The organism is Pseudomonas sp. SWRI50, from assembly GCF_014269095.1.
Lineage (GTDB): Bacteria > Pseudomonadota > Gammaproteobacteria > Pseudomonadales > Pseudomonadaceae > Aquipseudomonas > Aquipseudomonas kermanshahensis.
This window is the reverse complement of the sequence record NZ_JABWRW010000022.1, coordinates 57,672-100,713: the sequence shown is the minus strand read 5'-3', so window position 1 is coordinate 100,713 and position 43,042 is coordinate 57,672. Positions and strand designations below refer to the sequence as shown.

44 protein-coding genes, 2 pseudogenes and 1 riboswitch (1 of these 47 running past the window's edge) are annotated in these 43,042 nt (G+C 64.0%); of the genes and pseudogenes, 19 read left to right on the top strand and 27 right to left on the bottom strand.

Annotated elements, in window-relative coordinates:
- Positions 1-101: 101 nt before the first annotated feature.
- The 5 genes from HU750_RS21075 to HU750_RS21055 form a co-directional block, all read right to left on the bottom strand.
- Entirely contained in the window at positions 102-785 is a 684-nt protein-coding gene (locus HU750_RS21075; protein ID WP_010951793.1) for an OmpW/AlkL family protein, read from the bottom strand.
- Positions 786-894: 109 nt separating this feature from the next.
- Positions 895-1,410, bottom strand: coding sequence for a DUF3299 domain-containing protein (locus HU750_RS21070; RefSeq protein WP_099452760.1), 516 nt, complete (start codon positions 1,408-1,410; stop codon positions 895-897).
- Between the two features lie 9 nt (positions 1,411-1,419).
- The gene (locus HU750_RS21065) at positions 1,420-2,685 is read right to left on the bottom strand and encodes an ABC transporter permease (protein WP_085274020.1); all 1,266 of its coding nucleotides are present in this window, start codon (positions 2,683-2,685) and stop codon (positions 1,420-1,422) included.
- Positions 2,685-3,395 carry an ATP-binding cassette domain-containing protein gene (locus HU750_RS21060; RefSeq protein ID WP_099452761.1) on the bottom strand — a complete coding sequence of 237 codons (711 nt, stop codon included), beginning with the start codon at positions 3,393-3,395 and terminating at the stop codon, positions 2,685-2,687. Before HU750_RS21060 ends, HU750_RS21065 begins: the two co-directional genes overlap by 1 nt.
- Complete coding sequence (locus HU750_RS21055; RefSeq protein ID WP_186682163.1) at positions 3,396-3,971, bottom strand: DUF2796 domain-containing protein; 576 nt, start codon at positions 3,969-3,971, stop codon at positions 3,396-3,398.
- A 133-nt stretch (positions 3,972-4,104) separates the two neighbouring features.
- Between HU750_RS21055 and HU750_RS21050 the strand changes: the two genes are divergently transcribed.
- On the top strand, positions 4,105-4,446 hold the full coding sequence (locus HU750_RS21050) for a hypothetical protein (RefSeq protein ID WP_186682161.1): 342 nt from the start codon (positions 4,105-4,107) through the stop codon (positions 4,444-4,446).
- 129 nt (positions 4,447-4,575) lie between these two features.
- Here the strand turns inward: HU750_RS21050 and trxA are convergent, their stop codons facing one another.
- The 3 genes and pseudogenes from trxA to HU750_RS21035 all read right to left on the bottom strand — a co-directional run bounded on the left by trxA (position 4,576) and on the right by HU750_RS21035 (position 6,592).
- Positions 4,576-5,448 (bottom strand): thioredoxin, encoded by an 873-nt coding sequence (gene trxA, locus HU750_RS21045; protein ID WP_186682159.1) that lies wholly within the window; start codon positions 5,446-5,448, stop codon positions 4,576-4,578.
- A gap of 31 nt (positions 5,449-5,479) precedes the next feature.
- Positions 5,480-6,139 (bottom strand): annotated as a pseudogene (locus tag HU750_RS21040) (class I SAM-dependent methyltransferase).
- Complete coding sequence (locus tag HU750_RS21035) at positions 6,140-6,592, bottom strand: YbaY family lipoprotein (RefSeq protein ID WP_027594905.1); 453 nt, start codon at positions 6,590-6,592, stop codon at positions 6,140-6,142.
- A 105-nt stretch (positions 6,593-6,697) separates the two neighbouring features.
- On the opposite strand from HU750_RS21035, the gene nrdR reads away from it, so the two are divergent.
- The 12 genes from nrdR to HU750_RS20975 all read left to right on the top strand — a co-directional run bounded on the left by nrdR (position 6,698) and on the right by HU750_RS20975 (position 15,488).
- Positions 6,698-7,162, top strand: coding sequence for a transcriptional regulator NrdR (nrdR, locus tag HU750_RS21030; RefSeq protein WP_009685710.1), 465 nt, complete (start codon positions 6,698-6,700; stop codon positions 7,160-7,162).
- Between the two features lie 2 nt (positions 7,163-7,164).
- Positions 7,165-8,295, top strand: coding sequence for a bifunctional diaminohydroxyphosphoribosylaminopyrimidine deaminase/5-amino-6-(5-phosphoribosylamino)uracil reductase RibD (ribD, locus tag HU750_RS21025; RefSeq protein ID WP_186682157.1), 1,131 nt, complete (start codon positions 7,165-7,167; stop codon positions 8,293-8,295).
- A 42-nt stretch (positions 8,296-8,337) separates the two neighbouring features.
- Positions 8,338-9,003 carry a riboflavin synthase gene (locus HU750_RS21020; RefSeq protein ID WP_027594907.1) on the top strand — a complete coding sequence of 222 codons (666 nt, stop codon included), beginning with the start codon at positions 8,338-8,340 and terminating at the stop codon, positions 9,001-9,003.
- A gap of 18 nt (positions 9,004-9,021) precedes the next feature.
- Positions 9,022-10,113 (top strand): bifunctional 3,4-dihydroxy-2-butanone-4-phosphate synthase/GTP cyclohydrolase II, encoded by a 1,092-nt coding sequence (gene ribBA / locus HU750_RS21015; protein WP_012270288.1) that lies wholly within the window; start codon positions 9,022-9,024, stop codon positions 10,111-10,113.
- A 91-nt stretch (positions 10,114-10,204) separates the two neighbouring features.
- Positions 10,205-10,681, top strand: coding sequence for a 6,7-dimethyl-8-ribityllumazine synthase (gene ribH / locus HU750_RS21010; RefSeq protein ID WP_003255395.1), 477 nt, complete (start codon positions 10,205-10,207; stop codon positions 10,679-10,681).
- Positions 10,678-11,178, top strand: coding sequence for a transcription antitermination factor NusB (gene nusB / locus HU750_RS21005; protein ID WP_099428217.1), 501 nt, complete (start codon positions 10,678-10,680; stop codon positions 11,176-11,178). Before ribH ends, nusB begins: the two co-directional genes overlap by 4 nt.
- Positions 11,179-11,196: 18 nt before the next feature.
- A complete protein-coding gene (gene thiL, locus HU750_RS21000) occupies positions 11,197-12,165 on the top strand; it encodes a thiamine-phosphate kinase (RefSeq protein WP_186682155.1) in 969 nt (322 codons plus the stop codon).
- Positions 12,162-12,665, top strand: coding sequence for a phosphatidylglycerophosphatase A family protein (locus HU750_RS20995; RefSeq protein ID WP_027594910.1), 504 nt, complete (start codon positions 12,162-12,164; stop codon positions 12,663-12,665). The genes thiL and HU750_RS20995 overlap by 4 nt, the downstream gene beginning before the upstream one ends.
- A 16-nt stretch (positions 12,666-12,681) precedes the next feature.
- Entirely contained in the window at positions 12,682-13,425 is a 744-nt protein-coding gene (locus HU750_RS20990; RefSeq protein ID WP_186682153.1) for a substrate-binding periplasmic protein, read from the top strand.
- 217 nt (positions 13,426-13,642) lie between these two features.
- Positions 13,643-14,260 carry a GTP cyclohydrolase II gene (gene ribA / locus HU750_RS20985; RefSeq protein ID WP_027594912.1) on the top strand — a complete coding sequence of 206 codons (618 nt, stop codon included), beginning with the start codon at positions 13,643-13,645 and terminating at the stop codon, positions 14,258-14,260.
- Entirely contained in the window at positions 14,257-14,676 is a 420-nt protein-coding gene (locus HU750_RS20980) for an MFS transporter (RefSeq protein WP_099452770.1), read from the top strand. Before ribA ends, HU750_RS20980 begins: the two co-directional genes overlap by 4 nt.
- Positions 14,676-15,488 carry a cobalamin-binding protein gene (locus HU750_RS20975; protein WP_186682151.1) on the top strand — a complete coding sequence of 271 codons (813 nt, stop codon included), beginning with the start codon at positions 14,676-14,678 and terminating at the stop codon, positions 15,486-15,488. The genes HU750_RS20980 and HU750_RS20975 overlap by 1 nt, the downstream gene beginning before the upstream one ends.
- On the opposite strand, the gene HU750_RS20970 is transcribed toward HU750_RS20975, so the two are convergent.
- The 5 genes from HU750_RS20970 to ribB all read right to left on the bottom strand — a co-directional run bounded on the left by HU750_RS20970 (position 15,466) and on the right by ribB (position 21,565).
- Positions 15,466-17,340, bottom strand: a complete 1,875-nt coding sequence (locus HU750_RS20970) for a TonB-dependent receptor domain-containing protein (protein ID WP_186682149.1) — start codon at positions 17,338-17,340, stop codon at positions 15,466-15,468. The two genes, HU750_RS20975 and HU750_RS20970, sit on opposite strands and share 23 nt — an antisense overlap.
- Before the next feature lie 122 nt (positions 17,341-17,462).
- Entirely contained in the window at positions 17,463-19,358 is a 1,896-nt protein-coding gene (gene dxs / locus HU750_RS20965; protein WP_027594916.1) for a 1-deoxy-D-xylulose-5-phosphate synthase, read from the bottom strand.
- A gap of 183 nt (positions 19,359-19,541) precedes the next feature.
- Positions 19,542-20,429: a (2E,6E)-farnesyl diphosphate synthase gene (gene ispA, locus HU750_RS20960; protein WP_027594917.1), complete on the bottom strand. Its 888-nt coding sequence runs from the start codon at positions 20,427-20,429 to the stop codon at positions 19,542-19,544.
- The gene (locus tag HU750_RS20955) at positions 20,426-20,668 is read right to left on the bottom strand and encodes an exodeoxyribonuclease VII small subunit (RefSeq protein WP_027594918.1); all 243 of its coding nucleotides are present in this window, start codon (positions 20,666-20,668) and stop codon (positions 20,426-20,428) included. Before HU750_RS20955 ends, ispA begins: the two co-directional genes overlap by 4 nt.
- A 246-nt stretch (positions 20,669-20,914) precedes the next feature.
- The gene (gene ribB / locus HU750_RS20950; RefSeq protein WP_186682147.1) at positions 20,915-21,565 is read right to left on the bottom strand and encodes a 3,4-dihydroxy-2-butanone-4-phosphate synthase; all 651 of its coding nucleotides are present in this window, start codon (positions 21,563-21,565) and stop codon (positions 20,915-20,917) included.
- 80 nt (positions 21,566-21,645) lie between these two features.
- A riboswitch (FMN riboswitch) is annotated at positions 21,646-21,787 on the bottom strand.
- A gap of 95 nt (positions 21,788-21,882) precedes the next feature.
- Between ribB and HU750_RS20945 the strand changes: the two are divergent.
- Positions 21,883-22,044: pseudogene (locus HU750_RS20945) on the top strand (RtcB family protein); the annotation flags it as partial.
- A 117-nt stretch (positions 22,045-22,161) separates the two neighbouring features.
- On the opposite strand, the gene HU750_RS20940 reads toward HU750_RS20945, so the two are convergent.
- From HU750_RS20940 to HU750_RS20930, 3 genes are read right to left on the bottom strand one after another with little or no spacing between them, the layout of a single operon-like run.
- The gene (locus tag HU750_RS20940; RefSeq protein ID WP_186682145.1) at positions 22,162-23,052 is read right to left on the bottom strand and encodes an alpha/beta hydrolase; all 891 of its coding nucleotides are present in this window, start codon (positions 23,050-23,052) and stop codon (positions 22,162-22,164) included.
- 30 nt (positions 23,053-23,082) lie between these two features.
- Complete coding sequence (locus HU750_RS20935; protein WP_186682143.1) at positions 23,083-24,030, bottom strand: FecR domain-containing protein; 948 nt, start codon at positions 24,028-24,030, stop codon at positions 23,083-23,085.
- Positions 24,023-24,562, bottom strand: coding sequence for a sigma-70 family RNA polymerase sigma factor (locus HU750_RS20930; RefSeq protein WP_186682141.1), 540 nt, complete (start codon positions 24,560-24,562; stop codon positions 24,023-24,025). The genes HU750_RS20935 and HU750_RS20930 overlap by 8 nt, the downstream gene beginning before the upstream one ends.
- Positions 24,563-24,750: 188 nt before the next feature.
- Between HU750_RS20930 and HU750_RS20925 the strand changes: the two genes are divergently transcribed.
- Positions 24,751-27,690: a TonB-dependent receptor gene (locus HU750_RS20925; protein ID WP_238348927.1), complete on the top strand. Its 2,940-nt coding sequence runs from the start codon at positions 24,751-24,753 to the stop codon at positions 27,688-27,690.
- 321 nt (positions 27,691-28,011) lie between these two features.
- Here HU750_RS20925 and HU750_RS20920 read toward each other — a convergent pair whose 3' ends face one another.
- The 9 genes from HU750_RS20920 to exaC all read right to left on the bottom strand — a co-directional run bounded on the left by HU750_RS20920 (position 28,012) and on the right by exaC (position 37,214).
- Entirely contained in the window at positions 28,012-28,713 is a 702-nt protein-coding gene (locus HU750_RS20920) for a LexA family transcriptional regulator (protein WP_186682139.1), read from the bottom strand.
- A 177-nt stretch (positions 28,714-28,890) separates the two neighbouring features.
- On the bottom strand, positions 28,891-29,418 hold the full coding sequence (gene ppa, locus HU750_RS20915; protein ID WP_016497835.1) for an inorganic diphosphatase: 528 nt from the start codon (positions 29,416-29,418) through the stop codon (positions 28,891-28,893).
- A 92-nt stretch (positions 29,419-29,510) separates the two neighbouring features.
- On the bottom strand, positions 29,511-30,326 hold the full coding sequence (locus tag HU750_RS20910; protein ID WP_186682137.1) for a M90 family metallopeptidase: 816 nt from the start codon (positions 30,324-30,326) through the stop codon (positions 29,511-29,513).
- 8 nt (positions 30,327-30,334) lie between these two features.
- Positions 30,335-30,982, bottom strand: coding sequence for a DedA family protein (locus tag HU750_RS20905; RefSeq protein ID WP_027594930.1), 648 nt, complete (start codon positions 30,980-30,982; stop codon positions 30,335-30,337).
- Positions 30,983-31,240: 258 nt separating this feature from the next.
- Positions 31,241-31,699: a GNAT family N-acetyltransferase gene (locus HU750_RS20900; RefSeq protein ID WP_027594931.1), complete on the bottom strand. Its 459-nt coding sequence runs from the start codon at positions 31,697-31,699 to the stop codon at positions 31,241-31,243.
- Between the two features lie 108 nt (positions 31,700-31,807).
- Entirely contained in the window at positions 31,808-32,626 is an 819-nt protein-coding gene (eutC, locus tag HU750_RS20895; protein WP_186682135.1) for an ethanolamine ammonia-lyase subunit EutC, read from the bottom strand.
- 8 nt (positions 32,627-32,634) lie between these two features.
- Positions 32,635-34,029 carry an ethanolamine ammonia-lyase subunit EutB gene (locus HU750_RS20890; protein WP_186682133.1) on the bottom strand — a complete coding sequence of 465 codons (1,395 nt, stop codon included), beginning with the start codon at positions 34,027-34,029 and terminating at the stop codon, positions 32,635-32,637.
- A gap of 49 nt (positions 34,030-34,078) precedes the next feature.
- A complete protein-coding gene (gene eat, locus HU750_RS20885) occupies positions 34,079-35,527 on the bottom strand; it encodes an ethanolamine permease (protein ID WP_099428234.1) in 1,449 nt (482 codons plus the stop codon).
- A gap of 166 nt (positions 35,528-35,693) precedes the next feature.
- A complete protein-coding gene (gene exaC, locus HU750_RS20880; RefSeq protein ID WP_099428235.1) occupies positions 35,694-37,214 on the bottom strand; it encodes an acetaldehyde dehydrogenase ExaC in 1,521 nt (506 codons plus the stop codon).
- A gap of 255 nt (positions 37,215-37,469) precedes the next feature.
- Here exaC and HU750_RS20875 point away from each other — a divergent pair, with 255 nt between their 5' ends.
- The 4 genes from HU750_RS20875 to HU750_RS20860 all read left to right on the top strand — a co-directional run bounded on the left by HU750_RS20875 (position 37,470) and on the right by HU750_RS20860 (position 41,802).
- Positions 37,470-39,476, top strand: a complete 2,007-nt coding sequence (locus HU750_RS20875; RefSeq protein WP_186682131.1) for a sigma-54-dependent Fis family transcriptional regulator — start codon at positions 37,470-37,472, stop codon at positions 39,474-39,476.
- A gap of 66 nt (positions 39,477-39,542) precedes the next feature.
- Positions 39,543-40,892: a UDP-N-acetylmuramate:L-alanyl-gamma-D-glutamyl-meso-diaminopimelate ligase gene (mpl, locus tag HU750_RS20870; protein ID WP_186682129.1), complete on the top strand. Its 1,350-nt coding sequence runs from the start codon at positions 39,543-39,545 to the stop codon at positions 40,890-40,892.
- Positions 40,889-41,518, top strand: a complete 630-nt coding sequence (gene ubiX, locus HU750_RS20865; RefSeq protein ID WP_186682127.1) for a flavin prenyltransferase UbiX — start codon at positions 40,889-40,891, stop codon at positions 41,516-41,518. Before mpl ends, ubiX begins: the two co-directional genes overlap by 4 nt.
- Positions 41,515-41,802, top strand: a complete 288-nt coding sequence (locus HU750_RS20860; protein ID WP_027594939.1) for a YceK/YidQ family lipoprotein — start codon at positions 41,515-41,517, stop codon at positions 41,800-41,802. Before ubiX ends, HU750_RS20860 begins: the two co-directional genes overlap by 4 nt.
- A 39-nt stretch (positions 41,803-41,841) precedes the next feature.
- Here the strand turns inward: HU750_RS20860 and HU750_RS20855 are convergent, their stop codons facing one another.
- Positions 41,842-42,486, bottom strand: a complete 645-nt coding sequence (locus tag HU750_RS20855) for an oxidoreductase (RefSeq protein ID WP_027594940.1) — start codon at positions 42,484-42,486, stop codon at positions 41,842-41,844.
- A gap of 27 nt (positions 42,487-42,513) precedes the next feature.
- Positions 42,514-43,042, bottom strand: the end of a protein-coding gene (locus HU750_RS20850) for a C13 family peptidase (RefSeq protein ID WP_186682125.1). Its footprint extends 1,205 nt past the window's final position; 529 of the gene's 1,734 nt are visible here — the last part of the coding sequence; its start codon lies beyond the right edge, outside the window; it ends in the stop codon at positions 42,514-42,516.

Genomic DNA, 43,042 nt, shown 5'->3' with positions numbered 1-43,042 from the left:
GCGGTGTGCGGGCTGGGGGCGGGGATCAGTGCGACAGCCTTGGGTTGCTGGCTGGGGGCAGGAACAGGGAGCGCGGCAATGGCCGCCCTCCCTGCCAGGGATCAGAACTTGTAGCCAAGGCCAACCATGTAAACCCACGGGTCGACGTCGACGTCGACCTTGGTCTTGCTGTAGCCCAGCGCGGTCGGGCCGTTGACGCTGGCCTTGGTGTCGATGTCGACGTACCAGACCGAGGCGTTGACCAGCAGGTTGTCGGTGAGCATGTAGTCCATGCCCAGCTGGCCAGCGATGCCGACCGAATCCTGCAGCTTCAGGTTGCTGAAGCCTTGTTCTTTACGCGCGCTGCTCAGGTCTTCATCGAAGAACAGGGTGTAGTTGATGCCCACGCCGGCATACGGCTGGAAGCGGGAGTTCGGCTCCATCGGGTAGTACTGCAGCGACAGGGTCGGTGGCAGTTGCTTGATGTCGGCCAGCTTGCCGTCCAGGCCGCCGCCCAGGCCCTTGACGCCCACGGTGTGCTTGAACGGGGTGGCCGCCAGCAGCTCCAGGCCGATGTGGTCGGTGAGCATGTAGGCGAAGGTCAGGCCCAGCTGGGTGTCGCTGTCCAGGGTCGCCTTGGTGCCCGACACCTTGTTGCCGTCGAACTTGAGGTCGCCGCTGCTTTCGTTCGGTGCGGTAGTGATGGCACCGGCGCGCAGGATCATATCGCCTGCCTGGTAGGCGTGGGCGGCAGGGGCGGCGAGCGCAAGGGCCACAAGCGAGGCGCCGAGCAAGGACTTGTTCATGGAAGCTCCCAGAGGACATTAGTAATTGAGTAGTCCAATGGTACGGATGCGTCTAAACCGAAAGTTTGACCCAGCTCAAAGAAGCGTCGGAACGAATTCGAAACAGTTCTCACTTCAGCTCATAAGCGTATATTTTCTCGGCTTCCATCTGGTATCCGGCGTCGGCCAGTTCGCTGCTGGAGGCGCTCACCTGCATCTTTCCCTCGATCCAGTAGGGCTGATACAGGTCTTCGACGCGCACGCCCATCTCGCTGAAGATGTGCACGATCTGGTTCGAGGGTGGTGGCGGCACGTGGATGCAAGCGCCGTAGTAGGGCACCAAGAGGAACTCGGTGGTGCGGCCTTCTTCGCTGACCTCCAGCGGCACGATGTAGCCCGGCAGCTTGATCTGCTGGCCATCCAGGCTTTTCACCACCGGGGCATCCGGCGCCTGCTGGCGGGCGGCGGGCGCCGATTCGGCGGCCAGAGCGTCGCTCAGCTGTGACAGGTCGTGCAGCGGGGCCAGTTGCGGCGGGATGACAGGGGCGCCTTCCGGGATCAATGCAGGCCAATCGAGTTCGCGGGGTTCGGCCGCCCAGGTGGGGGCGGCGAGTACTACCAGTGATAACAGAAGCGCGCGGAGCATGGCGTTTTCTCAGAGGTGGATCGACAAGCCATCGGCCAGCGACTGCCGATAGGCACGCCAGGCCGGCACGCTGCCCATCAGCAGTGCAGCCCCGAGGATAATAGCCAGCAGCGTCCATTCATGGGCACTCGGCAGGGCCAGCGGCAGGAACAACCCATAGTTGGCCTGCACATAGCCCTGCGCCAGAGCGATGCCGGTGTACAGCAAGCCTAGCCCGGCGACAATCCCCACCACGGCCAGCGACAGCGCCTCCAGTACCAGCAACCCGGCGATATGCCAAGGCCGGGCACCGACCGAGCGCAAGATCGCCATCTCCCGACGGCGCTCGTTGAGGCTGGTGAGAATCGCCGTCAGCATGCCGATCAACCCGGTCAGCACCACGAACAGCGAAACCACGAACAGCGCCTGCTCGGCGGTGCCCATCAGGCTCCAGAGCTCCTGCAGGGCCACCCCGGGCAAGATCGCCAGCAAGGGTTCGTTGCGGTACTCGTTGATTTCCCGTTGCAGGCTGAAGGTAGCGATCTTGCTGTTCAAACCAAGCATGAACGCGGTGATGGCGGCAGGTTGCAGGTCCATGGTACGTGCCTGGTCGGCACTGATGCGCCCGGCACCGCGGGCGGGCACGCCGTTGTGCCAATCGATATGGATCGCCTCCATGCCACCCAGGCTGATATGCAGGGTGCGGTCGACCGGGGTGCCCGTACGCTTGAGCACGCCGACCACGGTGAACGGCTTGTCGTCATGCTTGACCAGGCTGATCGCCGCAACGCCATGCGCCAGTACCAGCTTGTCGCCCAGTGTGTAATGCAAGGCGTCGGCCACTTCGGCGCCGAGCACCACTTCGAACGGGTCGTCAGCGAAGGCGCGGCCCTGGCTCAGCTCCAGGTGCTGCCTGCGGCCATATTGGTAGTGGCTGAAGTAGTCGCCGGTGGTGCCCATCACGCGATAGCCGCGGTGCGAGTCGCCCAGCGAAATAGGGATCGCCCACTTCACCCGTGGGTCCTGGGCGTAATGCTGGTAGCTGTCCCAGCGGATGTTGTTGGTGGCGTTGCCGATACGAAACACCGAATACAGCAGCAGGTTCACCGAGCCTGAGCGGGCGCCGACGATCAGGTCGGTACCGCTGATGGTGCTGGCGAAGCTGGCGCGGGCTTCGGTGCGCACGCGCTCTACGGCCAGCAGCAGGCACACCGACAAGGCAATGGCGAACGCGGTGAGGAAGGCGGTGAAACGGCGGTTGGCCAGGCTGGCCAGGGCAAGACGAAGCAGGTACATCAGGCCTCCCGGGGCTTGGCGGCGCGGTTGAGCTCGGCCAGGGAAAGGTGACGGTCGAACAGCGGTGCCAGGCTCTGGTCATGGCTGACGAACAACAGGCTGGCGCCGGCTGCACGGCACTCGTCGAACAACAGGCGGATGAAGGCTTCGCGGGTGTCGGCATCGAGGGCCGAGGTCGGTTCGTCGGCGATCACCAATTCCGGCTGGCCGATCAGTGCTCGCGCAGCGGCCACCCGTTGTTGCTGGCCGATCGACAGGCTGTCGGCGCGCCGGGCAAGCAGGGCGGGGTCGCCCAGGCCCAGGTGGGCGAGCAGCGTGGCGGCGGCCTGGTCGACACTGCCATGGCGCTGGGCCGCGCGCGTGGCGCGGCTGCGCGAAAAGCGGCAAGGCAGCTCGACGTTCTCGCGCACCGATAGAAACGGCAGCAAGTTGAACTGCTGGAAGATGTAACCCGTGTGGTCGACCCGGAAGCGATCGCGCGCGCCTTGGCCGAGGCCACTGAGGTCGTGGCCGAGCAGGCGAATGCGGCCCTGGCCAGGCAGGTTCACGCCGCCCAGCAGGCCCAGCAGCGTGGTCTTGCCGCTGCCGCTGGGGCCTTTGAGAAACAACGCCTCGCCGGCCTCCAGCTGGAAGGCGGGAATATCCAGCAGGGCCGGTTGGCCAGGCCAGGCAAAGACCAGGTCATGCAGTTCGATCAGCGGCTGGCCCATTCAGAACGCGACCGCGGCCTTGGCGGGTGTCGCTTCAACGCCTTTCTGACCTTTAGGGCCGATCAGTTGCACGTTGATCTTCTGGGTAGCCGGGAAGGCCTTGAACAGCGGGGCAAGGTCGATCTGGGTGAGGCTGTCCGGGTTGGCACAGGTCAGTTGGTAATGCGCACCAATGTCGCTGTGCTCATGGCCGTGCTCATGCTCGTCGTCATCGTCGTCGGCTTTCGGGGCATCTCCGAACAGCGGGCTTTCCAGCGCCTGTGCATCGTCCTTGCACCCAGCGGCTGCTGCCAGGCCGAACAGCTGCAAGGGTTGCTCGAGCTGCTGGCGCACGGCGGCGACCTTGGCTTTGTCGGCATCGCTATTGGCAGCGTGCTCGAAACCGACCAGGTTCATCGCCGGGCTGTCCAGTTCCAGCTCCAGGGTGTTGCCATCGAGCACGGCGTTGAGCTTGGCCACGCCATGCTCATGGGCGCCGAGGGTGCCATGGGCGTGATCATGGTCATGGTCATCGTGGGCATGGGCCATGGCGAGGGGCAGCAGAGCGAAGGGCAGGGCGAGCAGCAGGCGACGCATGGAAGACTCCAGGAGCAGGCTGGGAATAATTTGGTAATGTTATAACAATTTTTCTGCCTGCCGCCAGCCTGTGTGGTGCAGGTTTCATGTTGCTGTAGCATGGCTGCATTGACCTGCGTTCAAGGAAAGCATCGTGAGAATTCGTGGACAGATTGGTGACTGGCCCGTGGACCTGACTGTCGAGCTGGAGCCGGCCGAGTGGGCGCAGTTGGGGCGGCACCTCGAGGTGCCGGTTACCGCCGAAGCGGCGGCCGCCCCGCCAGCAGCGCCGCGGCAAGATGATGGGCAGTGGGCCGCAGCACGCGACGTGCTGCGCCAGGCTGGGCAGATGAATGGGCCAGCGTTGCTGGACCGCCTGGAAGGGCTGGCGGGGAGTACCGCGGCGGGCAAGCGACTGCTGGTGCGGTTGCGGCACAGCAGCGAGGTGAAGGTGGAAAGTGGCGCGGATGCGCCGGTGTATCACTGGGTCGGCTGACAAGGTCACACGCGTTCGGGGTAGGAGCAGCCTTGTGCTGCGAAGAGGCCGGTGAAAGTAGCGCAGATTGACTGTGCTTTCACCGGCCTCTTCGCAGCACAAGGCTGTTCCTAAAATGGTGTGCCTGCCTCAGAACAGGGCTGAAGACAGCTTGCGGCGGTAGACGCTCACCAGCGGATGATCACCGCCCAGCAGTTCGAACACCTGCAACATCGCCTTCTGCGGCAACCCGTTCTCGTAGCCGCGGTTGCGCTTGAACAGCTTCAACAAACCCTCCAGCGCCGCCTCGTACTGCTGGCGGGCCAGTTGCTGAATGCTCAACTGGTAGGCCGCTTCATCGTCCTCTGGGTTCTGCGCCAGGCGGCTCTTCAGGTCGGCGACTTCTGGCAGGCTGGCAGCCTGGCGCAGGAAGGTCAGCTGTGCCTTGGCACCGGCCAGGGCTGCCTTGTGCTCGTCGGTCTTGACCGCGTCCAGCACCACCTGGGCCTCGCCCAGCTCGCCCCGCTCAGCCAGGCAACGGGCGTACAGGATCAGCGCCTCAGCATTGCTGTTGTCTTCACCCAGCAGCGCCTGGAGCAGTGCTTCGGCCTCGGCGAAGCGGCTTTCGGCGAACAGCGCCTTGGCCTGCTCCAGCGGCGATGCGGCGGGCGGGGCCGGCATCTGCACGTGCGGTTCGAGCAGCGCGCGGATTGCCGACTCCGGCTGCGCCCCGGCAAAACCGTCGACCGGCTGGCCGTCTTTGAACAGCACCACGGTCGGCAGGCTGCGAATGCCGAACTGGGCGACCACCTGCTGCTCCACGTCGCAGTTGATCTTGGCCAGCAGCAGCTCGCCCTGGTAACCCTCGGCGATTTTCGCCAGCAGTGGCATCAGCGCCTTGCAGGGCGCGCACCACTCAGCCCAGAAGTCCACCAGGACCGGTTTGTGGAAGGAGTTTTCGATGACCAATTGCTGGAAGGTGGCATCGGTGGCGTCGAAAATGTACGGCGTGTCTTGGCTCATCGCGACTCTCGCAAACTCGTGAATGGCACCACTATAAAGGCTCGCGGCTGGCGTGGTACAGGCTGACCCGGCGGAATTCGTGGGGCTCGGCCAGGTCCGGCAGGGTCAGCGCGTCGAGCACGCCCAATTGTTGGTACAGCGGGTGGCTGAAGTCGCGAACCCGCGAGTCGGCCACCAGCGCCTGGCGACCGCGGCCGAGGAAGGCATCGAGCAGTGGCAGGTTGGCGCGGTCATACAGCACATCGGCGACCAGAATCAGGTCGAAGCGGTCGTCCTCGGCGAAAAAATCGTTGCTGTAGCCGAGCTCCACCCCGTTCAACGCGGCGTTGGCGCGGCAAGCGTCGAGGGCCAGTGGGTCGAGGTCGCACGCCACCACTTCAAGGGCGCCTGCGCGGGCTGCGGCAATGCCGGCGATGCCGCTGCCCGCGCCAAAATCGAGCACACGCTTGCCCTCCACCCATGCCGGGTGTGCGGCCAGGTAGCGGGCCATGGCCAGGCCGCTGGCCCATCAGAAGCTCCAGTACGGAGGTTCTTCGAGAATGCGCCGGGTTTCTTCGCTGCTGAAGGCGCGGTCCATGTTCTGGTCGTCGATCAGCCACAGTTTCAATTCGCAGTCAGGCAGGTCGCTGACCACCAGGCGCGCTTCGCCGATTAGGCCACTGAGGGCCTGTTGCAGTGCCAGTGGCGCCACTTACGGTGCCTTCTCGAAACGCAGCGGGCCGGTGGCCTGGGTTTGCGGCTGGGCGATGCGCACAGGGGGCAGGTGCATGATCAACTGCCCGGAGCTGCTGGCGCGGCCGCGCAGTTCGACGCGGGCACCGGCCGGGAAGGCTTCGGGGTTGAAGCGCAACTGATAAGGCAGCGCCTGCCCGGTGCCAGTCAGGTTGCTGCTGGCCAGCAGGCGTTGCGGGCGGTCGCGTTCGTCGATCACCAGCAGGGCCAGCTCCACGTCGGCGCCGGCCGGGATTTCCAGCAAAGTACCGCTCAGCTCGCGCTGGTAGGCGGGCAGCGGGCCAAGCGGTTGGGCCTTCTTGGCTACTTTGGCTGGCGCAGGCGCCTGGCCTTGATCGGGCTTGGGCTGGTCGCTACCGCAAGCGGCAAGCAGGGCGGCGCAGCACAGCACGACGAGCGCTCGATAGTGCATTGGGGCTTCCTTCACGGGCAGATTTCCCTGGATGTTAACCCCTTTGGCTTGTCTTGCCAGTGGGATGCGCTACCATGGCCCTCCCTTTTTTTGTTGCCTGCCACCATGCACTGTCCCTTTTGCGGTGCCAACGACACCAAGGTCATCGACTCTCGTCTTGTCGCCGAGGGCGAGCAAGTGCGCCGCCGCCGCGAGTGCGTTGCCTGCGGCGAGCGTTTCACTACCTTCGAAACCGCCGAACTGGTGCTGCCCCGGCTGATCAAGCAGGACGGCACGCGCCAGCCTTTCGACGAAGACAAGTTGCGTGCAGGCATGCAGCGGGCGCTGGAAAAACGCCCGGTCAGCGTCGAGCGCCTGGAAGCGGCGCTGGCGCATATCAAGAGCCGCCTGCGTGCCACCGGCGAGCGCGAGGTCAAGTCACTGGTGGTGGGTGAAATGGTGATGGCCGAGCTGCGCAAGCTCGACGAGGTGGCCTATATCCGCTTCGCCTCGGTCTATCGACGCTTCCAGGACCTCGACGAATTCCGCGAAGAAATCGACCGCCTGGCCCGTGAGCCAGCTAAAGAGTGAGCATGCCCAGCCAGACCGCGATCCTCGATGCCCACTACATGGCCCGCGCCCTGGAGCTGGCCCGCAAGGGTATTTACAGCACCCACCCCAACCCGCGTGTGGGGTGCGTGATCGTGCGCGATGGCGAGGTGGTCGGCGAAGGCTGGCACGTGCGCGCTGGCGAGCCCCATGCCGAGGTGCATGCCCTGCGCCAGGCCGGTGAACGCGCCCGCGGCGCTTGCGCCTATGTCACCCTCGAACCGTGCAGCCACCATGGCCGCACGCCGCCGTGCGCCGAAGCGCTGGTCAAGGCTGGCGTGGCCCGCGTGGTGGCCGCGATGCAAGACCCCAACCCGCAAGTGGCGGGGCAGGGGCTGCGGCGCCTGGCAGAGGCCGGTATCGAGGTCAGCAGCGGAGTGCTTGAAGCTGAGGCCCGCGCGCTCAACCCAGGTTTTCTCAAGCGCATGGAGCATGGCCTGCCGTTTGTCAGGGCCAAGCTGGCCATGAGCCTGGACGGCCGCACGGCCATGGCCAGCGGCGAAAGCCAGTGGATTACCGGCCCTGCCGCCCGCGCTGCGGTTCAGCGGCTGCGCGCGCGCTCCAGTGTGGTGCTCACCAGCGCCGCCAGCGTGCTGGCCGACAATGCGCGTATGACGGTACGGGGCGCAGAGCTGGGCCTGGACGACGAAACCCTCGCCCTGGCCTTGAGCCGCACGCCGTTGCGCGTGCTGATCGATGGCCGCCTGCGCCTGCCGCTGGATGCGCCGTTCTTCCAGGCCGGCCCGGCCCTGGTGGTGACGGCCGCCGCTGAAGCGCCGCGTTACGCCGAGGCAGGCCATGAGCTGTTGAGCCTGCCAGGCACCGATGGCCAGGTCGATCTGTCCGCGTTGATGGGTGTGCTGGCCGCGCGTGGCGTCAACGAGATTCTGCTGGAAGCCGGCGCAGGCCTGGCTGGCGCGTTCGCCCGGCAAGGCCTGATCGACGAATACCAGTTGTTCGTCGCCGGCACCTTCCTGGGTTCCCAGGCCCGCCCGCTGCTGGACTGGCCCCTGGCGAAGATGAGCGAAGCACCGCGACTGAAAATTACCGAAATGCGCGCAGTGGGCGATGACTGGCGGGTCACGGCCATCCCCCTGCCGGCGCCCGGCGTATAATGCCTGGCTTGCCCTGCGCAACCCGTTCTTGAGGAAGACCCCATGTTCACCGGCATCATCGAATCCATCGGCACCATTCGCAGCATGACCCCGAAGGGCGGCGACGTGCGCGTCTACGTCGAGACCGGCAAGCTCGACCTGGGTGACGTCAAGCTTGGCGACAGCATCGCCGTCAACGGCGTGTGCCTGACCGCCGTCGAGCTGCCGGGCAATGGGTTCTGGGCCGACGTCAGCGTCGAGACCCTCAAGCGCACCGCCTTCATCGACCTCAAGAGCGGCAGCAAGGTCAACCTGGAAAAAGCCCTGACCCCCACCACCCGCCTGGGCGGTCACCTGGTCAGCGGCCACGTCGACGGCGTCGGCGAAATCATCTCGCGCAGCGATAACGCCCGCGCCATCCAGTTCCGCGTGCGTGCACCCAAGGAGCTGGCCAAGTACATCGCCCACAAGGGTTCGATCACCGTCGACGGCACCAGCCTGACGGTCAATGAGGTCAATGGCGCCGAATTCGAGCTGACCATTGTCCCGCACACCCTGTCCGAAACCATCATGGCCGACTACCGCGCAGGTCGTCGGGTCAACCTTGAGGTCGACCTGCTGGCCCGTTACCTGGAGCGTCTGCTGCTGGGTGACAAGGCGGCCGAACCGAGCAAGGGCAGTGGCATTACCGAAAGCTTCCTGGCCGCCAACGGCTTCTTGAAATCCTGATTGAGAAGGGGGTGCCGAGTGGCGCTCAACAGCATCGAAGAACTGGTCGAAGACATCCGCCAGGGCAAAATGGTCATCCTCATGGATGACGAAGACCGCGAAAACGAAGGCGACATCATCATGGCAGCCGAGTGCTGCCTGCCTGAGCACATCAACTTCATGGCCAAGCACGCCCGCGGCTTGATCTGCATGCCGATGACCCGTGAGCGCTGCGAAACGCTGAAGCTGCCGCTGATGGCGCCGCGCAACGGGTCCGGCTTCGGCACCAAGTTCACCGTGTCGATCGAAGCCGCCGAAGGCGTCACCACCGGTATTTCCGCTGCCGACCGCGCGCGTACCGTGCAAGCGGCCGCGGCCAAGGACGCCAAGGCCGAAGACATCGTCAGCCCGGGCCACATCTTCCCGCTGATGGCCCAGCCCGGCGGCACCCTGGCCCGTGCCGGCCACACCGAAGCCGCCTGCGACCTGGCGCGCATGGCAGGCTTCGAGCCGAGCGGCGTGATCTGCGAAGTGATGAACGATGACGGCACTATGTCGCGCCGTGCCGAGCTTGAAGTGTTCGCCGCCGAGCATGGCCTGAAGATCGGCACCATCGCCGACCTGATCCACTACCGCATGATCCACGAACGTACCGTGCAGCGCGTTTCCGAGCAGCCGGTCGAAAGCGAATTGGGCGAGTTCAACCTGGTCACCTACCGCGACGCGGTGGAAGGCGACGTGCACATGGCCCTGACCCTGGGCAAAATCTGCGCTGAAGAGCCGACCCTGGTACGCGTGCACAACATGGACCCGCTGCGCGACCTGCTGCTGGTCAAGCAGCCGGGCCGCTGGAGCCTGCGCGCGGCCATGGCTGCCGTGGCCGAGGCCGGCAGCGGCGTGGTGCTGCTGCTGGGCCACCCGCTGGACGGCGACGTGCTGCTGGCGCACATCCGCGAAAGCGCGGGTGATGCACCGACCAAGGCACCGACCACCTACAGCACCGTCGGCGCCGGTTCGCAGATCCTGCGCGACCTCGGTGTGCGCAAGATGCGCCTGATGAGTTCGCCGATGAAGTTCAATGCGATATCCGGATTCGATCTGGAAGTTGTAGAATACGTGCCCTCCGAGTGACTTGAGACGGCGCGCGCGCCCTCACGCTCGAGTCCAAACCCTCCCGAGGCCGCCAGCGAGCGGCCTCGCTCTTGAAGATGAGAACATCGGAATGACCCTGAAGACCATCGAAGGTACCTTCATCGCCCCCAAAGGTCGCTATGCTTTGGTGGTTGGCCGCTTCAACAGCTTCGTCGTAGAAAGCCTGGTAAGCGGTGCCGTTGATGCCCTGGTACGCCACGGTGTCAGCGAAAGCGACATCACCATCATCCGTGCCCCGGGCGCGTTCGAAATCCCGCTGGTGGCACAGAAGGTCGCCCAGCAAGGCGCGTACGACGCGATCATCGCCCTGGGCGCCGTGATCCGCGGTGGTACCCCGCACTTCGAATACGTGGCGGGCGAATGCACCAAGGGCCTGGCCCAGGTGTCCATGGAGTTCGGTGTTCCGGTGGCCTTCGGCGTTCTGACCGTCGACTCCATCGAGCAGGCCATCGAGCGTTCCGGCACCAAAGCCGGCAACAAAGGTGCTGAAGCTGCCCTGTCCGCTCTGGAAATGGTCAGTCTGCTGGCGCAGTTGGAGGCCAAGTGATTAGCGACGAAAGCGATCGTTTCAACCCGCGCGATCCAAAACCTGCGGATGCCGGCAAGCCCTCGAAGAGCGCCAAGCGCCGCGAAGCCCGCAAGCTCGCGACTCAGGCGCTGTACCAGTGGCACATGGCGCGTCAGTCGGTGAACGAGATCGAAGCGCAGTTCCGGGTCGATAACGATTTCACCGATGTCGATGGCGCCTACTTCCGCGAAATCCTGCATGGGGTTCCGACCAAGAAGGACGAGATCGACGCGGCCCTGAAGCCTTGCCTGGCGCTCGCGCTGGAAGAGCTCGACCCGGTTGAACTGGCTGTGCTGCGGTTGTCCACCTGGGAACTGATGATGCGCGCCGATGTGCCGTACCGTGTTGTGATCAACGAAGGTGTCGAGCTGGCCAAGGTCTTCGGTGCCACCGACGGCCACAAGTTCGTCAACGGCGTGCTGGACAAGCTCGCCCCTTCGCTGCGCGAAGCGGAAGTCAAGGCGAACAAGCGCTGATCCCGGCGCTGGCGGACCATGGGTGAGTTCGAGCTGATCAGCCATTTCTTTGCCGCCGCGCCCTGTGCGCAAGGCGGTGAAGGCGTGGCCCTGGGCATCGGTGATGACTGCGCGCTGCTGGATGTGCCTGTTGGCGAGCAACTGGCGGTGTCCACCGACACCCTGGTGGCCGGCGTGCATTTCCCCGCGGTCTGCGACCCTCTGCTGCTCGGCCAGCGCTCGCTGGCCGTGGCGGCCAGTGACCTGGCGGCGATGGGCGCTACCCCCATCGGCTTCACCCTTGCCCTGACCCTGCCCGAGGTCAGCGCCGACTGGCTGCAAGCCTATGCTGACGGCCTCGATCGTATGGCCCGGCAGTGCCAGTTGAGTCTGATTGGCGGTGATACGACCCGTGGCCCCTTGAGCATCACCCTGACCGTGTTCGGCCGCGTGCCGGCCGGGCAGGCGTTGCGCCGTGGCGGTGCCCGCCCGGGTGACCTGCTGTGTGTGGGCGGTGAACTGGGCAACGCTGCGGGCGCCTTGCCGCTGGTCCTGGGCGAGCGCCAGGCCGATGCTGCCCTTGCCCAGCCGTTGCTCGACCACTACTGGTCGCCCTCGCCGCAATTCACCTTGGGGCAACTGTTGCGCGGGCGTGCTACGGCCGCACTGGATATTTCCGACGGCCTGCTGGCCGACTGCGGGCATATCGCCAACGCGTCCCGCGTGGCGCTCGAGGTGAACCTGGACCAGGTGCCGGTGTCATCCGCTTTGCAGGGCTTTCTCGGTCAGGAGGCTGCCGTGCAGGCTGCCTTGACCGGGGGTGACGACTATGTGCTGGCGTTCACCTTGCCGCCGGCTCAGCTTTCATCCCTGCAGGCCCAAGGCCTGGCGACGTTCCATGTCATCGGGCGAGTGCTCGAAGGCCAGGGCGTTAGCCTGCGGGACGGGCAGGGCCAGGACATCACCCCGCGGCAACGCGGCTATCAACATTTTAGGGAGACACCGTGACCGATCACCCCAATCAGGTGCCTGCGGAGTTCGTTCCGCCCTCGGTCTGGCGCAACCCCTGGCACTTCATCGCCTTCGGCTTCGGTTCCGGCACTTTGCCCAAGGCGCCGGGCACCTGGGGTTCGCTGGTGGCCATCCCCTTCATTCCGCTGTGGCAGATGCTGCCGGATTGGGGCTACTGGTTGCTGCTGGGCATTACCATGCTGTTTGGCTTCTGGCTGTGCGGCAAGGTCGCCAATGACTTGCGCGTTCACGATCATGAAGGCATTGTTTGGGACGAGATGGTCGGCATGTGGATCACCCTCTGGCTGGTGCCAGAAGGCTGGCAATGGTTGCTGGCAGGGTTCCTGATGTTCCGTTTCTTCGACATCCTCAAGCCGTGGCCGATTCGCTGGATCGACCGCCATGTGCATGGCGGGGTCGGGATCATGCTCGACGATATCCTGGCCGGCGTGTTCGCTTGGTTGGGCATGCAAGTTCTGGTGTGGGCGGTTGCCTGAGGCAGGGAGCGCGTGAATGGCCATAAGGACGGTGCTGTTGGCAATGCTGCTGGGTTGTGCTCCCTGGGTGGGGGCGGCCGAAAGTGTGCCGAAGCAGGTCCATCTGGTTAGCGAAGAGTGGCTCGACTACACCAACGCCAACGGTACCGGGGTTGCCTGGGATGTGCTGCGCAAGGTGTTCGAGCCGGCCGGGGTCAAGGTCGTTACGCAGAGCGCGCCCTACAGCCGTGCAGTGGGGCTGGTAAAGCGGGGCGAAGCTGATGCCTGGGTAGGCTCCTACAAGGGCGAGAGCAAGGATAATCTCTACCCGCGCTGGCACTTCGATATGGACCACATCTATGCCTTGGGGCTTGCCAGCAAGCCGGCGCCTACGCCGAGCACGGTTGGCCAGTATCGCCTGGCTTGGGTGCGTGGCTACGACTACGCCAGCTACTTGCCCAATGCCCATGACTACCGCGAGATTCAACGCCGTGAAGGCATTTTGCCGATGCTCGAGCACGACCGTGTGGACTTCTACATCGATGCGCTGACCGAGGTCGACTACGTGCTTGGCCAGGCGTCGGAGCCTGCACGCTTTCGTAAAAGCCACGTCGCCGAACTGCCGTTGTACCTGGCGTTCGCCAATAACGGTGAGGCCAAGGCACTGCGGGAACTGTTCGACAAGCGTATGGCCGAGCTGGTGCGCAGCGGTGAATTGAAGCCGATTTTCGAACACTGGAAGCAACCGTATCCCTTCACTGCCGACAGCAAGCCGCTGTAGGAGCAGCCTTGTGCTGCGAAGGGGCTGGTGACAAGCGCAACGATCGGTGGTACTCCAGCGGGCCTCTTCGCAGCACAAGGCTGCTCCTACAGGGGGGGCGGAAAAATAAGCATCGAACTTTTCGATCTTAAACCGCGGTATTCAGCCAGCGCACTGGCGCCGACCTGCTGATACAATCGCCCCACGAGAAATTTACTACTTATTTCAGGAGCACAACGTGCCCGTCGTCTTTGTTGCCGCCTCTAAACTCCCGACCCCGTTCGCGACTTTCACCATGCACGGCTTCCTCGAAGAAGCCACCGGCCGTGAGCACGTGGTGCTCAGCCTGGGTGATATCGCTGACGGTGAACCGGTGTTGGGGCGCCTGCACTCCGAGTGCCTGACCGGCGATGCCCTGTTCAGCCAGCGCTGCGACTGCGGTTCGCAACTGGAAGCCGCCCTGCAGGCCATCGCACGTGAAGGCCGTGGTGTGCTGTTGTACCTGCGCCAGGAAGGCCGTGGCATCGGCCTGTTGAACAAGATCCGCGCCTACGAGCTGCAGGACGGTGGTGCCGACACCGTCGAAGCCAACGAGCGCCTGGGCTTTGCTGCCGACCAGCGTGACTACGCCATCTGCCTGCCGATGCTCGAACACTTGGGGGTGAAATCCCTGCGCCTGATGACCAACAACCCGCGCAAGGTCAAGGCACTGACCGACATGAACATCGTCGTCGCCGAACGCGTGCCGCTGCACACCGGCCATAACCCGCACAACCGCTACTACCTGGCGACCAAAGCCGGCAAGCTCGGCCATATGCTGGGCAACGAACACCAGGGCGAGGTGCCTCAGGCGTGACCCGCGCCGAGGTAAAGCGGCGCCTGGCACTGGCCTGGTGGCAATACCTGGCGATGGGCCTGGTGCCGCTGCCAGTGATGGCCTGGGCGTTTGGTGGCGGTGATGCGTTGATCCCGGTGCTGGCCATGCCACTGTTCATCGCGGGTGCGGCGACCATGTTCCTTAGCCTGCCGCGCTTCGGTGCCTACAAGCGTGCGCTGATCGCGACCTCCAAGGTGCTCGGCAGCACCGAAGAGCCGGCAGCCTGGATCACCCTGGCGCGGGTGCGGCGCATCGCCATGCTGTATGCCTGCTTCCCCGCCTGGGTTGCCGCGCTGTCGGTGCTGGTGGGGCTGGAGGCCGTACCGCAAATCCTTTTGGTGCTGTCCACCGTGGTGGTGCTCTACCTGTACCGCATCCCACGTCAGCTGGGCTGATGCGCAGCCTTCTCTGGCTACTGGCGCTGTGCGCCTGCAGCGCCAGCGGCGGCGAGCCGCTACGGGTGGTCAGCCTGGCACCTTCGATGACCGAAATCATGCTTGAGCTGCACGCCGATGACCTGTTGGTCGGCGTGCTCGACGGTGGTGATCGCCCGCCAGCATTGCGTGAGGTGCCTTCGGTCGGCCGCCAAGGCCAACTGAACATGGAGCGTCTGCTCAGCTTGCAGCCTGACTTGTTGCTGCTCTGGCCCGGCAGTGTGGCGCCAGCACAGCGTGATCAGCTCAAGCGCCTGGGCATCGCCACCTTCAGCGCCGAACCCCACGGTATCGACCAGTTGATCGATCAAATCGAGGCCATCGCCCAGCGCGTCGGCCGCGAAGAGCAGGGCCAGCAATACGCCCAGGCCCTGCGTGACAGGCTGCGGCACCTGCGCCAACAGTATCGCCGTGAGCAGCCGCTGCGCGTGTTCTACCAAGTCTGGGATCAGCCCTTGTACACCTTGGGTGGCAGGCAGGTGGTCAGCGACGCGCTGGCGGTGTGCGGCGCGCGTAATGTGTTCGCCGACCTCAACCAGCCAGCCCCTCAGGTGAGCGTGGAGTCTGTACTGCTGCAAGACCCGCAGGTGATTCTGGCGGGTGATCAGGCGCAGTTGGACAGCTGGAGGGCTTGGCCGCGCCTGCGCGCGGTGGCCGATGAGCGCTTGCTGGTCGTGCCCGACAAAGGGCTCGAACGGCCCAGTGGGCAGATGATCGAGGCCACCGCCCGCTTGTGCGCGTTGCTCGAAGCTAAAGCGCCGGCGTCCAGGTGACGCTGAACAGCACGGTGCGGCCTTCTTCGCGGTAGCTGTGGCTGGCGCCTTCATAGCTGTACAGGGCGCGGCTGTGGGTGTGGTCCAGCAAGTTGTCCAGCTTCGCTTCCAGTTTCAGTTCACCCGTTGCCGCCCAGCTACCGCGCAGGCCGAGTAGGCCAAAGCCGGCGAGCCGGTTGCGGTTGGCTTCGTCATCGTAGCTGGCGCTGACGGCTTGCCAGCTTCCGCCCACGCTGAACCGCCCAAATGCGCGGTCCAGGTCAAGGCTAACGGTACGGCGAGCGCGGCGGGCGAGGGTATGGCCACTGTCGCGGTCGCGCGGGTCGATCAGCGCCAGGCCGAGCTGGCTGCGCCATGCGCCCCATTGCTGGTCGAGGGACAGCTCTACGCCGTTGATGCGCGCCGAGGCGACGTTGCGCGGGATCGCGTCCTGGCCAAAGATGATCGCGTCGCGCAGGTCGGTGCGGTACAGCGACGTCTCCAGGCGGCTGTCCGAGGTGAGCTGGCTGCGCCATTGCAGTTCGTAGCTTTTGGAGTGCTCTGGGCTCAGGTCTGGGTTGCTGAATTCTGGGTAATACAGGTCGTTGAACGTCGGGGCTCTGAAGCCTTCGCTGTAGGACAGCAGCACATCGTTGGACGCGTTCACGGGTACGGTAAGGCTACCGCTCCAGGTGGTCTGGCCACCGAACTGCTGGTTCTGGTCGCGGCGCACGCCCAGCTCGGTGGAAAACCGCTCTCCCCGGTACCGATGTTGAACGAAGGCCGCCCGGTTCCAGCGGCTGTCTTCGGTGAAGTCAGTGCTGCCGTGCACGCGGTCTTCGTACCAGTCCCCGCCGATCAGCAGCGTGTGCTGGTCATTCAAGGCCAGGTCGTTTTGCCAGGTGAGTTGATCACGGTAGGTGTTGAACACGAAGCGCTCATCGCTGAGCTTGTCGCGCTTGTCGTCACGGTTTTCGCTGTGGGCAAGTTCCAGGCGCGAATGCCAGCTGTCGTTGAGCTGGGCATCGAAGTAGGTGCCCAGGCTGCTGACGCTGAAATCGGTATAGGGCTTTTGCCCGAAGCTTTCAAAGGTGACCGGGTTGAAGCCACCGAACGGGTTGTCGTATTCACTGCGCCCATGGCTGTCGAGCAGGTTGAGGCCGGCCTCGAAGCGTTCGCCGAAGGTGTGGCTGAGGCTCAGGTTGAATGATCTGTTGCGGTACGCATCGTGATCCCCATCGCTGGCAAAGGACGGGCCGGTGGCGTCGATGCCGGCAGTTTCGTCCAGGCTGGCGCCCAGGTTGAAGCGGGTGGCGCCGTTGCCACCGGCCAGGCCCAGGCTGCGTTGGAAGGTCTGGTTGCTGCCGGCGGCCAGGCGCAGGCGCGGTTGCAGGCCAGGGCCGCTGCTGCGCCGGGTGAAGATCTGAATCACGCCGCCAATGGCGTCGCTGCCGTAGATCGCCGAGCGGGAGCCGCGCAGTACTTCGACACGCTCGATCTGGTCGACGTCGAGAAATTGCAGGCCGCTGTCGCCGGAGGTGGCGTTGGCGATGCGCACGCCATCGACCAGTACCAGGCTTTGCGCTGCCTTGGTGCCGCGGATGAAGATACCGGGCAGGCTGCCGCGACCACCCGTGGGAGCGACTTGCACGCCGGGGACGCGGGCCAGCAGGTCGGTGACGCTGGTGGGTTGCAGGCGGTCGATGTCGGTGCGGGTGAAGACGGTGTTGGCGGCGCTGGTGGCGGTGCGCGACTCGACTTGGCGGTTGGCGCTGATCAGCACATCGGGGAGTTTCAGGGCATCGTCGCGTTCAGCGGCTAGAAGCGGCAGCGGTAGGCACAGGAGGGTGGCGGTGAAGCTCGGGATTTTCATGGGCATTACCATGTTGCGAGGGCTGCGCCCTCGATCGCGACGCAAGGCCGCTCCTACAGGGCCAGCGCAATCCTGTAGGAGCGGCCTTGTGTCGCGAAAGGGCCGCAAAGCGGCCCCAAAGGTTACAAGCCGAGCTTGGCCATACGTGCTGTAACCGAAGCCTCGATGCCAGCAGCATCCAGCCCGCACTCAGCCAGCATCTGCGCAGGCTTGGCATGCTCGACATAAATGTCCGGCAAGCCCAAGTGCAGCAGTGGCTTGACCAGGGCCTGGCTAGCCAGGAACTCACCCACAGCAGCCCCTGCGCCGCCCATGATGGCGTTTTCTTCGATAGTCACCAGCAGCTCATGGCTGCCCGCCAATTCGAGTACCAGTGCCTCGTCCAGTGGCTTGACGAAGCGCATGTCGACCACCGTGGCGTTGATCTGCTCGGCAACTTGCAAGGCTTCGGTCAGTTGCACACCAAATACCAGCAGGGCGACTTTTTCACCTTGGCGCCGGATAACGCCCTTGCCGATTTCCAGGGGCGTAAGGTCACCACTGATCGGTGCGTTGGGGCCGGTGCCGCGCGGGTAGCGCACTGCCGCCGGGCCGTTGTACAGGTGGCCGGTGGTGAGCATCTTGCGCAGTTCGTTCTCGTCGCTCGGGGTCATCACCAGCATGCCGGGGATGCAGCGCAGGTACGACAAGTCGTAGCTGCCGGCGTGGGTCGGGCCGTCTTCACCCACCAGGCCGGCGCGGTCGATGGCGAACAGCACATCGAGGTTCTGTACCGCTACGTCGTGGATCAGCTGGTCATAGGCGCGCTGCAGGAACGTCGAATAGATCGCTACCACCGGCTTGCTGCCTTCGCAGGCCATGCCCGCGGCCAGGGTGACCGCGTGCTGCTCGGCAATCGCCACGTCGAAGTAGCGCTCCGGGTAGCGTTCGCTGAACTCGACCAGGTCGGAGCCTTCCTTCATCGCCGGGGTAATGCCAACCAGGCGATTGTCGCTGGCGGCCATGTCGCACAGCCACTGGCCGAACACGGCGGAGTACTTGGGCCCGCTGGGTTTTTTCGGCGCGGCGGGCTTGTCGGCGGGCTCGAGCTTGGTGATGGCGTGGTAGCCGATCGGGTCGACCTCGGCCGGGGCGAAGCCTTTGCCCTTCTTGGTCACCACGTGCAGGAACTGCGGGCCCTTGAGGTCACGCATGTTGCGCAGGGTGGCGATCATGGTCGGCAGGTCGTGGCCGTCGATCGGGCCGATGTAGTTCCAGCCCAGCTCTTCGAACAGGGTGCCGGGGACCAGCATGCCTTTGGCATATTCCTCGGTGCGACGGGCGATTTCCCACGCGCCTGGCAGGCGCGAAAGCACCTTCTTGCTGCCCTCGCGCATGCTCGCGTAGGTGCGGCTGGAGAGAATCTTGGCCAGGTAATTGGACAGGCCGCCGACATTGCGCGAAATCGACATGTCGTTGTCGTTGAGGATCACCAACATGTCGGCGTTGACTTCCTGGGCGTGGTTCAACGCCTCGAAGGCCATACCGGCGGTCAGGGCACCGTCGCCGATCACCGCGATCGACTTGCGTGCGCTGTTCTGCAGGCGGGCGGCGATGGCCATGCCCAGCGCTGCACTGATCGAGGTGCTGGAGTGGCCGACGCCAAAGGTGTCGTACTCGCTCTCGCTACGGCGCGGGAAGGCGGCGATGCCGTCCTTCTGGCGCAGGCTGAGCATGCGCTGGCGGCGGCCGGTGAGGATCTTGTGCGGGTAGGCCTGGTGGCCGACGTCCCACACCAGCCGGTCGTCCGGGGTGTCGAAGACGTAGTGCAGGGCGATCGTCAGCTCGATCACGCCCAGGCCGGCGCCAAAATGCCCACCGGTCTGTCCCACGGTGTAGAGCAGTTCCTGGCGCAACTCGTCGGCCAGGGTCTCCAGGTCGGCTTCGGCCAGCCGGCGCAGGCCGGCAGGCGTGTCAGCGCGGTCGAGCAACGGCGTGACCGGGCGTTCGCGGGGGATCTCTTGAAACGTCGTGGGCATCAGGCGAGTCGTTATAGGTGTGAAGACGCGGCAGTTTACCCCATTGTGGGAAAAGTGCCCATTGAGAGGGGGTAGCACGGGGCTGCTTTGCAGCCCATCGCCGGCAAGCCAGCTCCCACACGTTCACCGTTTTGCTGTGGGAGCCGGCTTGCCGGCGATGGGCCGCCTGGCGGCCCCGTTGAATCAGTTGCGGCGTTCGACGATGTAGCGCGCCAGCGCCCGCAGCGGCTCGGCAGTTTCACCAAACCCTTGCAATGCGGCCAGCGCCTGGTCGCGCAGTTCGATTGCATAGGCCTTGGCGGCCTCCAGGCCAAGCAGGGCCGGGTAGGTCGGTTTGTCTCGGGCGATGTCGGCACCCTGGCGTTTGCCAAGGGTGGCGGTGTCACTTTCTACATCGAGGATGTCGTCCTGCACCTGAAACGCCAGGCCAATGGCCTGAGCGTAGGTCTGCAAGGCATCCAGTTGCGCCGGCTCGGCGCGGGCGCTGGCCAGGGCGCCCAGGCGCACGCTGGCTTCGATCAGCGCGCCGGTCTTGTGCCGGTGCATGAATTCCAGCGCCTGCTGGTCCAGCTTGATGCCCACCGAGCCCAGGTCGATGGCCTGGCCACCCACCATGCCCGCCGGGCCGGCAGCCTTGGCCAGGGCCTGGACCATGGCCAGGCGAAGGGCGTCGGACTGTGGGCTCAGGCGTGGGTCGAGCAGGGCGCTGAAGGCCAGGCTCTGCAGGCCGTCACCGGCGAGGATGGCGCAGGCTTCGTCGAAGGCTTTGTGGGTGGTCGGTTGGCCGCGACGCAGGTCGTCGTCGTCCATCGCCGGCAGGTCGTCATGCACCAGCGAATACGCGTGGATCAGTTCGACCGCGCACGCTGCACCGTTGGCCTGTTCGGCTGGTGCACCCAGGGCTTCGCAGGCCGCGTAGGCGAGCAGCGGGCGTACACGCTTGCCGCCGTTCATTACGCTGTAGCGCATGGCGGCGTAGAGGCGCTCGAGTTCTTTGGTAGGCGCTTGAAACAGCGGTTCTAGGGCGGCGTCGACGCGGGCCTGGCAGTTGGCCTGGTAGGTGCTGATCATGCTTCTGGCTCCGCGTCGAAGGGCTGGGCTGCCAGCTCACCGTCGCGTTCCAGAAGGATTTGCACTTTCTGCTCAGCCTGGGCCAGTGCGCCCTGGCAATCGCGGGTCAGGGCGATGCCTTGCTCGAAGGCGGCCAGCGAATCTTCCAGCGACAACTCGCCGTTCTCCAGGCGCTCGACCAGGGCTTGCAGGTCTGCGAGGGATTGCTCGAAATCGAGGGAGGCTTTTTTGCGGGCCATGGCGACTGTCTCGGTGGCGTTCTGAACGGCGCGACACTAGCAGAGCGGGGCAGGGGGAGCAAACTTGTGTGGGGGAGTGCATCGGGTTCGGGCCAATCACGCCTGTGATAAAGGTGGTCACGCGCGTTTGCCGCAGGAATGATTGGCCCGAAAAAATGTAGGAGCAGCCTTGTGCTGCGAAGCGCCGCGCGGGCGGCGCTCGATGTGCGCGCCGCCATCTTCCTTAAGCCAAGCGTCTGAAAGCCATCAAGCCGTAGCCGCTTCGCGCTCCACCATCGCCTCGCGGTACCGCGCCAACTCTTCAATGGTCAGCACCGGCAAATTGTACTGCCGCGCATACACCGCCACCTGCTCCCCACGCGCCATGCTGCCGTCGGGGTTCATCAACTCGCACAGCACCGCTGCCGGCCGCAGCCCGGCCAGGCGCGCCAGGTCGACCGAACCTTCGGTATGGCCACGGCGGATCAGCACACCACCATTGCGCGCGCGCAGCGGGAACACATGCCCAGGGCTGACGATATGCCGTTGCTCGGCGGTCGAGCTGAGCGCCGCAGCGATGGTGGTGACACGGTCTTGCGCCGAAACGCCGGTGGTGATGCCGTCCGCCGCCTCGATGGTGACGGTGAACCCGGTGCCATGGCGCGCCTGATTGTTCTGCACCATCGGCGCCAGTTGCAGGGCGTCCACGGTCGCTTCGTCCAGGCACAGGCAAACGATGCCGCTGCAGTCACGAATCATCATGGCCATAGTTTGCAACGAGATGTTTTCGGCGGCGGCAATGATGTCCGCTTCGTCCTCGCGGTCATCGTCGTCCAGCAGCAGTACGGGGCGCCCGGCCTGGAAGGCAGCGATGGCGGCAGAAATGTTGGGGTATTGCTTTTGCAGCATAGGGGACATGAAACGCTCCTCGTAAATGATCGATGAACGTCTCGGGGCGAACAAAACGCGCGCGCAGGGGCGCCCGAATGGCCCCTGCCTGACGCCTTCTTTCATCCGGACTATGACCGTCGGCTCTGGAGTCTCACCAGATCTGCTGACCCCCGGCATGGCCGGGGCGCTCGCGGGCTCATCTTTCGATTTACCGCCGGTGGGGACTTACACCCCGCCCTGAAGACCCGGCAAGCATACCCCACAGAGCCACCCTGCTGGCAACCCGCCTGGCTAAGACCTTAGGCGAGCATCGGCGGTATCATGGCAGGCATGTTCTATTCGGAATCGACAGCATGGACATTCTCCAGGTCGCCGGCGGCAAGCCGATCAAGTTGTGGACCGACGGCGTGCCGATCGAAGACGAAGCGCGCCAGCAGTTGCTGAACACGGCCAAATTGCCGTTCATCTTCAAGCACCTGGCCGTGATGCCGGATGTGCACTTGGGGTGACCGGGCCGGCCTCTTCGCGGGGCAAGCCCGCTCCCACATAATCTGCACTGCCCTCAGGACTGGAGGGGTAAACCTGTGGGAGCGGGCTTGCCCCGCGAAGAGGCCCGCGCAGGTTTACCGAGACATTCCTTCAATTACGCTTTTCAGCGAGGCCGGCAACATCGGCCCATGCCCCAACCCGTCGAACCGCTCGAAGCGCACCTGCAACCCAGGCACCTTGGCCAGGTCCGCCACCAGCTCCCGCGCCGGCCGCTCCGCGTCGCCCTTCACCGCTGCACGCGGGTTCGACGACTCATCGCCACCGCGCATCAGCAACAGCTTAGGGCGGCCGCCACCCAAGCGCTGCTGCAGCCCCTGGGCTTCCCGCACAATCGCCCCGTCATGCCACCACAACGATGGGCTGGCCGCCGCGTAGTCGCTGAACTCGGCCGGCCGGGTGAACAGTGCATGCAGCACCGCCAGGCCACCATAGGAATGCCCCCACAGTGTTTGCCGTTGCAGGTCGATCGGCGCTACAGCGGCGACCATCGGCCGCATGCGCTGGCTCAGCAGGTCGAAGAACGCCTCCACGCCACCGCTGGGCTGGCCCGTCAGCGGGTCGCGCTGTTCCGCTTGCCCAGGCAGTGCGGGGGTGTAGTCATACGTTCGCCCGGCACGTTCGATGCGTTGGTCGGTCTGGTAGCCCACGGCGACCAGCAACGGGGCTTGGCCTGCGGCAAGCTTGCCCAGTTGTTCACTGTCCAGGGCACCCAGCGCGGCGTTGCCGTCGAGCATCCACAACACCGGGTAGCCCGCCGCGGGCGCCGGGCGATTCGGCTGGCCGATCCATAGACGGTAATGGCGCTGGCCATCGGCTGAATCCAGGTCATGCTGGCTGAAGCGATAGGCCAGGTTCTGGCGCTGCAGCAGCGACGTGTCCATTTTCTGATCGCGCACTGGTTGCGCCAGGGCTGCCGGTGCAGCGAGGGCCAGTGCCATGGCCAGGTACAGGGGCATTTTGCTCATCGGGGAATCTCGCTCGGTCGTTGGTGTTGATCAACGGCTAATGAATACCTGCCTGCCGGTGTGTCGAACCTGCAGCGTGTAGGTCTGTGCCAGCATGGCCAAGGCCAGCGGCAAGTCATCGATGGGGAATGTGCCAGACACTCGCAGCTCACCCAGCACGGGGTCGCACTCAAGTTGTTGGTCGGTGTAGCGCATCAACTCATGCGCCCACAGCCGTACTGGCATGTCGTCGGCCACCAGCAAGCCGTTGCGCCACGCCAGGGTGGTCTCCCGAGCCTCCTCGATGAGCCCCATGCGCTCGCGGCTGAAACGGACTTGCTGGCCAGCACGGATGATGTTTTCGCCAGGGGCCACGCTGGCGTGTTCTGGGCGAACCTGTACGGCGCCTTCGTACACCGCTAGCAAGGTTTCATCGGCCAGCTGGCGCACGCTGAATCGCGTACCCAACGCGCGCAGTTGGCCTTGCTGGGTCTGTGCCATGAGCGGGCGTGGGTCGGCAGCGGTCGCGATGTACACCTCGCCACGGCGCAGGTGCAGCAAGCGTTGCGCGCTGTTGAAAAGCACGTCCACGGCGCTGTCGCTATTGAGGGTGATCTGTGTGCCGTCGGCGAGCCGTGCGTGTTGGCGTTCACCCACAGACGTCTGGTAATCGTTGCCAATGCCTGAGCGCCATGCCCACCAGCTGAGCGGTGCGGCACCGATCAGCAGAAGCAGCCCGCGCAGCACAGCACGCCTGCCTGTCGGGCGATCCAAGGTCTGCTTGGCCAGCGTTGGAGGCAGGCTGCCCAGGCGTGTTAGCAGGCGCTGTGCCCTTTGCCACGCCCGTTCATGCTCAGCACTGGCACGCCGCCAGCGCTCCAATTCGCGCTGTTGCGCTGGCAGCAGCGGCGCTTCCTGCATCAGCATCAGCCAGGAGGCCGCTTGGGCAAGCACCTGTTGGGGGATGGCATCGTCAAGCGGGGCCGTGCGGTTATTCATCGGGCATCTGCGTCAGACAGGCCAGGTAGGCCTCGTGGATGTACTTCTTGACCGTCGGCAGCGCGATGTTCAGGGCCACGGCAATGTCTTTCTGCTTCATGCCGTCCAACGTTGCCATCAGAAACGCCTGCCTCACGCGGGGGCGTAGCGTATCCAGCAGCGTGTCGATCTCGTGCAGGGTCTCGAGGATCACGCTTTGCAGTTCAGGCGAAGGGTGCTCGGGTTCTGGCAGCAGCAGCAACGCCTCGAGCCAGGCACGCTCCAGCGACTGCCGGCGCCGCCAGCTGACCAGCACACAATTGGCGATGCGGGTTAGGTAGGCGCGTGGCTGACGGATCGGTTCGACCCGCGCACCCTCCCGGCTGGTAAGCACCCGCAGGAAAATGTCATGCGCCAGGTCATCGGCCACCCCGCGTCCCCACGACCTCAGCCGATAGGCGAGCCAGTTGCGTAACCAGGCGTGATTCTCGATGTACAACGTCTCGACGCTGCACGGCTCGGTACTGTTCGGCGGGGAGAAGGGCGCATTCATCGTGAGTTGAGTCGGTACAAGACTGTCGCAAATGAAAACCATTATCACTAGAATTGCTCAGATCACAAGGCCGAACCGGCAAATTCAGCCGGTGGCCCTGCACGCATATCCTTTTTTCGATCTCGTGCGACAGAGGAGGTAACAGCCCGCAGCCAGTGGTGGGCGCACACCCTACGAGCGAGAAAAGCATGCTCCCAGTACGTTGTCCTTCACCTGCTCCACGCCCTCGACTTTGCCTGTCGCCCATCACCTTCGCCCTGCGTTGCACGATGATCAGTTGCTGTGGCGCCGGCTTGCTGAACAGCAGCCTGGCCCTGGCCCAGGGCACCGGCACGGCTGCGGTCGCCGCGACCCGCCTGGACGATGCCACGCCGCGTGACTACAACATTGCCAAAGGCCCGCTGGGCGCAGCGCTGGGAAGTTTCACCAGCCAATCCGGGCTGCTGGTGTCTTATGATCCTGACCTGACCCGCGGGCGCACGGCGCCGGCCCTGAAGGGGCGGTACACCGTCAGTGAGGGCATCCAGCGGTTGCTGGCCAATACCGGGCTGCAGCTGGTGGCGAGCTCAACCGGCAGCTACGTGCTGATGGCGCAGGGCGCTGCAACGCGTGCCGCAGCAGAGTTATCGCCGACGATGGTCGACGCTGCCGCACAGGGGCCTCAGGCGGATACTTACCGGGCCCCACGCTCATCGGTGCACCTGAGCAGCGAACAGCTCGACCGCTTCGGCCGGGTCTCCGTGGGCGACCTGCTCAACGGTGTGCCGGGTGTGCAAGTCGGTGACACCCGCAACGGCGGCGCCCTGGACGTCAACATTCGCGGTATCCAGGGGCAGAGCCGGGTAGCGGTGAAGGTCGATGGCTCGGAGCAGGCCCTGGATGTCTATCGCGGTTATGGCGGCACGCAGCAACGCAGCTACATCGACCCCGACCTGATCAGCAGCCTGACCGTGAACAAAGGGCCGTCAACCAAATCCGGAGCGATTGGCGGCACGGTGGAAATGCAGACGATCGGCGTGCAGGACATTCTGGTCGACGGCAACCAGGTTGGCGTGCGCCTCAAGGGCGACCTCTGGGACAACGGCGTAGCCCCCGCCCATCGCAGTTCCAGTTCCAAGGATGAAAGCCTGTCGGCGCCTCCGCGCGACAACCGCGGCAGCCTGTTCGGCTCTGAAGCCAAATCGGGCAGCGCCGCGTTTGCCTTTACCACCGAACAGCTGGATGTGGTGGCGGCCTACGCGCACCGCAACCAAGGCAACTACTTCGCCGGCAAGAAAGGCCAGGACCGCTACCGCCTCTACAACGATTACGGCAGTGAGCAGCCCAGCGTGGCGATGACCTACAACGCGGGCGAGGAAGTGCTCAACGCCTCATCGAAAACCGACTCGTACCTGCTCAAGGCGACTTGGCGGATAACCGACGATCACACCCTGGACCTGGGCTACCGCCGCTACGACGGGCGCACTGCCGAGATCATGCCCTCTGACATCTACCGCTTCGGTACCGCCGGTATTTATCAGTACCCCTTGGGCGAGGTGAAGATCGATACCTATACCGCACGCTACCACTACCTGCCCGCCGGCAACCCGTGGGTCGACCTGACCAGTAACCTGTGGATGACCGACGCCAAGACCAGCTCGTTGAGTTCGGCATGGACGGCGCCGGTTTCCCAGTTGTTTCGTTCTGACCGCAGTTGGACACGCCAGGACAACCGCCGTATCGGCGGCGACCTGAACAACATCTCCAGGTTCGAAACGGCCCATGGCGATTTCAAGCTTGACCTGGGCGGTGCGTTCCAGCTGGAAGACCTGCAACCGCAGAAAAGCGTGCTGATCACCCAGCACGACGTCGATGCCAACCGCACCCTGCGTGATGCTTCGCGGCAGGAATTCAGCTTCAACGGCAAGCTCGAGTACCAGCCGATCGAGCAATTGACCCTGTGGGGCGGGGGCCGTTACAGCCACTTCCGCACCAAAGACAATACCGTGTTGGCCACCGCCCGCCGTGAGGATCGCGACGTGCGCTACATCTCGGCGAGTGGCCCCAAGGGCTGGGGCAGCATGACCTGGTTCCCCGACCAGAACGGCCAGTACACCGACGCCACCGACCCCCGGCTGAACAACGGCATCGTCTTCAGCAACAGCAACGAGCCGTTCAACGGTGTGCGCTTCAATGACTTCGGCGCGACCAGCGTTCAGGTCAGCCCCGAAAGCATCAGCAGCGTGGTCACAGGCTACGACCATACCCCGCAGGGCAGCAGCAGCGGTGGCGGCTTTTCGCCGGCATTTGGCATCAATGTCGAGCTGATGCCCGACACGTACTTCTATGTCACCTACACCCAAGGCCTGCGCCTGCCGTCACTGTTCGAGACCAGCCAGGGCACCCAGCAAGTCAGCCCCGGCAAAAGCCTCAAGCCCGAGCGCTCGCAGAGCTGGGAAATCGGCGTCAGCGCCTTGCGCGACAACCTCTTTACCGATCACGACTCAGCCGCGATCAAGCTGGCCTTCTTCGACAACAAGATCAAGCACTACATCACCCGCTATTACGACCCGAGCCCTGGCCTGTGGGGCCAGATGAGCTTCAGCAACACCGACAGCTTCAGCACCCGCGGCCTTGAACTACAGTCAAACTACGATACCGGCCGTGTGTTCGCCGACCTCTCGGCCACCTACTACCTCAAGACCGAGACCTGCGACGCGGACTTTGCCGGCAAACTGCGCGCCACCGCCAACCCGTACCAGAAGACCCAAGACACGCCAAACTGCACACCGGGCAGCTACATGGGCTCCTACACCAACACCCAGAACCCACCACGGTTCTCCGCCAACCTGACCACTGGCCTGCGTTTCTTCGACGAAGCATTGACGGTAGGCGGGCGCGTGACCTACACCTCCGGGCCTACCAGTACCCTCGACAAGCCCTGGCAGTCCGGCGCTACCACGCCGCAGATCGAGTACCGCTCGGTGGCGCTGTTCGATCTGTTCCTCAAGTACACGCTGCTTGAGAACACCGAGGTGAATGTTTCGCTGCAGAACCTGACCGATCGCTATTACCTGGACCCGCTGGCGCAGAGCTTCATGCCGGCTCCTGGGCGGACGGTACGGATGGGGGTGGTGACTAGGTTTTGAAGGTAGGTGAGGGCGGTGGCACGGCGGGTTTGCCATCGCCTTTGAGTGGTCTTGCTAAACCGGTTTTAGTAGGGGATGGCTTTCAAGCAGGCATTAAAAAGCCGGCTTGTGGCCGGCTTCTCGGGGACGCTTCCGACTAATTTATGGTAAGCCGCAACCGCCTTAACTGTGTGGTCACAAGGACCTGATAGAGATGGTCAACGCCCGTGTGGGGTGTCGCCGAGCCCTCTGGACCGCGGCTTGCGCCGGTCGGGGCTAAATGTGCCGCGTAGCATACAAGGGCTTGCGCAGGATGCCCAGCAAAAAATGGCACAGGGTGTTTCAGCTGGGGCGATGGCGGCGGAAGTGCGACCAGTGGAAGACCCAGCCGAGAATCTCCAGGCCTTGGGCCTGGCGCTGGGCGCGGGTGTAGCGCTCGACGGCGTAGTTGCGCCGGTCATGGCTGTGTAGGTACAGGGTGCCGTGCGGGCCGAGGCTGAGGTTGTTCACCCTCAGGGTACCGTTGTGCAGCAAGGCATAGGTCTCGCCCTCCATGACTTCGGTCATGCTCAGGTCTACCGCCAAGGTGGCCTCCAGCGGAATCAGCGGAGCCATGTTGGCGGCAGGCATGGCCAGGCAGATGGCATTTTGCGCAGCAACGCCCAGTGCCTTTAACGCCGTGGTAGGCAGGCGCAGGTGATGGTTGGCCACGGGGACAAGCAGGCCGTGCTGCAGTGCGTAAAACGGCACCTGCAGCAGCCGGCCGCTGTGTGCTGACAGCGGGGTGGGCGGGTTGGTGTGCGGTGGCCGTGGCGGGCCGCTGCGCAAGATCGGGTTAGGGTGCTTGGGGCCTTCGCCGCTGCGCAGCCAACGGCGATGCACGCAGAACAAGTCGGCCATTTCATCGAGGCGAGCCAACGGAACACCCCGTCTGAACCAGTTGTTGACGTGCTGGGGTGTGACGCTGCGTTGGGCAGCGAAATCGGAAGGGGTCAAGCCACATTCGTGCAGCAGGGCTTTGAGGCGGTCACCGGATGTGTTCATGGCCGCGAGTGTAGCGGCCGGGTGCCAGCTGGCATATGAACCGGATGTTGATGCGGCTTGTGCGAAAGGTGCTTGGTTGTAGGGCGTTGGAGTAGGGCGATGTAGGAATTTTTACTGGAAGGGTGTTCCCTCGCGCATAAAAAACCCCGCCGAGGCGGGGTTTTTCAGCAATCGGTATCAGCCTTTGTAGGCAGCGACCGACTTGGTGATCGCAGCACGGGCGGCGTCGGCGCCGTCCCAGCCTTCGATCTTGACCCACTTGCCCTTCTCGAGATCTTTGTAGTTCGCGAAGAAGTGCTCGATCTGCTGGATCAGCAGGGCTGGCAGGTCGGTGTATTCCTTGACGTCGACATACAGCTGCGACAGCTTGTCGTGCGGCACAGCGATGACTTTGGCGTCGCCGCCGCCGTCGTCGGTCATGTTCAGGATGCCAACCGGGCGGGCACGGATGACCGAGCCTGGGGCAACTGGGTATGGAGTCACGACCAGCACGTCGAGCGGATCACCGTCGTCGGCCAGGGTGTTCGGGATGAAGCCATAGTTGGCTGGGTAGAACATCGGGGTAGCCATGAAACGGTCGACGAACAGGGTGTCGCTGTCCTTGTCGATCTCGTATTTGATCGGCGCGTGGTTGGCCGGGATCTCGATGGCGACGTAGATGTCGTTCGGCAGGTCTTTGCCCGCCGGAATCTTGCTGTAGCTCATTGGGCAGTGCCCCCGTAGTTGACCAAAAAGTGGCGGCGATTATAGGCACATTCCGCATGGGCATGCCACGCCTGGCCTGATGTGCGGCCGCGTCAGGCGTGGCCTTCGCGGTAATCGGGGTGTTGGGCCTGCAACTGGCTCAAGCGCGCCAGTGGGTCTTGGCGGTAGAACAGCGACAGTTGCTGGTAAACCTGCGGATACGCCTGCTGCAACAGGTCGGGGGCGCTGAAGAAGTATTCGCTGGTGACGGCGAAGAATTCTGCAGGGTTTTCTGCCGCGTAGGGGTCGATGGCGGTTTCAGCGTCGGGGTTCAGGTCCAGCTGGCGGTTGAGGTCGTCATAGGCCTGTTGCATGGCCGTCGCCCACTCATCCACGGGCATGCCACTGTGCAGCGGCGGCAGGCCGTTGGCGTCGCCATTGAGCATGTCGAGCTTGTGCGCCAACTCATGGATGACCAGGTTATAGGCCTCCCAACCACCACTGGCCAGCACCCCGTTCCAGGCCAGGATAACCGGCCCCTGTTGCCAGGCTTCACCGCTGTGTTCGCCGTCCCACACATGCTCCACACCACTGGCATCGCGGTGGCGCTGAGGGCTTTTGAAGTCGTCGGGGTAGAGGATGATTTCGTGGAAACCCTGGTACCAGTTCAGGTCACCCAGGTGCAGCAGTGGCAGCTGCGCCTGGGCTGCGAGGAACAGGCGCTGCTCATCGCTTAGCTCGACACCGGGCAGGGTGGTCAGGTGCTTTTCAAGCAAAAACAGGATGCAGGCTTCACGCAACCAGCGATCTTCTTCATCGCTGATACCGTCGAGCAACGGCAGGTGTTGGCGAACCGCCTGCCATTGCTCGGTTGTGATTGGGTAGCGCTTCAGGGTGCGCCGACGCCGCCAGGCGCTGAAAGACCACATGGCTGGGGTCAGTGAGCCTTGGCAGCACGGCCCAGGCGACCGCGCAGCAGGCCGAGCACCATCGGCACCAGCGACAGGAAGATGATACCGACCACCATCAGCGACAGGTGCTGCTTGATGAACGGTACATTGCCGAAGAAGTAGCCCAGCGTCACCAGGCCTCCGACCCACAGCAACGAACCGGCGACACTGAAGCCCAGGAAACGCGGGTAGTGCATGTGGGCAATACCGGCGACGAACGGCGCGAAGGTACGCAGAATCGGCAGGAAGCGCGCCAGGGTCACGGTCTTGCCACCATGGCGTTCATAGAATTCGTGGGTGCGCTGCAGGTAGTCGCGGCGGAAGATCTTCGAATTGGGGTTGTTGAACAACCGCTCGCCGGCCGTTCGGCCAATCACGTAGTTGGTACTGTCGCCCAGGATCGCCGCCGCCATCAGCAGGCCCGCCAGCAGGACTGGGTCCATGCCGCCACCGGCCGCCACGGCGCCGGCGATGAACAGCAGCGAATCACCTGGCAGGAACGGCATCACCACCAGGCCGGTTTCGCAGAAGATCACGGTGAACAGGATGGCGTAGATCCAGGGACCGTAATTGGTGACCAGCAGATCGAGGTAGGCATCGAGATGCAGGATAAGGTCCAGCGGGTTGAAATCCATGTACAGCACCTGTGTTCTGGGGCGTAGGCTCGGTTACCAGGGGATGGGTAAATTTTCACACATGACAAGTGGGGCATTATACGGCGAAGTGAGGATCATGCCCGGGGAGTTTGTAGCGGCGGGTTACGGAAGGGGAAGATTCATGCTGCCTGTACCGACTTCACTCGGCAGGCCCACCCATACCTCTGGCCATGCGCGATCCTTGTAGGAGCAGCCTTGTGCTGCGCCTACAGGTACAGGTGATAAGGCCTGCGCAGGTCAATCCTGATGGATTGGCAGGATGTAGCTCTCGAACTCGGTGTCCTTGCGAAAGCCGATGGACTCGTAGGTCTTTTGCGCTGCCTCATTGTTGGCGCTGGTCGACACCCGCATCCGCACGGCATTGGTCTCTTTAGCCATCTTCTTGGCCTCGCGCATCAGGTGGTCGGCCACCAGCATGCGTCGCGAGTCTTCGGCCACATAGATGTCATTGAGAATCCACACGCGTTTGAGCGACAGCGACGAAAAGCTTGGATACAGCTGGCAGAAACCGAGCAACTTGTTGGCATCGTCATCCGCCAGTGCCAGGTAAATCACCGACTCGTCCCGCTTCAGGCGCTTTTCCAGAAAGCTGCGTGAGCTGTCCGGGTAGGGTAATTGCCCATAGAACTCGCGGTATTTGACGAACAGGGGGGTCAGCAGGTCGAGGTGTTCCAGGGTTGCCTTGATGATACGCATGTGCGGCCCTCAGGATCCATTTGGGGAAACAGCGGATTGCCAGCCGCTCTCAACAGCATGCTGCCTAATGCGTGCGAGAAGCGCAATCCGCCTTCCGTGACATGATTTTTACCCTTTTCCGAGCAGAAAGTTTCCATTTTGGCTGGCGGGGGTATCGCTCTCCAGGCTATGGACCTCGGCTTCGTCCTTCAGATTCACCCCGGAAAGCTGCCGGCGACACGCTTCACGCATCAGATACAGCAAGCGGTGGGCCGCCATGCCATAGCTCAAGCCCTCAAGGCGCACGTTGGAGATGCAGTTGCGGTAGGCGTCAGTCAGGCCGACCCGCGGCGCGTAGGTGAAATACAGGCCGAGGCTGTCGGGCGAGCTCAACCCCGGGCGCTCGCCGATCAGCATCACGGTCATCCGTGCGCCCAGTAACTCGCCAACCTCATCGGCCACGGCCACGCGGCCCTGTTCCACCAGCACCACCGGGGCGCTGGTCCAGCCGTCGGCAGCGGCCTGTTCCTCGAAACGGGTCAGAAACGGCAGGGTATGGCGGTGCACGGCGAGGGCCGAGAGGCCGTCAGCGATGACGATGGCCAGGTCGACACCGCCCGGGTTGGCTTGGGCATGCTGGCGCAGGGTTTCGATCGAGTCTTCGTTCAGCCGTCGGCCCAGGTCCGGGCGCTGCAGGTATTGGTCGCGGTCGTGGGCGGCGCTGTGCAACACCAGGCTTTCGCGCCCGCGGTCACTGAGCTGGGCGGTCAGCCCGGCATGGTCGAAGGGCAGGTGCACGGCATCACGGGCCTGGGCATGTGCGAACTGGAAGTCCAGTTGTGCGCCGGTCGGCAGGCTGGTCCCGGTGCGGCCCAGGGCGATACGCGCCGGGGTCAGGGTACGCAGGGCCAGCCAGGGGTTGTCGGGGGTTACGGTGCGAGGGTCCATGGTCATCCCTATGCAAGCTGTGCCAACGCCTGGCGGAACGCCGGCGGCAGGTTGTCACCAAAGCGCACCCGGCCATCGGCCTGGGTAAAGATGCCGGTGCGCGCCAGCCATGCTTCAAATTCGGGGCCGGGCTTCAGGCCCAGGGTCTGGCGCGCATACAGCGCGTCATGGAACGACGTGGTCTGGTAGTTGAGCATGATGTCGTCGGAGCCGGGGATGCCCATGATGAAGTTGATCCCGGCCACACCCAGCAAGGTCAGCAAGGTGTCCATGTCGTCCTGGTCGGCTTCGGCGTGGTTGGTGTAGCAGATGTCGCAACCCATCGGCACGCCCAGCAGCTTGCCGCAAAAGTGGTCTTCGAGGCCGGCGCGGATGATCTGCTTGCCGTTGTACAGGTACTCCGGGCCGATGAAACCGACCACGGTATTGACCAGAAACGGCTTGAAGTGCCGGGCCACGGCGTAGGCACGGGTTTCGCAGGTCTGCTGGTCGACGCCGTGGTGGGCGTTGGCCGACAGGGCACTGCCCTGGCCGGTCTCGAAATACATGAGGTTTTGCCCAAGGGTGCCGCGCTTGAGCGACAGGCCCGCTTCGTAACCCTCCTGCAGCACGTTGAGGTTGATGCCAAAGCCTGCGTTGGCGGCTTCGGTGCCGGCGATCGACTGGAACACCAGGTCCAGCGGCACGCCACGGTTGATCGCTTCGATTGAGGTGGTGACGTGGGTCAGCACGCAGGCCTGGGTGGGGATGTCGTAGCGCTGGATGATTGCATCGAGCATTTCCAGCAGGGCACAGATCGAGGCGATGCTGTCGGTGGCCGGGTTGATGCCGATCATGGCGTCGCCGTTGCCGTACAGCAGGCCGTCGAGGATGCTGGCGGCGATGCCGGCGGGTTCGTCGGTCGGGTGGTTGGGTTGCAGGCGGGTCGACAGGCGCCCGCGCAGGCCCATGGTGCCGCGGAAACGGGTAACCACGCGGATCTTCTGCGCCACCAGGATCAGGTCCTGGACGCGCATGATCTTCGACACCGCCGCCGCCATTTCCGGTGTCAGGCCCGGCGCCAGCGCGCGCAGGCTGTCTTCGTCGGCATCTTCGCTGAGCAGCCAGTCGCGCAGGCCGCCCACAGTGAGGTGGCTGACCGGTGCGAAGGCCTGGGCGTCGTGAGTGTCGATGATCAGGCGGGTGACCTCGTCCTCTTCATAGGGGATCAGCGCCTCGGTCAAAAAGTGCGTCAGCGGGATGTTGGCCAAGGCCATCTGTGCGGCGACCCGCTCACCGTCGTTGCTGGCGGCGACACCGGCCAGGAAATCCCCAGAACGCGCGGGGCTGGCCTTGGCCATCACGTCCTTGAGGCTGTCGAAGCGGTAGACCAGGTGGCCTACCGTGTGTACGAAACTTGCCATACAGATTCTCCAGAGCGCCGCGGGGCTGGCCCGCGGCGGGTGTCGGCGATCAGTGCAAGGCCTCTTCGGCCTTCTGGATCGCGGCGAATTCCTCTTCCGGTGTGCCCGCTACCAGGTGGTGGCGGCTGTAGAACGCAAAGTAGGCAATTAATACTCCATAGATCACCGCGGCGCCAATCACAACCCGCGGGTCGACCAGGAAGCCCGCCACCACGGCGATGCACGCCAGTACCAGGGCTACGCCCGAAGTGAAGACGCCGCCCGGAGTGCGATACGGGCGTTCCATTTTCGGACGGCGGATGCGCAGGGTGATGTGTGCAGCCATCATCAGCACGTAGGACAGCGTGGCGCCGAACACCGCGACCAGAATCAGCAGGTCGCCCTGGCCGGTCAGCGACAGCCCGAAACCGATGAGGCCGGGGATGATCAGGGCCAGGACCGGCGCCTTGCTTTTGTTGGTCTCGGAGAGTTTGCGCGGCAGGTAGCCGGCGCGGGACAGCGCGAAGATCTGCCGCGAGTAGGCATAGATGATCGAGAAGAAGCTGGCAATCAGGCCAGCCAGGCCGACCAGGTTGACGAAGCTGCCCATCCAGGTGGAGCCGCCATAGGCTTTGGACAGTGCCTCGACCAGTGGGTTACCGGAGGCCTTGAGCGCTTCGGAGCCCGCCGCGCCAGGGCCGATCACCAGAATCAGCAGGGCGAAGGCCAGCAGCACCAGCATCGCGCCGATCAGGCCGCGGGGCAGGTCGCGTTTCGGGTTTTTGGTTTCTTCGGCGGCCAGCGGCACGCCTTCGACGGCGAGGAAGAACCAGATGGCGTATGGGATTGCGGCCCACACGCCGACATAGCCGAACGGCAGGAAACTGCTGGCGCCGGCGGCGTCGGTCTTGGCGATGTCGAACAGGTTGGCTGCATCAAAATGGGGCACCATGCTCACCAGGAACACGCCCAAGGCAATGGCGGCAATGGCGGTGATGATGAACATCAGCTTCAGCGCTTCGCCGACGCCGAAGATGTGGATGCCGATGAATACGATGTAGAACGCCAGGTAGATGACCCAGCCGCCGATGCCGAACAGTGACTCACAATAGGCGCCGATGAACACGGCGATGGCCGCCGGGGCAATGGCATATTCGATGAGGATGGCCGTGCCGGTAAGAAAACCGCCCCATGGGCCAAAGGCGCTGCGGGCAAAGCCGTAACCGCCGCCTGCAGTGGGGATCATCGACGACAGCTCGGCCAACGAGAAGCACATGCACAGGTACATGGTGGCCATCAGCAGGGTGGCGAGGAACATGCCGCCCCAGCCGCCTTGGGCCAGGCCGAAGTTCCACCCGGCGTAGTCGCCGGAGATCACATAGGCGACCCCGAGGCCAACCAACAGCACCCAGCCGGCTGCGCCTTTTTTCAGTTCACGTTGCTGGAAATAGTCCGAACCGACTTTTTCGAAGTCGACAGAAGAGCCTGCCGGCACATTACCGGAATGATCGCTTGGCATAGTTTCACCTGTTGTTTTTCTTGGTGGCCGGAGGGACTTCCAGCCCATGGTGATAGGTACTGCAGGAAGCGAGCCAGAGCGGTTCGTGCACGGGAACCGCGCTGGCTTGTGGTGGTGACGAACCGCTGCGGTGGGCTGCAAAGCAGCCCCCGCAGCCATCTCAGGTTTAGAAGAAGCCCAACGGATTGATGTCGTAACTCACCAGCAGGTTCTTGGTCTGCTGGTAGTGATCGAGCATCATCTTGTGGGTCTCACGCCCAACGCCGGACTTCTTGTAACCGCCAAACGCGGCATGCGCCGGGTACAGGTGGTAGCAGTTGGTCCATACGCGGCCAGCCTTGATGCCACGGCCCATGCGATAGGCGCGGTTGATGTCGCGGGTCCACACACCGGCACCCAGGCCGAACTCGGTGTCGTTGGCAATCGCCAGGGCTTCGGCTTCGTCCTTGAAGGTGGTGACGCTGACCACCGGGCCGAAGATTTCTTCCTGGAAAACGCGCATCTTGTTGTTGCCCTTGAGCAGGGTCGGCTGGATGTAGTAGCCGGTCGACAGCGCGCCTTCGAGTTTTTCCACCTTGCCGCCGGTCAGCAGCTCAGCGCCTTCTTCCTTGGCGATTTCCAGGTACGACAGGATCTTCTCGAACTGCTGTTGCGACGCCTGGGCGCCGACCATGGTGTCGGTGTCCAGCGGATCGCCACGCTTGATCTGCAGGACCTTCTTCATCACCACTTCCATGAACTGCGGGTAGATCGACTCCTGCACCAGGGCACGCGACGGGCAGGTGCACACTTCGCCTTGGTTGAAGAATGCCAGCACCATGCCTTCGGCGGCCTTCTCGATGAAGCTCGGCTCGGCCTGCATGATGTCTTCGAAGTACACGTTAGGCGACTTGCCGCCCAACTCGACGGTGGACGGGATGATGTTTTCGGCGGCGCATTTCATGATGTGCGAGCCGACCGGGGTCGAACCGGTGAAGGCGATTTTGGCGATGCGTTTGCTGGTGGCCAGCGCTTCGCCCGCTTCGCGGCCGTACCCTTGGACGACGTTGAGCACGCCTTTGGGCAGCAGGTCGCCGATCAGCTCCATCAGTACGGTGATGCCCAGCGGGGTCTGCTCGGCGGGTTTGAGGACCACGCAGTTGCCTGCGGCCAGGGCTGGGGCGAGTTTCCACGCGGCCATCAGCAGCGGGAAGTTCCACGGGATGATCTGCCCGACCACGCCCAGAGGCTCGTGAATGTGATAGGCGACGGTGCCTTCGTTGATTTCGGCGGCGCCGCCCTCTTGGGCGCGGATGCAACCGGCGAAGTAACGGAAGTGATCGACCGCCAGCGGGATGTCGGCGTTGAGGGTTTCGCGGATTGGCTTGCCGTTGTCCCAGGTTTCGGTAATGGCCAGGACTTCAAGGTTCTGCTCGATGCGGTCGGCGATTTTCAGCAGCACGTTGGAGCGGTCCTGAACGGACGTGCGGCCCCAGGCATCGGCGGCGGCGTGGGCGGCATCCAGGGCTTTGTCGATGTCTTCGGCAGTGGAGCGGGGAAACTCTGCGATCAGCTTGCCATTCACCGGGGAGGTGTTTTCGAAGTACTGCCCCTTGACCGGAGCTACGAATTCACCACCGATGTAGTTGCCGTAGCGGCTCTTGAAGGAAACCTTCGCGCCTTCGGTACCGGGATGTGCGTAACGCATGGTGTGTCTCCTGGCTATTGTGTTTGTTAGGGAGTTGAAAAGCGTAGAGCAAAGGTTGGGCCAGTGTTTTGAGGTTCTGCTAAATCAAGCACTTAGGGTAATTTTCAGGGGGCTGTGAAAGCCCGCTGTGCCAGCCGTGGTACGGCCTGTGTGACACTTTGTGCCATTTGCGACACGCTGCCGGCAGGTGCATTGCAAAGGCCCGCCGGGTGGAGGATGCTGGCTGAACGCTCGATCTGCGGAGAACCACAACATATGCAGAGCAATCACTTGAGTCGCCATGCCCAGCAAGTGCATACCGTTGCCCACGGTGAAGCCGGGGCGGGCGGCAGTGACCCGGCGATCGCCCGGTCCTGGCTGCGCTGCCTCGAGGATTACCACCTCGACCCGACGCTGATCGAGGCCCCCGTGGTGCTTGAACACGGGCGCTTGCTGGAAACCCGCGAGCGCCTGCACCAGGTGCTGAAAATTGCCGACGCCGAGATGAACAGCCTGCATCAGCAGCTCTCTGGCGCTGGCCATGCGGTGCTGCTGACCGATGCCCGTGGGGTGATCCTCAACTGTGTCAGCGCCCCCAGCGAGCGGCGCATCTTCGAGCGGGCAGGGCTGTGGCTGGGCGCCGACTGGAGCGAGGCGCGCGAAGGCACCAACGGTATCGGCACCTGCCTGGTCGAGCGCCAGGCCCTGACCATTCATCAGCACGAACACTTTCGTGGCCGCCACACCGGCCTGACGTGCTCGGCAAGCCCGGTGTTCGACCCGCATGGCGAACTGCTGGCGGTACTCGACGTGTCGTCGGCGCGGCCCGATGTGTCGCGGCAGAGCCAGTTCCACACCATGGCCTTGGTCAACCTCTCGGCGAAGATGATCGAGAGCTGTTATTTCCTGCGTCATTTTCAGCAGCAGTGGCTGCTGCGCTTTCATCTGCAGGCTGAGTCGGTCGGCTTGTTCAGCGAGGGCTTGCTGGCCTTCGAGGGTGACGGGCGGATTTGCGCCGCCAACCAGAGCGCGCTCAACCTGTTGGGCACCGTTCGCGGTGGCGTGCTGGGGCAACCGGTGGAGCGGTTTTTTGCCTGCAGCCACGACGAACTGTTCAGCCGCGCCGTGCCGGGCGGCAGTACTGTTTGGCCATTGCAGACACGCGACGGCCGCCAGGTGTTTGCCAGCCTGCGGGGCCAGGCGCGTACGCCGGTATGGTCAGTACCGCTCAGCCAGCCCCAGCCCCAGCGTGCTGAAGCGCCAGGCATCTGCCTGCTCGACCCGGCGTTGCAAAACGACTTCCGCCGCTGCGTGCGGGTATTCGAGCGCGATGTGCCGCTGCTGTTGCGTGGCGAGACCGGTTGCGGCAAGGAGGCATTCGCCCAGGCCGTGCACCAGGCCAGCCTGCGTCGCGGCAAGCCGTTCGTGGCGATCAACTGCGCCTCGATCCCAGAGAGCCTGATCGAAAGCGAGCTGTTCGGTTACCGCGGTGGCAGCTTTACCGGCGCACGCAAGGAAGGCATGCGCGGCAAGCTGCTGCAGGCCGATGGCGGCACGTTGTTGCTGGACGAGATTGGTGACATGCCACTGGCCTTGCAGACGCGCCTGTTGCGGGTCCTGGAAGAGCGCCAGGTGGTGCCGATTGGCGGCGAGCCCCAGGCCGTGGACGTGCGCATCGTCAGTGCCACCCACCGCGACCTGCTGGAGCGGGTGGCGCAGGGCAGCTTCCGCGAAGACCTGTATTACCGGCTGAACGGGCTGGAGGTGGCCTTGCCCTCAGTGCGCGAGCGCAGTGACAAGGGCCAGTTGCTGGACTTTTTGCTGCGTCAGGAAGCCCAGGGACAACGGGTTGAACTAGAGCCCAGTGCGCGTCAGGCGTTGCTGGACTTTGCCTGGCCGGGGAACGTGCGGCAGATGCGCAATGTATTGCGCACGCTCGTGGCGCTTTGCGATAACACCTACATCGGGTTCTCCGACCTGCCCGCGACTTTCCGGAGTAATGCGGCACCTGTGGGGGCGGGCTTGCCGCGCGAAGCAGGCAACGCGGTGGATGGCACCGGCTTTGCCGGTGTTCGCGGGGCAAGCCCGCTCCCACACGAGGAGCAAAATAGTCTCACCCACAAGCGCGCGCCAGTGCGCCTTGAGGACGCTGAGTGCGAAGCGCTGCTGTCAGTGCTGGAGGCAAACCGCTGGCACTTGACCCGCGTTGCCGAGCATCTGGGCATCAGCCGCAATACCTTGTATCGAAAACTGCGCAAACACGGCATCACCCGGGTCGGCTGAGCGAAACAGCGGGTGCGATTTCCCGCGCCCTGGGCTACCCTGCCTCGATGTTTTGCGAGGTCGACCATGCATATTCACATTCTCGGTATTTGCGGCACGTTCATGGGTTCCCTGGCGGTCCTGGCCAAAGAGCTTGGCCACCGCGTCACCGGCTCCGATGCCAATGTCTATCCCCCGATGAGCACCCAGCTCGAAGCCCAGGGCATCGAGCTGACCCAGGGCTATGACCCGGCTCAGCTAGACCCAGCACCCGACTTGGTAGTGGTCGGCAACGCCATGTCGCGGGGCAACCCGGCGGTGGAATACGTGTTGAACAAGGGCCTGCCCTACGTCTCTGGCCCTCAGTGGCTGGCTGACCACGTGCTGCAGGGCCGCTGGGTATTGGCCGTTGCCGGTACCCATGGCAAGACCACCACCAGCAGCATGCTGGCTTGGGTGCTGGAGCATGCCGGCATGAGCCCTGGGTTCTTGATCGGCGGCGTGCCACAGAACTTCTCGGTGTCCGCGCGTTTGGGCGACACCCCGTTCTTCGTGGTCGAGGCCGACGAGTACGACAGTGCGTTCTTCGATAAACGCTCGAAGTTCGTCCACTACCACCCGCGCACCGCGATTCTCAACAACCTAGAGTTCGATCACGCGGACATCTTCCCCGATCTGGCCTCCATCGAGCGCCAGTTCCACCACCTGGTGCGCACGATCCCGAGCGAAGGCCTGGTGATCCATCCGACCACCGAACAGGCGCTGGGGCGGGTCATCGGCATGGGTTGCTGGACCCCGGTGCAAACCACCGGTGAAGGCGGCCAATGGCAGGCGCGCCTGCTCAGCCCCGACGGGTCGCGCTTCGAAGTGCTGTTCGAGGGCGAGGCACAGGGCGTGGTCGATTGGGCGCTGACCGGTCAGCACAACGTCGCCAATGCCTTGGCAACCCTGGCTGCGGCCCGCCATGTCGGTGTAGTGCCGGCCATGGGTATCGCCGGGTTGAGCGCCTTCAAAAGCGTCAAACGGCGCATGGAGAAGGTCGCTGAAGTGCAGGGCGTGACCATCTACGATGACTTCGCTCACCACCCGACCGCCATCGCCACTACCCTCGACGGCCTGCGCAAGCGCGTAGGTGAAGCACCGGTGATTGCGGTGATCGAGCCGCGCTCCAACTCGATGAAGCTCGGTGCCCACCGCGATGGCCTGCCGGAAAGCGTCAACGATGCCGACCAGGTCATCTGGTACGCACCGGCCAACCTGGGTTGGGACCTGGCCGCCACGGCGGCGCAGTGCACCGTGCCGAGCGTGGTTGCCGACAGCCTCGAAGCGATCATCGAGCGCATCAAGGGCCAGGCACGGCCGGGCACCCACGTGGTGATCATGAGCAACGGCGGCTTCGGCGGCCTGCACGGCAAACTGGCCGAGGCGCTCAAGTGAGCGGGCCGGAGCGCATCACCCTGGCCATGACGGGCGCCTCTGGCGCGCAATATGGCCTGCGCCTGCTCGATTGCCTAGTGCGTGAGGACCGCGAGGTGCATTTCCTCATTTCCAAGGCCGCGCAGTTGGTGATGTCCACCGAAACCGATGTGTTGCTGCCGCCTAAGCCTCAGGCGATGCAGGCGTTTCTGACCGAATACACCGGCGCTGCCGACGGCCAGATCCGCGTGTATGGCAAGGAAGACTGGATGTCGCCGGTGGCTTCCGGCTCTGGCGCACCGGCGGCGATGGTGGTGGTGCCGTGTTCCACGGGTACCTTGTCGGCGATTGCCACCGGTGCTTGCAACAACCTGATCGAGCGGGCCGCCGACGTCACCTTGAAGGAGCGCCGCCAGTTGATTCTGGTGCCGCGTGAGGCCCCGTTCTCGACGATCCACCTGGAGAACATGCTCAAGCTGTCGCAGATGGGTGCCGTGATCTTGCCTGCGGCCCCAGGCTTCTACCATCAGCCGCAAACCATCGATGACCTGATCGATTTCGTCGTTGCGCGCATTCTCAACCTGCTGGACATCCCTCAGGACATGCTGCCACGTTGGGGTGAACATCACTTTGGGGCGGATGATTGAAGCGAGCACTGTCGGGGTTGGTTGCATTGGCGCTGCTCAGTGGCTGCGCCACGGTGCGTACGCTGGATGCCAACAAGCCAGGCGCGCCGGTGGTGTATGCCGGTACGCGGCTGGACCTGTATGTGATGAACGGCGGTTGCTGCCCTAAAGATCATTTCGGCGCGCTTGCGCCGGCCTACCCAGGCCTGGATCTGCCCGGTAGCCTGTTACTGGATACGCTGCTGCTGCCGTTGTCGTTGCTGACGGCCGCAGGCGTCGGCTTCCAGGCCACCGGCGGGCTTTGATTACCGTATTAACGCGTAATCCGTGCGACACGTGCGACGCTAGTTTTTGCCCAGGCGGCGCAGTTCATCCGACTCGATCACCCGCACCCCGTCTTCTTCCTCCAGCGCCAGGCGCCACAGCGCCCGTGCCAGGGTGCACGCCTCGATACCTCGATACTTCCCAGGTATCAGCTTGGAAAGCGGCGAAATCAGTTGCTCGCCAAAGCGCGGCTCAATGCGATCACCCAGCAGCACCGACGGGCGGACGATGGTCAGCTGTGGCCAGTCCTGGGCCTTGAGCGCTTCTTCCATTTCACCTTTGACGCGGTTGTAGAAGATCGATGATTTAGGGTCGGCGCCGACTGCGCTGACAACCAGCAAATGGCGTGCACCGAGTTCCCGGGCGCGCTTGCTGAAGGCCACGACCATGTCCAGGTCGACGGCGCGGAAAGCCGATTCGGAGCCGGCCTGCTTGAGCGTGGTACCCAGGCAGCAATAGGCGATATCGACACGCCCGGCCAGCTGCGGAAGAAACACCGCCGGGTCGCCCACTGGGTTTTCCAGGTGCGGGTGTTCGGCCAGCGGCCGGCGCGTAGGGGCCAGCACCCGGCTGATGGTCGGTTCGTTGAGTAGGCGGTCTAGCAGGTGTTCACCCGTCAGACCCGTGGCACCGGCAAGCAGGACATGCTGAGGCGTCAAATACATGATGTCTCTCCCTTGTTACACACAAGCTTAGTGGTTGCCGGGCTTTTTTTCCTGCTGCTCCACCGTCGCTTGCGCAGCATTGCGTAGCGCTTCTTCGGCCTGTTGCTGGCGTAGGTGCCGCCAGTGTGCCAGTACTGCTGGCGGCGCCCACAGCTGCGGTTCAGAGGCTTCGAAACCTTCCTTTCGTTCTCTTTCGGCAACGCTGGCGCGTGCCAGTTCAAACGCCTGTTTCAGGTCGTCGGTCTGGTTCAGCGCCTCGGCGAACAGGGCATCGCCAAAGTAGGTGAAGTCGGCTTCTTCCGAGCAACCGAACGACACCCGATCGGCGCGGGCGGCGGTCATGATCACCGTGCGATCGTCTTTGAGCGGCGCGATGTAGCCCCCTGAATAGCAGGCCGAGATGACGATTACCTTGTCGCGCTCTTTCAGCGGTGCCAGGGCACTGGCCAGCTCGTCGGCGGACAGGTCGGCCAGTTGCAGGCGGGGTTGGTCGAGCACCAGTTGGTGGTCGTGGCTGCCGTGGCTGGTGAGGTAGATGAACACCAGGTCCTCGGGG

Coding starts and splice junctions, on each gene's coding strand:
- HU750_RS20930 (WP_186682141.1), bottom strand. CDS start 24,562: ATGAATGCGCCCTTCTCCCCGCCGAACAGTACCGAGCCGTGCAGCGTC.
- HU750_RS20905 (WP_027594930.1), bottom strand. CDS start 30,982: ATGGATTTCAACCCGCTGGACCTTATCCTGCATCTCGATGCCTACCTC.
- ispA (WP_027594917.1), bottom strand. CDS start 20,429: ATGATCAGCACCTACCAGGCCAACTGCCAGGCCCGCGTCGACGCCGCC.
- mpl (WP_186682129.1), top strand. CDS start 39,543: ATGCATATTCACATTCTCGGTATTTGCGGCACGTTCATGGGTTCCCTG.
- eutC (WP_186682135.1), bottom strand. CDS start 32,626: ATGGACCCTCGCACCGTAACCCCCGACAACCCCTGGCTGGCCCTGCGT.
- ribB (WP_186682147.1), bottom strand. CDS start 21,565: ATGTCCCCTATGCTGCAAAAGCAATACCCCAACATTTCTGCCGCCATC.
- ribH (WP_003255395.1), top strand. CDS start 10,205: ATGACCCTGAAGACCATCGAAGGTACCTTCATCGCCCCCAAAGGTCGC.
- eat (WP_099428234.1), bottom strand. CDS start 35,527: ATGCCAAGCGATCATTCCGGTAATGTGCCGGCAGGCTCTTCTGTCGAC.
- HU750_RS20940 (WP_186682145.1), bottom strand. CDS start 23,052: ATGAGCAAAATGCCCCTGTACCTGGCCATGGCACTGGCCCTCGCTGCA.
- dxs (WP_027594916.1), bottom strand. CDS start 19,358: ATGCCCACGACGTTTCAAGAGATCCCCCGCGAACGCCCGGTCACGCCG.
- HU750_RS21075 (WP_010951793.1), bottom strand. CDS start 785: ATGAACAAGTCCTTGCTCGGCGCCTCGCTTGTGGCCCTTGCGCTCGCC.
- ppa (WP_016497835.1), bottom strand. CDS start 29,418: ATGAGCTACAGCAAGATTCCGGCGGGCAAAGACCTGCCGAACGACATC.
- HU750_RS21065 (WP_085274020.1), bottom strand. CDS start 2,685: ATGTACCTGCTTCGTCTTGCCCTGGCCAGCCTGGCCAACCGCCGTTTC.
- HU750_RS20955 (WP_027594918.1), bottom strand. CDS start 20,668: ATGGCCCGCAAAAAAGCCTCCCTCGATTTCGAGCAATCCCTCGCAGAC.
- HU750_RS20935 (WP_186682143.1), bottom strand. CDS start 24,030: ATGAATAACCGCACGGCCCCGCTTGACGATGCCATCCCCCAACAGGTG.
- HU750_RS20990 (WP_186682153.1), top strand. CDS start 12,682: ATGGCCATAAGGACGGTGCTGTTGGCAATGCTGCTGGGTTGTGCTCCC.
- ribD (WP_186682157.1), top strand. CDS start 7,165: ATGCCCAGCCAGACCGCGATCCTCGATGCCCACTACATGGCCCGCGCC.
- HU750_RS20890 (WP_186682133.1), bottom strand. CDS start 34,029: ATGGCAAGTTTCGTACACACGGTAGGCCACCTGGTCTACCGCTTCGAC.
- thiL (WP_186682155.1), top strand. CDS start 11,197: ATGGGTGAGTTCGAGCTGATCAGCCATTTCTTTGCCGCCGCGCCCTGT.
- nrdR (WP_009685710.1), top strand. CDS start 6,698: ATGCACTGTCCCTTTTGCGGTGCCAACGACACCAAGGTCATCGACTCT.
- HU750_RS20975 (WP_186682151.1), top strand. CDS start 14,676: ATGCGCAGCCTTCTCTGGCTACTGGCGCTGTGCGCCTGCAGCGCCAGC.
- HU750_RS21035 (WP_027594905.1), bottom strand. CDS start 6,592: ATGCACTATCGAGCGCTCGTCGTGCTGTGCTGCGCCGCCCTGCTTGCC.
- HU750_RS21020 (WP_027594907.1), top strand. CDS start 8,338: ATGTTCACCGGCATCATCGAATCCATCGGCACCATTCGCAGCATGACC.
- HU750_RS21070 (WP_099452760.1), bottom strand. CDS start 1,410: ATGCTCCGCGCGCTTCTGTTATCACTGGTAGTACTCGCCGCCCCCACC.
- exaC (WP_099428235.1), bottom strand. CDS start 37,214: ATGCGTTACGCACATCCCGGTACCGAAGGCGCGAAGGTTTCCTTCAAG.
- HU750_RS20910 (WP_186682137.1), bottom strand. CDS start 30,326: ATGTGGTCTTTCAGCGCCTGGCGGCGTCGGCGCACCCTGAAGCGCTAC.
- HU750_RS21055 (WP_186682163.1), bottom strand. CDS start 3,971: ATGCGTCGCCTGCTGCTCGCCCTGCCCTTCGCTCTGCTGCCCCTCGCC.
- HU750_RS20875 (WP_186682131.1), top strand. CDS start 37,470: ATGCAGAGCAATCACTTGAGTCGCCATGCCCAGCAAGTGCATACCGTT.
- trxA (WP_186682159.1), bottom strand. CDS start 5,448: ATGAGCCAAGACACGCCGTACATTTTCGACGCCACCGATGCCACCTTC.
- HU750_RS20900 (WP_027594931.1), bottom strand. CDS start 31,699: ATGCGTATCATCAAGGCAACCCTGGAACACCTCGACCTGCTGACCCCC.
- HU750_RS20855 (WP_027594940.1), bottom strand. CDS start 42,486: ATGTATTTGACGCCTCAGCATGTCCTGCTTGCCGGTGCCACGGGTCTG.
- HU750_RS21060 (WP_099452761.1), bottom strand. CDS start 3,395: ATGGGCCAGCCGCTGATCGAACTGCATGACCTGGTCTTTGCCTGGCCT.
- HU750_RS20920 (WP_186682139.1), bottom strand. CDS start 28,713: ATGAACACATCCGGTGACCGCCTCAAAGCCCTGCTGCACGAATGTGGC.
- HU750_RS20925 (WP_238348927.1), top strand. CDS start 24,751: ATGCTCCCAGTACGTTGTCCTTCACCTGCTCCACGCCCTCGACTTTGC.
- HU750_RS20970 (WP_186682149.1), bottom strand. CDS start 17,340: ATGAAAATCCCGAGCTTCACCGCCACCCTCCTGTGCCTACCGCTGCCG.